Raw genomic sequence first — 54868 nt, 5'->3', positions numbered from 1 at the left:
GCCGTGCTGGCCCTCGACGACGAGGACCGCGTCGCCCTGATCAAGCAGTACCGGCACCCTGTCCGCACCCGCGAGTGGGAGATCCCGGCCGGCCTGCTCGACGTCGAGGGCGAGGATCCCCTGGTCGCCGCTCAGCGGGAGCTGGGCGAGGAGACGGACCTGCAGGCCGAGCGCTGGGACCTGCTCTCGGAGTTCGCCACCTCGCCGGGCGGCAGCGACGAGGTCATCCGGATCTACCTGGCCCGCGGGCTCTCGTCCACCGGCTCCGCCTTCGACCGCGAGGCGGAGGAGGCGGACATGGAGCTGCGGTGGGTGCCGCTGGACGAGGCGGTCGAGGCGGTCCTCGCCCGCCGGGTGCAGAACCCCTCGCTGACGATCGCGGTGCTCGCGGCGCACGCGTTCCGCTCGCGCGACTGGGACGGGCTGGGCGACGCGTCCTCGCCGTGGACGCGCCACCCGCGGGTCCGCCACCCCCGGGGGTGAGCCCCCGCGCCTGCGCCGAGGCGTACCTCCGGCAGGCGAGCGTGGAGCGCGGGCTCTCGGCGCACACGCTCGCGGCCTACCGGCGCGACCTGGAGCTCTACCTCGGCTGGCTCGAGGAGCGCGGGACCGTCGATCTGGCGCAGCTCGGACGGGTCGACGTGGGGGAGTTCTCCTCCTGGCTGGCCGCACGCCCGGAGCGGCCGCTCGCGGCGAGCTCGCGCGCACGGATCCTCTCGAGCGTCCGAGGGCTGCACCGCTTCGCCCTCGAGGAGGGGGTCGTCGCGGACGACGTTGCCCGGGACGTGATGCCGCCGAAGGTCCCGATGACCCTGCCGAAGGCGGTCACGGTCGAGCAGATGGCGGCACTGCTCGACGCGGCGCGCGGCGAGGAGCTCGCGGACCTGCGGGACCGGGCCCTGCTGGAGCTGCTCTACGCGACGGGCGCGCGCATCTCGGAGGCGGTGGACCTGAACGTCGACGACGTGGTCGCCGCGGAGGTGGTGCGGCTGACGGGCAAGGGGTCCAAGCAGCGGATGGTGCCGCTCGGCCGCTTCGCCCGCGAGGCGGTCGACGAGTACCTCGTGCGTGCGCGGCCCGAGCTCTCGCGGAGGGGACGCGCGACGCCGGCGCTCTTCCTGGGGGTCCGCGGGAGCCGCCTGTCGCGGCAGAGCGCCTGGCTGGTCATCCGCGCCGTCGCCGAGAAGGCCGGGCTGGACCGGGAGATCTCGCCGCACACCTTCCGGCACTCGTTCGCGACCCACCTGCTCGCGGGCGGTGCCGACGTCCGCGTGGTGCAGGAGCTCCTCGGGCACGCCTCGGTGGCGACGACGCAGATCTACACGCTGGTGACGGCGGACACGCTCCGGGACGTCTACACGTCCGCGCACCCGCGAGCGCGGCGCTAGAGCCGCGGCCCCGCGCGGCGGGGCGCGGCGGCCGGGGAGCGGGGCGCCGGTACACTCGTCGGAGGCCGCGCGGGAGCGCACGCCGCCACGGAAGCGAGGACGACGCAGGTGACACGCAAGACGGACGACAAGGCCGAGCTCACCGGTCTCGAAGCCCCGACGCTCGGCCCGACCGGCCGCCCCCTGCGCGACTTCCCGCTGCCGGTGGAGCTCACCGGTCACGGCCCCGCTCGGATCATCTCCCTCTGCAACCAGAAGGGCGGCGTCGGCAAGACGACGACGACCATCAACCTGGGCGCGACCCTCGCCGAGTACGGCCGACGCGTGCTGGCCATCGACTTCGACCCGCAGGGCGCCCTCTCGGCCGGCCTCGGGGTCACGACCTACGACGCCATCACGATCTACGACCTGCTCCTCGGCACCGTGAAGGACCCGGCCGAGGCGATCCGGAGGACCCGCGTGCCGGGCCTGGACGTCATCCCGGCCAACATCGACCTCTCCGCCGCCGAGGTCCACCTCGTCAACGAGGTCGCGCGCGAGCAGATCCTCGCCCGGGTGCTCCGCAAGGTGAGCGCGGACTACGACGTCATCCTGATCGACTGCCAGCCCTCGCTGGGCCTGCTCACGGTCAACGCGCTCACCGCGAGCCACGGCGTCCTCATCCCGCTCGAGTGCGAGTTCTTCGCGCTGCGCGGCGTCGCCCTGCTGATCGAGACGATCGACAAGGTCCGCGACCGGCTCAACCCGGTGATCGAGCTCGACGGCATCCTGCCCACGATGTACGACTCCCGCACCCTGCACTCGCGGGAGGTGCTCGACCGGGTGGTCGACGCCTTCGGCGACAGCGTGCTCGAGACGGTGATCGGCCGCACGGTGAAGTTCCCGGACGCCAGCGTGTCCGGCGTCCCGATCACCCAGTTCGCGCCCGAGCACAACGCCGCGAAGGCGTACCGCAAGCTCGCCAGGGAGCTGATCTCGCGTGGCGCGGTCGCCTGAGGTCCTCCTCGAGGAGCGCGCCGCTCCCACCGGGTTCCACCTCGCGCTGACCAACTTCGAGGGTCCGTTCGACCTCCTGCTGAGCCTCATCGCGAAGCAGCAGGTCGACATCACCGAGATCGCGCTGAGCGCCGTGACGGACGAGTTCCTCTCGTACCTGCACGGGATCGACTCGCTCGAGGGGCTGGACCGCGCGTCGGAGTTCCTCGTCGTCGCCGCGACGCTCCTCGACCTGAAGATCGCCGGACTCCTGCCCCAGGGCGAGCTCGTGGACGCGGAGGACGCGGCGCTGCTGGAGGCGCGAGACCTGCTGTTCGCCCGGCTCCTGCAGTACCGGGCCTTCAAGCAGGTGTCGTCGTGGTTCGCCGAGCGGATCGCGATCGAGACCGCCCGCCACGTGCGCGACGTGCCTCTGGAGGAGGAGTACCGGTCCGCGAAGCCGGAGCTCGTCTGGACCCTGTCGCCCGCCGACTTCGCCGCCCTCGCGACCGTCGCCCTCGCTCCGCGCGAGCTGCCGACGGTGGGCCTGGACCACCTGCACGCCCCGCAGATCAGCATCCGGGAGCAGGCCGCCCACGTCGTGGCGATGCTGCGCGCCCGCGGGAGGGCCACCTTCGGCGAGCTGATCGCGGACGCCGACGAGAAAGGCGTGATCGTCGCGCGCTTCCTGGCCGTGCTCGAGCTCTACCGGCACGCCGCGATCTCGTTCGACCAGCCGGAGCCGCTCGGCGAGCTCACGCTGCGCTGGGTCGCCGAGCAGTGGAGCGATGCGAGCCTCGCCGCGCTCGGAGCCGACTATGACTCCTGACGCCGGCCCCGGGACCGTCGCGTTCGAGATCGACCGGGCGATCGAGGCGATCCTGATGGTCGCGGACGAGCCGCAGCCGCTCGCCTCCCTCGCGACCGCGCTGTCGAGGCCGATCGCCGTGGTCCGCCAGTCGATCGAGCGCCTGGTCGCCGACTACGACGGCGCCTACGGGGCGATCCGCCGGGGCTTCGAGCTGCGCGAGGTCGGTGCCGGCTGGCGGATCTACGTGCGCCGCGAGTACGACCCGGTGGTCAAGGACTTCGTCCTGACGCAGAACCCGACGCGGCTCTCGCAGGCGGCGCTCGAGACGCTCGCCGTGATCGCCTACAAGCAGCCGGTCTCGCGCGGTCAGGTCGCGCAGATCCGCGCGGTCAACGTCGACTCCGTCGCGCGCACCCTCCTCGGCCGCGGCCTCATCGCGGAGGTCGGCCACGACCCCGAGACGGGCGCGGTCCTCTACGGCACCACCGAGCAGCTGCTCGTGCACCTCGGCCTCACCTCGCTCGACGAGCTGCCGAAGATCTCCCCCCTACTGAGCGACGGAAGAGACGGATTCGATGAGCGCGCCTGACAGCGGCCCCGACGGCGAACGACTGCAGAAGGTCCTCGCGGCAGCGGGGGTCGCCTCCCGACGAGTGGTCGAGGAGATGATCGTGGCGCGGCGGATCCGCGTCAACGGCGAGGTGGCGGACGAGCTCGGCCGCCGCATCGATCCGGCGACCGACCGGATCGAGGTCGACGGGGTCGCGGTGCAGCTGGACACCTCGCGCCGCTACGTCATGCTCAACAAGCCGATCGGCGTCGTCAGCTCGCTGGCGGACGAGAACGGACGCACCGACCTCAGCCTCTACACGAAGAACTTCGAGGAGCGGCTGTTCAACGTCGGGCGCCTCGACGCCGAGACCTCGGGCCTGCTGGTGCTGACCAACGACGGCGAGCTCGCCCACGTCCTCGCGCACCCGTCGTTCGGAGTGACGAAGACCTACATCGCGAAGGTGCACGGGCAGGTGCTCCCGCAGACGATCGCGACGCTGACCACCGGGATCGAGCTCGACGACGGACCGGTGGCCGCCGACAAGGCGCGTCTCCTCGGCCGGCCGGAGGGCCGCTCGAACGCCTCGCTCGTCGAGATCACCCTGCACTCCGGTCGCAACCGGGTCGTCCGCCGGATGATGGCGGCGGTCGGCCACCCGGTGATCGAGCTCGTCCGGCGCCAGTTCGGGCCGCTGCACCTGGGCACCCTGCGCTCGGGCGATCTGCGCGACCTGACCCGGGAGGAGCTGGGCGCGCTGCTCACGATCGCGCGGCAGGGCGGCGAGGCGGTGGCGGCCGCTCCCGCGGTCCCCTCGAAGAAGGTGAGCGCGGGTGCGCGGCGGCCCCGGCCTGACAGCGGCGAGCGCGTCGCCCCGGCGGAGCGCGGCTCGGCCGGGCGATCCTCGGATCGCGGCGGATCGTCCGGACGGTCGTCCGACCGCGGCGGCTCGGCGGGACGGTCGTCCGATCGCGGCGGCTCCTCCGCCGGCGGCGGGCGGAGCGACGGTCCTCCGCGCCGGTCCGGCGCCGACAAGCAGCGCCGCGCCGATCGCTAGGCTGTCGGGGTGAACGAGCTCCTGCACCCCGCGCCGCCCGCGATGCGGACGACCGGGACGGTGCGGGTGGTCGGCTCCGGACTACTCGGCGCCTCCATCGGCCTCGGCCTCGCCTCCCGCGGGATCGACGTCGTCCTCGACGACGCCTCGCCCGCGAGCCTCTCCCTCGCCATCGACTACGGGGCCGGCCGCGCCGCCTCCGCCGACGACCGGCCCTCCGTCGTCGTCGTCTGCGTCCCCCCTGACGTCACCGCGAGCGTCGTCGAGCGCGAGCTCGCGGCGCACCCCGGAGCCGTCGTCACCGACGTGGCGAGCGTCAAGACCCAGCCGCTGCGCGAGCTGCGCTCCCGCGGCGTCGACCTCGCCCGCTACATCGGCTCGCACCCGATGGCCGGCCGCGAGCGCGGCGGACCGGTCGCCGCGCGGGGGGACCTCTTCGTCGGTCGGCCCTGGGTGATCTGCCGCGACGGCGAGACCGCGCCCGACGCGCTCGCGCGGGTGGAGGGCCTCGCTCTCGACCTCGGCGGCACCATCGTCGAGATGGACCCGGAGGAGCACGACCTCTCGGTCGGCCTCGTCTCGCACGCCCCGCAGGTGATCTCGTCACTGCTCGGCCAGCGCCTCCTCGACGCCCCGAACGCGGCGCTCCGCCTCGCCGGGCAGGGCGTCCGCGACGTCTCGCGCCTGGCGGCCTCGGCCCCCGAGCTCTGGATGCAGATCCTGGCCGCGAACCGCGAGCACGTCGTCGCGGTGCTCGACGCCTTCCGCGACGACGTCGCCGCGGTCGCCGACGCTCTCCGCGACCTCGAGGCGCCCGGCTCGCGCCGCGTGCTCGCCGAGCACCTGGCCGCGGGCAACGCCGGAGTGGCGCGCCTGCCCGGCAAGCACGGCCAGGACCAGCGCTTCTCGACCCTGATCGTCCTCGTCGACGACTCTCCCGGAACCCTCGCGCGACTCCTGGTCGAGATCGGCGAGGCGGGCGTCAACCTCGAGGACGTGCGCCTCGAGCACGCGCAGGGGCGCCGAGTGGGTCTCGCCGAGATCTCGGTGGTGCCCGAAGCGGTCGCGCCGCTGACCGAAGAACTGACCATACGCGGCTGGAGGATCGCCGGATGAGCACCGAGCAGAACAGGCAGGAGGGCGGCCTGAACAGGATGACGCCCGCCCGCCGGGCACAGCAGAGCATCCCGGAGGACGGGGGCGCGGCTCCCGAGCGCGAGGCGCGCTCCGAGGCCGCCGAGCAGGGCGACTTCGGCGAGGCCGTCGTGGTCGCCATCGACGGCCCGGCCGGCAGCGGCAAGTCCAGCGTGTCGAGGGCTGCCGCCCGCCGCCTCGACTTCGAGTTCCTCGACACGGGAGCGGCCTACCGCGCGCTCGCCTGGCACGGGCTCGACCGCGGCCTCGACTTCGAGGACCAGGACGCGATCGTCGACGCGCTCGACGGCTTCGACTACTCCATCGGCACCGACCCCGAGTCGTACTCGGTGTGGGTCGGTCCGACCGAGGTGACCGCCGCCATCCGCGAGCCCCGGGTGACCGCGCGGGTCTCGGCCGTGGCGAAGGTCCCCGAGGTCCGTCGGAGGATCACCCTGCTGTTCCGGAGGATCATCGGCGAGACGCGCCGGGAGGGCATCATCGTCGAGGGCCGCGACATCACGACGGTCGTCGCACCGACCGCTCCGGTCCGGATCCTGCTGACGGCGAGCGAAGAGGCTAGAATGGCAAGGCGTTCGCGCGAGGTCACCACGGAATCCGCCGAGGCGACGGGTCAGGCGCTGCGGTCGAGGGACCGCGCCGACTCGCAGGTGGTCGACTTCATGAACGCCGCAGAAGGAGTCACTCTTCTCGACTCCACTCATCTCGACTTCGAGCAGACCGTCGACGCGGTCGTCGCCGAGGTCCGAACTTCGAGAGCAAGGGCCGGTCATGGCACAGGATACGCACGTCGGTGACGACGAGCTGAACTTCGGAGACGACGACCTCGTCGAGCGCCTCGGCGACCTCGACGAGCAGCTCGCCTCCTCACGCGCGCAGGCGCTCCGGAGCGGACTCGAGGACTACGACCTCGACGAGGAGGACCTCGACCTCCTCGAGTTCGCCGGGGAGGACTCGGACGAGGTCCGCTACCTCCCCGCCCTCCCGGTCGTGGCGATCGTGGGCCGCCCCAACGTCGGCAAGTCCGCGCTGGTGAACCGCATCCTCGGCCGCCGCGAGGCCGTCGTCGAGGACACCCCGGGCGTCACGCGCGACCGCGTGTCCTACAAGGCGGAGTGGATCGACAGGGCGTTCACCATCGTCGACACCGGCGGCTGGGAGCCCGACGCCCGCGGCATCGACGCCTCCGTCGCCATGCAGGCCGAGATCGCCATCGACCTCGCCGACGCCGTCATCTTCGTCGTCGACGCGAACGTCGGCGCGACCGCGACCGACGAGCACGTCGTGAAGCTGCTGCGCAAGACGAAGAAGCCGGTCTTCCTCGCCGCCAACAAGGTGGACGACGCCCGCCAGGAGCCGAACGCCGCCTCGCTGTGGTCGCTCGGCCTGGGCGAGCCCCGCCCCGTCTCGGCGGTCCACGGCCGCGGCGTCGCCGACCTGCTCGACGCGGTGCTCGAGAAGCTCCCTCTGGAGTCGGCCGTCGCCAAGCGCGAGGTCGGCGGACCGCGCCGCGTCGCGATCCTCGGCCGCCCGAACGTCGGCAAGTCCAGCCTGCTCAACAAGGCGGCGGGGGAGGAGCGGGTCGTCGTCAACGAGCTCGCCGGCACCACCCGCGACCCGGTCGACGAGCAGGTCGAGATCGCCGGCAAGGTCTGGCGCTTCGTCGACACCGCGGGCATCCGCCGCCGCGTGCACCTCCAGCAGGGCGCCGACTTCTACGCGTCGCTGCGCACCTCGACCGCGCTCGAGAAGGCGGAGGTCGCCGTCGTCGTCCTCGACGTCTCGCAGCCGATCTCGGAGCAGGACGTCCGCATCATCGACCTGGTGCTGGAGTCGGGCCGGGCGCTCGTGCTCGCCTTCAACAAGTGGGACCTCCTCGACGACGAGCGCCGCCGCTACCTCGAGCGCGAGATCGAGACCGACCTCGCCCACGTGGCGTGGGCGCCCCGCGTCAACATCTCGGCCCGCACCGGCCGACACCTCGAGAAGCTCGTGCCGGCGCTCGAGCTCGCCCTCGAGTCGTGGGACACGCGCATCCCGACGGGCAAGTTCAACGCGTTCCTCGCCGAGCTCACCGCGGCGCACCCGCACCCCCTCCGCGGAGGCAAGCAGCCCCGCGTGCTCTTCGGCACGCAGGCCTCGTCGCGCCCGCCGACATTCGTCCTCTTCACGACCGGGTTCCTCGACCCGGGCTACCGCCGCTACATCGCGCGCCGCCTGCGCGAGATCTACGGCTTCCAGGGGTCGCCGGTGAACGTCAACATGCGCGTCCGCGAGAAGCGCGCGCGCTGAGCGCAGCCGCACCGTGTCCGGCCCGTGGGAGCTCCTCCCGCGGGCCGTCCGCGTCTCCGGGAGGAGCGGTCGTCGAGTCGAGGGGCGGATGCCACTCCGATGCGGCTCGATCGAGCGGGTCGGCCTCGTCGCGAGCGGGAATGACGGGCGGCGCGGTGCTGCCGAAGGCCCAGCGGCCTCCCTCGAACCGGGCGGTCGTCTCTCCGAGCGGGCGTCGGCAGGGCCGGGAGGCCGGTCAGTCGCCGGTGGCGAAGGGCCACCACGGCGGCAGGAGCCGTCGGTAGGCGGCGAGGTAGCTGCCGGGATCGCGGGGCGCGGGCAGACGGAGCCACTGCTCCATCAGGCCGACGGAGCCCGCCGCGAGGAACGAGGCCGTCGCGTCCTCGAGGAAGCCGAGCGGTGCGTCCGCGGCCGGGACGTCGAGGATCCCCGTGTCGAGCGTCGCGGAGACGGCGGTGCGGAAGTGCCCTGCCAGCATCGCGCGGAGGCCCGAGTCCCCGCCGGGGGCGTCGAAGGCGCGGAGGTAGAGGTCGCGGTGGCCGTCCAGGTGGCCGAGGACGCGGGAGGTGCCCTCGCGGATGCTCGCGTCGGTCGCGGCACCGCTCCGGAGCTGCTGGAGGTAGCCCTCCCGGATCGCGTCGAGCTCGTCCTGCAGGGCGGCGCAGAGCAGCTCCGCGGCGGACGAGGCGTGGGCGTAGAAGGTGGAGCGGTTCACGCCGGCGAGATCGGTGATCTCGGAGACGGTGAGGGTGGCGACGTCGCGGCCGGTCGCGAGTTCGACGATCGCCCGGTGCAGGGCCACCTGTGATCGCTTCTGCCGCGCATCCACTGCTGACGCCTCCCGAGCTGCCGACGGCGCGTCGACCCGTGCCGACGCGTTCCGCCCAGCGAGTCTACGGGGCCCGCTCGTTTTCACTTCCGGCGTCGGCATCCGCTAAGGTAGTCGAGTTGCCCGGGCCTCGGCCCGGTCTGCCACGGGCTGTGGCGCAGCTTGGTAGCGCACTTGACTGGGGGTCAAGGGGTCGCAGGTTCAAATCCTGTCAGCCCGACGGAAAGCCCTGATGAGACCAATGGTCGTCGTCAGGGCTTCCGTCGTTTCCGGGCCTCGTCGTGACGCTGCGGGCCGCTCACCGGAGCGCTGCGGCGACCTCGGCGAAAGCCACGCGACGTCGAGCGGAGCGCGCCTCCCGCTCGGCGGGATCCCGTGCCCAGAGCGCCTGTCGCGACGGATGGAAGGTGCGGATCACCGTGAGGCCGCGCTCGCGCTCGATCGCCGGGTGCCGCCTGAGGAGGCGCCGCCAGCCGTGATCGGCGTCGCCGCCCTGCAGGAGGACCACCTCGACGTCGGGGGCGAGCGCGAGCAGATGCAGGACGGTCTCGACGCCGGCGTCGAGCTGCTCGGCGTTCGGGGCCCGGTTGATGTACCAGGGGTAGGCGTTCCACGGCAGCAGGTCGGCGGGGGCGAGGCCCACCTCGTCCATCAGCCCGGCCATGAGCTCCGCCGTCGGGTCGTCGTTCTCGGTGCAGAGGAAGCCGCTTCCGATGCCGTCCTGAGTGGCGGGGCCGGGATCGCGGAGGACGCTGAGGACGCGCGCCTCCACTCCGCCGTGCAGGGGCGCGACGTAGGGCAGCCAGCCGCGTCCGTAGGGGTTCCGCAGCTCGTCGACCCAGCGGTTCACGGGAGCCACGTGCGGTGCGTAGCGCTGCTCCCACTGGGCGCGGCGGAAGGAGAGGTCGGCCATGGAGCGGGGCATGTCCGCACCCTAGAGGGTGACCGGGGCGGCGCGGCACCCTTCCTGGTCGTCGGCCGTGCCGGCGGCGTCCGGACTGAGAGGCCGGAGCGGCATGCACGGCGTCTCCCCGACCGCCCGCAAGGGCGGCGGCAGGCCGGCTCCCTAGCGTCGGTGGACGTGACCCACTCCGCTCCGCTCGCCCGCTGGTGGCGCGAACCCTGGTGGGCGCGGCTCACCCTCCTCGCGATCCTGTGCGGTTCGACGGCCCTCACCGGCTGGAATCTCGCCCGGGGCGGAGACGCCGTCTTCTACGAGGCGGCGGCACGGTCGATGTCGGAGTCGTGGCACGCGCTGGCGTTCGGAGCCTTCGATCCCGCCGCCACGGTGACGCTGGACAAGCTGGCGGGGTTCGCGGTGCCGCAGGCGCTGAGCATCCGGCTGTTCGGCATGTCGACGTCGTCGATCGCGCTGCCGCAGCTGATCGAGGGGCTGATCACGGTCGCGGCGTGCTCGGTCGTCGGGCTCCGGTGGGGCGGCCGGGGGCTCGGGCTGGTCGCGGCGGCAGCGGCGGCGAGCACGCCGATCCTCGTGTCGATGTTCGGGCACCCGATGGAGGACGGGCTGCTCACGGCGGCACTCGCCGTGGCGCTGGTGTGGTGGCAGCGCGCGGTGCTGACGGAGCGGTGGTGGCCGCTGCTGATGACCGGGCTGTCCATCGGGATCGGCTTCCAGGCGAAGATGATGCAGGCCTGGTTCGTCCTGCCGGCGCTCGTGGTGGCGACTCTCGTCGGGGTGCGCGGGTGGCGCCGAGCCCTCGCCTGGGCGGGCGGGCTCCTGGCCGTCGTGGTGGGCGCCTCGGTGGCGTGGATGGTCGCGATGCAGGCGGTGCCGGCAGGGGACCGGCCCTACATCGACGGGTCGACGGGGAACGACGTCTTCGCGATGGTGTTCGGGTTCAACGGGCTCGACCGGCTGATCCCGGGAGCGGTGCCCGGCGCCGTCGTCGCGTCCGCCCACGTCGCGGCGATGGGCGGAGCGGCGGGATCGTCGCCGGTGAAGCTTCTGCTCGCGCAGTACGCGACCCAGGTGGGCTGGCTGTACCCCGCGGCGCTCGCGGGGCTGATCCTGGGGGCGGTGCGCTGGCGGCCGCGGCGGGGGAGCACCCGCGGTCCGTTCGCCCTCCTGGTCCTGACCGTGGTGTGGCTGGCGACGGCGGCGGCGGTGCTCTCGGTGGCGACGGTGCCGCACACCGCCTACGTCGCGGCGATCGGAGTGCAGCTGGCGCTCCTCGCGGCGCTGGGCTGGGCGGAAGCGGTGCGGCTGCTCGCGTCGACCCGGGTCGTCGCGCGGCTGGTGCTGCCGCTCCTCCTCGTCGCGCAGACGGCGTGGAGCGCGGTGCTCGCCGTGGGCGGGCAGCTGCCCGCGGTGCTGGGCCTGCCGTTCGCGGCGCTCGCCGGAGCAGGGCTCGTCGTGGTCGCGGTGGCGGCGCGGCGACGGAGGGGCGGTGCGGTGGAGCGAGCGGTCGGGAGCCGGAGGGAAGCGGCCCGCCGTCGTCCCGTCGCGCTCGCGGCAGCGGTCGTGATCCTGGCCGGGCCGGTCGCGTTCAGCCTGCAGGTGCTCGACGCATCCCTCGACGGGTCGGGCGGCGACGCGCTCGTCGGCCTGCGCTTCCCGCAGCGGGCCGAGACCTCGGCTCCGTTCGCGGTCTCATCGCCGGACGCGGTCGGCGGGCACGACTCGATGACCGTCGACGAGACCGGCCTGGTCGCCGCCGCTCGTGCCGCCGGCGGCGGGGTGGACGGCGCGCCCCTGTTCCTCACCGACTCCTGGGCGATCTCGGCGCCGATCATCACGGCGACCGGCGCGAGCGTGCTCACCGACGGCGGCTACTCCGGCCAGGCGCGGGTCTTCACCGAGCAGGACGTCACCCGGATGATCGCGGCAGGACGCACGCCTCTGCTGGTGCTGAAGAACTCCGCTCCGCCGACCGAGTCGGTGCGGAAGGCCGTGGTGGCTGACGGGTGCACCGAGCTGCAGGAGTGGGGGCCGGCGGGGACGGAGTCGGGGGAGCACGCCTCCGCGGTCACCGGGTTCTCTCTGTGGCGGTGCGGACCGGTGCCGCAGAGCTCGGCGGGCGGGGTGTCGGGTGCCGGCCGGTGACGGCGTCGGGCAGTTCTCGCCTGGACGAGATCGGCTCCCGCCGGAACGATCGCCCTCGTCCTTGCGCTCGACGGGTCAGGCCAGGCCGAGGAGGTCGAGCGTCCAGGCGTGAGCGAGGACGTTCTCCTGGTGGGACTCCTCGGGCGTCAGTCCGCTGAGGTGACCGCCCGAGGTCGCACGGAGGACGACGTGCGCGGGATCGTCGCGCTCAGCCACTGCCCGGTAGGCGCTTGCGAATTCCGCGATCGCCGACGCGTCGACTCGGGCATCGCGGAGACCGGCTCGAATCCACGCGCGCGGAAGCGGTCGGCTCCGCCCCACCATTGTGGCGATCGTCGCGAGTGGAGAGAGCCCGCTCGCGAGGATCCAGTCAGGGTCACCGAACTCCTCACGGTCGGACGCCGCCGCGGCTGCGGAGCGATCATCGAGCGCGCCGACGGGATCGAGGAAGGGATGCACGAGGTGGAGGCCACGGAGTTCTGCGGGGCGACGGAGGCAGACCGTCGCAGCGACCAGCGCGCCCGCGCTCGCCGCGGTGAGAAGGAGCCGGTGCGAGTCGATCCCTGGAAGCTCACGAAGCAACGCCAGGCAGGCGAGGAGGTCCTCGATCGGGCGCTCGCGGCCGAGGCCGGTCGCCTGCCGATGCCACTCCGGGCCGTTCTCTCCGCCCCCGCGGACATGGCAGTAGGCGATCGCGGCTCCGCGCGCGAGGAGGTCGTCCGTGAAGGGATCGAACGGCCCCTCGAGGCTGATGCCGTAGGCGCCGTAGACGTGGACGACGACGGGACAGCTGTCGGCGCCGTCAGGAGTCATCAGGGTGAGCGGGACGAGGGTGCCGTCCCGGCTCGGCGCAGTGAGTGACGTGACCTTCATCCGTTCTGTGACCTCGGTGGCGAGTGCCTTACCCGGCACAGGGGTGACGCAGTGGGCGCGGTGAGCAGGGGAGGAGACGAGCATGATCGGGTGGCGGGTGATCGGATCGACGGCGGGAACAAGGGTCCCGGCCGCCGGCGCGAGCCAGAGCGCGTCTGCCCCGCCGCCGGGCAGCCACACCGCTCTCCTGCCGGACGACCGACCGAGTACGAAGAGCTCACCCTGGGCCTCCTGCAGGTGCTCCGCCTGAAGGGCCTTCGGAACGGGAACCTCGAGAGGACGCGTCGAGCCGGTCATCCGGACGACTCCGTGCCGTCGATACAGGACCGCGAGGCCGCCCCTGCAGGCGGAGACCTCCGCGTTCTCCGTGCCGAGGTCGAGGCGACGGCACGTCGGGGGACTGCTCTCCTCTCCGGTCAGCACCCAGTACCGGGAGTCGCGCGCCCCTCTCGATGCGAGTACGGCGATCGCCCCGGCGACGCTGCGCAGATCGAGCCTCCGAGCCTGATCGGGCTCTTCGAGCAGCACGTGGGGAGTCGTCAGGCTGCGATGCCACCAGACCGCCTGCCAGGGCCGACCCGCGTCGTTCCGCCTTATCCAGAGGAATCCGTCCGAGAACGATCGGATGCGCGGGGAGACGGGGCGCTCGTCCTGAACGATCTCGACGGCTCCGCTCCTGGTCGCGACGGCGACGCGGATGCGGTGATGCTCATCACCGTCCTGATCGCTCACAAGTGCGAAAGCGGCGGCGCCCGGCGAGAGCACCAGAGACTCCTGCGGTGCGATGACGAGGGTGTGCTGCACGGGGCGCCCGTCGGGATCCCGGAGGAGCACCTGCCGGGGGCCTGTCGGCTCCGCGGCTGCGCTCGACGGCTGCAGAGCTGCGAGATGTCGCAGCCGTCCGGCGATCGCAGAAACCCGAGGCGGCAGTGCGTCGCGAGCCGTGATCACGTCAGACACCCTGCTCACGCAACCTCGGTCCAGGGGGACGGCGAAGCCGAGCCTGCGCGGGAATCAGGAGGATCAGCGAGAGCACGATCCACGAGCCGATGAGGCCGAGAACGACGCTCGGGACCGGCCAGATCACTACCCCTTCGCCCAGTGCTGCGCGACTGACGAGCCAGCAGACCGCGCCGGTGGCGGCGACGGGTGCGGCAGCTGCTGTGGAAGCGGCGAGGGACATCGCGAGGCTCTCGGAGACGACGAGCCCGATGATCTGTCGGCGCTGCAGGCCCGCTGCCTGGAGCAGGGCGATCTCGCGCTCGCGGTTCTGCGCAGAGAGAGCGACGACAGTGGCGCTGGTGGCGAGCATCGACACGGCTACGACTGCGACGATCGTCAGAACATCGGTGAGATCGGCGCGGGTCCCGGGCCGGACCGCCGTCGTCATGGCGACGACGGACTCCACCGCGCACAGGAGCACGGCGATCGCCCCCAGCCCTGCCGTGAGCGGCGCGATCGTGGCGGTGCTGACCTGCACCCGGGCTGCTGCCGCGCGGATTCCGAGAGCCGCGACGACGAGACCCGATCGGGCGGAGAGCGCGTGCAGAGCCCGGAAGACGAGCGCGATCACCTCCGGGCAGAGGAGGTAGACGGCCACGAGGACGCTGCCTCCTACGTCGACGGCCAGGTTGAACATCGGCGCCGGTCCGGTCGCTCCGAGTTCTCGAGCAGAGGCGGATGCCGTGACAAGGCCGGAGGCGATGAGGAGGAGGGCGATGCCGCAGCCGATCCGCACCGCGCGCATCGCCGTACCCGGTCGACCGCTCCCGACTTCACGCAGCGCGGCGCTCGGCGGCGTGCGGGCGGCGCGGCGCGCGGGCAGGACTCCGCCCGCCAGAGCGGTGAGCGTGCCGAGCGCCAGCGTGACCACCGGAGCCCAGGGCGCGAGCGAGAAGCTCGGAAGATCGACCTCGGACGAGACGGCACCGTTGAATGCGGGAACCGCCCAGAACGCCAGCAGTGTCGAGAGGAGCGCTCCGATGCCGGCGCCGAGGAGACTCACGATGCCGAGCACGAGGAGAGTGACGACGAACACCTGGGCTCGGGAGGCGCCCAGCAGGAGCCAGAGCGCGTGCGTGCGTCCTGTGGCCAGAACGCTCGCTCGGCCGACGATCGTCAGGGCGACCCAGCCGACGAGCGCCACGACAGTGTAGATCGTGATCGAGAGGATCCGGAACTCCCCGAGCGCGACGCCGGCCTCCGTGACAGCGGCGGTGAATGCGGGGTCGCCGGTCCAGGCGAACTGCTGAACGCACAACCCGATCAGCGTCGCCATCAGGGCGACCACAGCGATCGCGGGAGACCATCGGCGCCACTCGTCGGCGAACAGGCGTACGACGTAACGGGACACGAGTCAGGCCCCGGCCTCTTCGAGGATGCTCAGCAGCTCATGGCTGGTGCAGCGTCCGGTCGTCCGCACGGTCCGACCATCGTGCATCACCACGACCGTGTCCGCGAGGGCTGCGGCGTCGAGATCGTGCGTGACCATCACGATCATCTGGCCCTCGTCCGCCATCGTCCTCAGAGTCGACAGGACGACCCGCGAGCTCTGCGAGTCGAGGGCGCCGGTCGGCTCGTCGGCGAAGACGATGCCGGGCCGCCGTGCAAGGGCGCGGCAGAGAGCGGTCCTCTGCTGCTCACCTCCCGAGAGCGTTCGCGCCGGCGCACGGCGCCGGTCGCGCAGGCCGAACGATTCCACGAGTCCACCGATCAGGTCGTGCGGCACGGGTGATCGGTCGAGCCTGAAGGGGAGCGCGATGTTCTCCTCGACATCGAGGAAGGGCACGAGGTTGTACTGCTGGAACACGAACCCGATCTGGGCGCGGAGCATGCGAGCGCGATCGGCCGCTGACAGCCTGTTCACGTCCCGGCCGTTGACCTCGACGACGCCGGACGTCGGCCGGTCCAGTCCGCTGAGGCACATCAGGAGAGAGGACTTGCCGGAGCCGGAGCGGCCGACGACAGCGGTGAGCCCGCCCCCTTCCAGATCGATGTCGCAGCCCCGCAGGACGGTCGTCCGCTGCCGGCCTACGGTGATGACCTGCTCGACGGCTCGAGCCTGGAGGGTGGGGATCATGAGCGTTTCTCCTCGACGAAGGTGGGGACGTCTTACTCGTGAGACGCCCGCGATCCACGTCATGCTGGATCGCGGGCGCCCGGTAGCGACTATCAGCAGTTGCCCCACGTGATCGAGCTGGGCCAGCCCGGGCACGGCGAGATGACGCTGAAGGTGCTGACGCGCGCGGCGTCGTGCGCGTCGGCCTCACCTTCGAGGGTCTGGAAATCGAGGATCCGGTTCTTGTGATCACCTCCTCTCCTCGTCTCGGGCCGACTCGGTCAGAGTCCGAACGGCAGGGCGGAGCGTCCGGTCTCGAGCTCGTCGAGCGCTGCGAGCACTCCGAGCGAGCCGGTCAGGTAGTCCGACGAGAGTCGGAGGTTCTGGTTGCCGCGGAAGAAGACGCCGGTGTCGTCGAGCACGGCGTGCAGGCGCAGCGACCGGACGTGCGAGCGGAGGACCTCCTCGAGTTCCGCGCTCGGGCGGTGCAGTACGCGGCGGCGGAGGTAGACGAGGAATCCGGACAGACCGTGGGCGAGTGAGGCCTGCGCGCACTGCTGGTAGGACGCGGCGGCGTCGATGGACGCGAGGGGATCGGCGAAGAGCTCCTCGCCCGTGACCCGCCGCAGCTCCAGGATCGCCAGGCCGGGCCCGGTCGAGCCGATCCCCAGGTAAGGAAGAGTCCTCCATCCCTCATCGAACTCGAGAGTGTTGTTCCGGGTGATCGCACAGCGCGCCAGATCGGCGTCGACGGCTCGTATCGCGAGCGTGATGTACAAGTCGTCGCCAGTGGCTTCGTGGAGTCGGGCGAACAGGATCGCGGCCGCAGACCATCCGTGCAGGAGGCCGACGGAGGCTCCTCGGACGTCCTCATCGAGCAGCGTGGTGAGATGGTGGGCCGCCTCCGACGGGTCCCCTCCGTCTGCGAGCTCGGCGAGCCCTGCACCGGCCCACCCCGACCACAGCGTCGGACCTGAAGGGGCGGCCGAGGGCCTGCGGTCGAGGACCTCGAGTGTGCGCGCGAGTCCTGCCTGGCGAGCCGCGTAGCGAATTCCCTCGCGTCCGCAGAGACCACGCGACCGCACCTGGGCCACGCGAGCGGCGAGCCAGTGATCGGCGGCCTCGAGGTCGACATCTCCGGATCGTCCTAAGACAGCGACGACTCCAGCCGCGCCGTAGGGGAATCCGGCACGGTGGTCCGCGCTGTCGCGGGCGAGGACAGGGATGTCTCCGGGAACGACCGGCGAGTCGTCCGTCCACTGAAGCACCGATGCGACACCGCGGGCGATCTGGCCGCGCAGCTGGTCGTCCGAGAGGGCGGCGAATCGACCGACGTCTTCGTCGATCGACCTCTGACCGGAGGCGGGGAGGACGTCGAGGGTGGAGGTCCTGATCGACCGCAGCACGGCGGGCGGAACCGCGAGATCGTCTGCGGCTGCTCGGAGGAGCTGCTCGATCTTCGCGACGTTGCCCTGGTCGGCGATCGTCGCTTGGGGGAAGAGGAGATCGAGTTCGAGGATGCCGAGCGACCACTCGTCCGCTTCCGTCCCCATCAGGCCTTCCAGGGGCTCGTAGCCGGGCGCTCCCCGGCGACAACGCCACTCCGGATCCATTCGATGCGCGAACTCGAAGTCGAGGAAGCACGGGTGCGTGCCGTTCCGCATGATGACGTTCTTCGGGTGGATGTCGCCGAGCAGCCATCCTGCGCGGTGCACGGAGGCGAGAGCGGCGTCGAGGCGAGCGACGGTCGTGGTCAGCCAGGAGGTGTATGCAGGGTCACCGACTCGCCACGGTGCTGGTCGGAGCAGCGGAGTCCTCGTCATCCATTCGCGCTTCAGATCGTTCCCCTCGATGTGCTCCATGACCAGGTATCGGTGCTCCCAGGCCGTGAAGGATCCGTAGAAGACGGGTACGCAGTCCAGGGACTGCAGATCGACGAGCACCTCCTCCTCATGAGCCAGGCGAGTCACGGCGTCGACTCCGTCGGCGTCCAACCCGGCGTGCGGGCGCGCCTCCTTGAGGACCACGATCGTCCCGATCGGCACGAATTCGTCGGTCGTCGCTTCAGCGAGATAGACACCACCACCGTTCGAGAAGTGCAGCGCTGAGAGCATCGTGAAGCCGAAGGCGACCTCTTCCTCGTTCTCCGCCCCGACAGTGACGGACTCCGGTAGTGAAGCCCACGGGGGAGGTGTGAACGTCGGCCGCCGGACGTCCTCCACCTCGTTCCCGTCCGGGTCGAGCACCGTCGAGACGAAGCCGCTCTCCGTCTCGGACGGGACGAAGGCGCCGTAACGGAAGTGCACAGGCCCGGACTTCCACCGCCGGTCGGACAGTACGTACGGGCCTCTGAACCCGCGAAGACGGACGTCGAGGTCCTCCAGCGCTCGGGCGAACTCGTCGTCCGAACCGGGATACACGGTGATGAACTTCCCAGCTCCCGCTCGATCGGCGTACTTGCCGTTCTGCATCAGAAGGTGAGAGGTGGTCGAGAGATGCTTGAAAGGCAGTCGGGAGGCGAAGCAGTAGCGTGCAGCAGCGGCGAGGACCTTCTCCGCGTCATCGAGTGTCGACGAGAGGTGGAGCTTCCATCCCTGACGAGGGAGGAGGCAACCGTCCGGCATCCAGTTCCGCCACGGCCGCGACTCCCTCACCTGCCAGTCCTCCGGAGCGAAGGACGCGACGTCGAAGGCGTCGCCATCGATGTCGTCCCCCTCCTCGGCGAACGCGTAGAACGGGTTGCCCGGGCGGCAGTACCGGAGATATTCGAGGTCGAGCGGCATCGCTTCCCTTTCCTGTCCGACTTGTCTCGCGGTGCGGGATGCGGCTCCCGGCGCTGACTTCGAGGCTAGGAAGGTCCGCAGTCGACCACCTCCCGCCGAAGTCACGGATGAGGATGACCGGAGTCACGGTGAGGGCGTGACTGCGGTCACGGGTCGGCATCCCGGAGTCGGAGCTACAGTTGTCGACATGGGCTCAACTCCGGGGTGGCGGCGGAGATCTCCGCGCCGTCAGCGGCAGGACACGAGCGGGTCGCGGTCGCGCCGTCCCTGTCGAGCACCGTGGACAGGACCGTCATCGCACTTCAGGCGATCGCCCTGTGCTGCCTCGTCCTGGCAGGGATCCTGGGCGTCGTGGACTCCGCGCAGAGAGGCACGGGTGCAGCGGTCGCGGTCACATGGCTCGCGCTGGTGCCTGTGATCGCCGGGCTCTGGGCCGTCCGGCCCCGACTGATCCGAGCGGGACACGGGGTCGCCGTGACGACGGTGTCCATCGTCGCGGCGACGCCGGTCGTCGTCTTCGGCCGGCTCGATTTCACGATCCCGGTCCTCCTCCTCGTCGTGGCGTTCGCGGTGGTCGACGTCTCGCTCCGCGCAGGGGCGCACGCGATGATCTGGATCGCCTCCGTCGGACTGGCCCTCCATGTCGGGGGCGCCGTCGGCTCGGGGAGGGCGCTGCTCTCCGGAGTGCTCGACGGCCTGCTCAACGTGGTGCCCGTGGCCGTGCTGATGTGCTTCGGGATCGCCCTGGGACTCTCTCTTCGCGGCTTCGAGAGCGAGCGATCCGCCGACCAGCGTGTGATCAGGCGGTTGCATCGCGCCTCCGAGACGGAGAAGGAGCTGCTGCTGTCGGACGAGCGCGCCCGGAGCGCACGCGAGCTCCACGACGGCCTCGGGTACAAGCTGACCCTCGTCTCGATGAGTCTCGAGCTCGCTGATCGCCTGCGCTCCGCCGATGCCGAGCAGGCGTGGGCCGAGGTCCGCACCGCCCGATCCACGTCGAGCGAGGCTCTCGCGGACATGCGGATGTGGGTACGAGCGCTCAGTCCCTTCCGGGACGCGGGCGCCCGCGGCCTGGCTGCGCTGGAGTTGATCGCGGAGTCCTTCCGCGGCACGGGCGTGACCGTGGATGTGGTCGGCGACGAGGCGTCGGACCGTGTGCTCACCAGCGACGATGAGACCGCGCTCGTCGTCTACCGAGGCGTGCAGGAAGGGCTGACGAACGCTCTGCGGCACGGCGCTGCCCGCAGAGTCCGCATCGATATCGAGACGGACGACGTCCGGCTCGAGCTCTCGCTGCTCAGCGACATCGGCGCGGGAAGGAGCAACGGGATCAGCGACGGCGAGCCTGTGCTGGGGTTCGGGCTGCGCGGCCTCGACGATCGCGCGACGGCTCGCGGAGGTCGGTTGACGGCGCGGCGCATCGGCGACCGGTTCCTCCTGCGCCTCTCGATCCCTCTCGGAGCCGCCGACGGGGAACGGGAGAGCCGCGCCTCGTGACGGAGACGACACCGAGGCGAATGCTGCTGGTGGAGGACCAGCAGATGATCCGCCGTGGGCTGGTCATGCTCCTCTCGACGGTCGAGGGTGTCGTGGTCTCGGCCCAGGCCGAGAACGGACAGGCTGCTCTGCACATTCTGCGCACGACGGAGGTGGACGTCGTCGTCACCGACGCGCGGATGCCGGTCATGGGCGGCGTGGAGCTCGCCGCCGAGTGTGCGCAGCTCCATCCGCGTCTGCCCGTCCTCCTTCTGACGACCTTCGACGACGACGCGCTCGTGCAGGCGGCCCTCTCGGCCGGCGCTTCCGGATTCCTCCTGAAGGACACCTCGGTGGAGGGTCTCGTCGTGGCCCTCGACGCGGTGATCGCCGGCGGGATGGTGATCGATCCGCGCGTCGCCCGGCCGGCCGTCCAGCCGGGTCGCACCGGCGAGAGCCCGCTGACGCTGCTCACGCGGAGCGAGCGGGTGGTCGCCGAGCTGGTGGCCGAAGGGCGGACCAACAGGGAGATCGCGGCCGCCCTCGTGCTCGCCGAGGGCACCGTGAAGAACCATGTCTCGGCGCTGCTGCGCAAGCTCGGCCTCCGCGACCGCACCGCCCTCGCGCTCACGCTCTACAAAGGCTTCCGCCCCGACGGCGCCTGAAGGCGCTGGTCGGATTGCGGCCCAGGCGCGGCCGTCCTCGGGCGCCCGGCCCGCCGCCTATCCTTGAGGGCGATGTCGAACTCCCGCGCCGAGGCCGCCTACCTGCGCTCCCTCGGCGCCTTCCGGACGCCGACACTCGATCTCCTCCACGGCCGCTACGCGCCGTTCGTCGTCGCCGCTCTGTCGCTCGTGTTCACGGTCGACCGGCAGGCCGTGGCGGTCGCCGACGCGCACGCCGAGGTGGGGGAGCTGCTCGAGGAGCTCCGCTCGGCCGGGTACGACGAGGGCGAGCGCGCTCTGCCGAGCGGCACGGCGCGCGAGGTGTGCCGCTACTGGGTCCGCGTCGGCTGGCTCGTGCCGCAGATCGAGGGCGAGGCCGAGGTCTACCGGCTGAGCGCCCACGCCGTGAGCGCCCTCGAGATCACCGGGCGCACCGGAGGCGGACGCACGCGCGTCTCGAACTCGCGGGTGCGCACTCTGCTGGAGGCGGTCGAGCGGCTGGCCGCGGACGTCGAGCCCGACCCGGAGGCCCGGCTCTCGCGGCTCCGCGAGGAGCGGGCGCGCCTGGACGCCGAGATCGCCGCACTCGAGGAGGGCGCCGGTCTCGAGCCGGCCGACGACGAGCAGCTCCTGGAGGAGGCCGAGAACGTGGTGCACCTCGCCCGCGAGCTGCCGGCCGACTTCGCGCGGGTGGCGGAGTCGATCAAGGCGATGCAGCGCGACGTGGTCGCGGACCTGCGCCGCGACGTCCGCCCGACCGGCGAGGTGCTGCGGGAGTACCTCGAGCGAGGTCAGCACGTGATGCAGGCCACCAGCGAGGGCCGTGCGTTCGCCGGAGCCCTCCGCCTCCTGGGCGACCCCGAGCGGATCGACGCGCTCGCCGATCAGCTGCACACCGTGCTCGTGCAGCCGTTCTCCCGCCTGATGGACCCCGCCCAGCGCGCGGAGCTGGCCGCGATCGGCCGCCGGGTGGAGCTGGGCGTGCAGGAGGTCCTGACCGCGCAGCGTCGCGCGTCCCACGTCATCACGGGCCAGGTCCGCACCCACGACCCGGCTCGCGACCGCCAGGTGGACGAGCTGCTGCGCGACGTGATGGCGGGGCTCCAGGAGTGGACGGGCGGGATCTCGCCGGACGCGCCGGTCGCGCCGCTGCGGCACCTGCCCGTCGCCGGGATCGGCCACCTGCGCCAGACCCTGGGAGACGTGCGTCCGGCCGGCGGGCCGGCGCCCCTGGCCGGAGACGACGGCGACGCCGAGTTCGTCGGCGACGACAGCCGGGCCTGGGGCGGTCCCCGCTACGCGGAGCTGGAGGCCTACGTGGCGGAGCTCGGCGACGAGTTCGATCTGGCGGACGCGTTCAGCGCGGCTCCGGAGGACACTCGACGGCCCGTCGACCTGCTCGGGCTGCTCGAGATCGCGCACCGGACGGGCCTCGTCGACCGCGAGGGCTACTCCGTCGTGAGCACGCGCCGACCCGACGGGACCGTGCGCCGCTTCGCCTTCGGATCCGTGACCGCCCGCACCGAGGAGGAGACCGACGATGAGTGACACCCTGGCGACCGACGGGACCGCCGCCGATCCGTTCATCGCGCCCGTGTCTATGGAGGAGGACCCCGACGAGCTCTTCCCCGGCGACCGCGGCGTCCTCGACACCGAGGTGCGCCGGGTGCTCGTGCACGTGCTGCAGCGACGCTTCCTCCTGGCCGACCGCCACCGCGAGCAGTGGGCCGTGCTCCAGGAGCACCGGCAGCTGATCGAGTCGCGGCTGAACGACCTCTTCGTGCGGCTCGTCGTCGACCACGAGCGCGGGGTCGCCTACAAGCAGCAGGTGCGCTCCGACGAGGTCGAGATGCCGGTGCTGCTGCGCGACCTCCCCTACACCCGCGCCGAGACGCTGGTCCTGGTGCACCTGCGCACGGTCCATCAGCGGGAGTCGGCGGCCGGCGAGGCGTCGGCGCGCGTGGACGTCGAGGAGGTCGAGCAGACGGTGCTCAGCTACTTCGCCGACGCCGAGCGCGACACCGCCCGCCGGCAGCGCATGGTCCGCAAGGCGCTGGAGCGGCTCGGGCGCGACGGCATCGTCGACGAGGAGTCCGCAGGGCGGTACAGGATCAGCCCGATCGTGGAGATCGTGCTGAGCGCGCCGAAGCTGCGGGAGCTGAGCGACTGGCTGCGCGGGCGGGCGGGCGAAGACGCTTCCTCGGTGGTCGCAGAAGCGGCGGTCGCCGAGGAGCCCGGCTCGGACGATCCGGAGCAGGCGGACGACGACGCGCTCGAGGACGACGGCCTCGACGAGGACGCGGACCCGCCCACGGACGGCGTCCTGCCCGGGACCGATGTCGCGGACGACGAGCCGGCCGACGACGAGCCGCTGGACGACGAGCCGACCGACGACGACACCCCCGACCCGGAGGACGACCCCCGATGACGATGCTCGACACCCTCTTCGGCCTGATCCCCGCCGCCTCCCGCGGTCAGCAGTGGCTCGCCGAGGACCTGCAGCTGGTCAACTGGGGCGGCTACGACGGCGCGCACCGGGTCCGCTTCTCGCCGGGGGCCACACTGCTCTGCGGCGGCTCCGGCTCCGGCAAGTCCACGCTGATGGACGCCTACATCGCCCTGATGATGCCGCACACCACGCCGTTCAACGGCGCCTCGAACGGCGGAGTGACGGGCCGTCCGCGCGGCGAGGACCAGCGCAACATCCTCTCCTACGCGCGCGGCAAGCTCGACGAGTCGCGCACGGACGAGGGCACGACCATGCGCGTCCTGCGCGGCGACGGAGTCGACACCTGGACCGCCGTCGCGATGACCTGGGTCGACCACGACGGCTCGCGCTTCAGCGCGGTCCGCGCCTGGTACGTCCCGGCCGGCTCCCGGGTGCTCGAGGAGACCGTGCGGATCCGCGCGAGCGCCGAGGGCCCGGTCGACCTCGCCGCGCTCGACCGGGCGGCGGCGCACCGCTTCTCCGACGCGTCGCTGCGCGCGGCGGGCCTGGATCCGCTCGGCACCGACCGCGAGTTCTCGGCGCGTCTGCACGCGGTGCTCGGCATCGGAGCGGCGGGTGCCGGATCGAAGGCGATGAGCCTGCTCGCCCGCATCCAGGCCGGTCAGCAGATCACGACCGTCGACGACCTCTACAAGCGGCTCGTGCTCGAGGAGCCCGAGACCCTGGCCTCCGCCGACGCGGTCGTCGCCCACTTCGACGAGCTCGAGAGCACCCGGCAGCGGATGCTCACCGCGCGCCAGCAGGTCGCGGCACTCGAGCCGTTGCGGGGTTTGCGCCTGCGCATCGCCGCGTCCGCGGAGCGCGTGCGCCTCATCGACGCGCTCGGGGAGTTCGACGCCCCGGTGTCGCCGGCGGCCCTGTGGCGCGCTGAGCAGCGCCTCGGCCTGCTGCGCGACGTCGAGGTCGAGCTGCGCGAGCGCACCCGCGCCGTCGACGCCGTGCTCCGCGAGAAGCGGGCGCTCGCCGAGGCGGCGGAGTCGGAGCGGGACGGGCTCGCCGAGGTGCTGCGGGCCTCCGGCGGCGACCGCCTCGAGACGGCCCAGCGCGAGCTCCGCGAGGTGGAGCGGCGGCTGGGCGCGGCGCGCGAGAACCGCGCCCGGCTCGAGGAGGACCTGCGCGCTCTCGGCGAGCCGGAGACCACCCGCGAGCGGTTCGAGGCGGTGCTCGCCCGGGCGGCGAGCGCGGCCGACGCCAAGCGCAGCACTCGCGCGGCCTGGTCGGACGCGGTCGCCGAGCGGAAGGCCGCGGCGCGGGAGCTCGCCGAGCTCGAGGCGGAGCAGCGGTCGGCCTCGGACCGTCGGGACAGCATCCCCCGGCCTCTGCACGAGGCGCGCGAGCGGATCGCGGAGGCAGCCGGCCTCACCGCCGACGACCTGCCCTTCGTCGGCGAGCTGGTCGAGGTGCGTGCCGAGTTCGAGCCCTGGCGCGAGGCGTTCACGCTCGCCCTCGGCGGCTTCGCGACGACGCTGATGATCGACTCCGCCCACCTCGACCGCTTCCGCCGCGCCATCGACTCCCTCCGGCTCCCGGTCCGGCTCCGCTACGAGGGCGTGGACACCGGGCTCGAGGAGGTGCGGGGCCTCGACCCGCAGACGCTGCCCGGGCGCCTCGACTACCGCGCCACTGCCTTCACCGGCTGGCTGCAGGACCGGCTCGAGGACCGCTTCGGCTACGTGTGCGTCGACAGCGCTGCGGAGCTCGGACGCCATCGGCTCGCCCTGACCCTCACCGGTCAGCTCTCGCAGGGGCAGCGCGGTGCGCACGGCGGCCACGGCGCCGCGAGTGTCCTCGGCTTCTCCAACTCCCGTCGACTCCGCGAGCTGAACGCCCTGGTCGAGGCGGCCCGGGCCCGCAGCGCGGCGGCCGTCTCGGCGGCGTCGGCGGCGGAGGAGGCTCTCGATGCGCTCGACGACCGGATGACGCGCCACGCCCGCCTCGCGCTGGTGAGCTGGGAGACGGTCGACGTCGAGTCGCTGCTCGCCGAGCAGGAGCGCTGGGAGGCTGTCGGCGCCGAGGCGGCGGAGGCGAACCCCGAGCTCGCCGGGCTTCAGGAGCAGATCGACGGGCTGCGCGGCCGCCTCGAGCGCCTCCGCCAGGAGATCGCGCGCGCCGGTGTGGAACGCGAGCGGATCGAGGCGGAGTGGGCCGTCGTGGTCGACGACGTCGACGCGAGCCAGGCGGTTCTCGATGCGTCGGAGCGCGCAGGACGCGAGCTCGACGACGACCAGCGCGCCTTCCTGGACGCCCGGTTCACGCTGACCGAGGCCGCGGCGTCCGGCAGCGCCTCGGACGTCCTGGTCCGCTTCGACGCAGCGCTCGCCACGGCAGCGCAGCGACTGGCGGAGGACCGCCGCTCCGCGGCCGAGGCGCACGAGCAGCAGCGCGAGAGCGCCGGCCGGATCATGGCCGGCTTCCTCGACCGCTGGCCGAACCCCAACCTGCTCGCGGACCCCGAGGCGTCCGCGGGCGACTTCGAGCGGCTGCTCGACGCCCTCGAGACCAGCGGCCTGCACCGGCTCGAGACCGAGTGGCGCGACAGCCTGCTCACGCTCTCCGGCAACGACCTCACGAGCTTCGACTCCACGCTCGGCCGCTCGCTGCGCGAGATCCGCGAGCGGATCGAGCCGATCAACGTGATCATGCAGGACCTGCCGTTCTACGACGACGGCCACCGCCTGCAGATCACGACGCGCGAGAACCAGTCGGAGGTGCGCCGTCGCTTCCGCCGCGAGCTCCGCGAGGTGCGCGCGCAGATCCAGGCCGTGTCCGCGGAGGAGGAGCGCGAGCAGGTCTACCGGCGGATGTCCCGGCTCATCCAGCGGCTGCGGCGCACCGCGCCCGACTTCGGCGACCTCGTCGACGTCCGCAACCACGTCCGGGTCAGCGCCGAGCGCGTGGACGCCGTCACCCGAGCGCACGTGGCGCTGTACGACCACATCGGCGAGAAGTCCGGCGGGGAGTCGCAGGAGCTGATCGCCTTCATCGTCGGAGCAGCGCTGCGCTACCAGCTCGGCGACGCGGGAGCCGACCGTCCCCGGTACGCCCCGGTCTTCATGGACGAGGCGCTGATCAAGGCCGACGCCCACTTCACCAAGCGGGCGATCGGTGCGTGGCGCGGTCTCGGCTTCCAGCTCGTGATCGGCGCCCCGAACGACAAGTACAGCGCGATCGAGCCGCACGTCGAGGTGGAGTACGACATCCTCAAGGACACGCGCGGACGCTCCTGGGCCAGGCCGAAGGTGGGCCTGGCCCCCTAGGGCTTCGTGCCGATCTTCGCGTGGCTGCGCGAGTAGGCGAAGTAGATCGCGAAGCCCACGGCCAGCCAGATCAGGAAGCGCAGCCAGGTCTCGATCGAGAGGTTGAGCATCAGGTAGGTGCAGATCAGGGCCGAGAGCAGCGGGAGCCACGGGTTCAGCGGGACCCGGAAGCCGCGCTTCAGGTCGGGCCGCTTGCGGCGCAGCACCACGACGCCGACCGAGACCAGCACGAACGCCGAGAGCGTTCCGATGTTGACCATCTCCTCGAGCACGCCGATCGGAGTGAGCCCGGCGAGCAGCGCGACGACGATGGTCACGACCACGGAGGTGAACCACGGCGTGCGCAGGCGCGGGTGGACGGTGGCCAGGCGCCGGGGGAGGAGCCCGTCGCGCGCCATCGCGAAGATGATGCGCGTCGCTCCGATCAGCAGCGTCAGCACGACGGTGGTCAGACCGGCGACGGCGCCGGCCGAGATGACCGTCGCCATCCAGGTCTGCCCGTGGTAGGCGAACGCATTGGCGAGCGCGGCCGACGGGTCGAGCTCGCGGTAGGGGACCATGCCGGTCACGACGAGGGCGACGGCGCAGTACAGGACCGTGCAGATGATCAGCGAGGCGATGATGCCGATGGGCAGGTCGCGCTGGGGGCGGCGGGTCTCCTCCGCGGTCGTCGCGACGACGTCGAACCCGATGTAGGCGAAGAACACCAGGGAGGCGCCGGCGATGATGCCGCCGACCCCGAACGTGGCCGGCTCGATGCCCGAGAGGAACTGGAGCAGCGGCTGGGTCAGACCGGACGCGGACTGCGAGGGCTCGGCGGCGGGGACGAACGGCGTGTAATTGGCGGTGTTGACGAACTGCAGGCCCGCGATGATGACGAACAGGACGATGAACAGCTTGATCGCGACGAGCACCAGGTTGACGCGCAGCGATTCCTTGATCCCGAAGGTCATCAGCGCGCCGAGCACGAGGACGAGCAGGATCGCCGGCACGTCGACCACGCCGCCGTAGGTGAGCGCCGGCGGGAGGGTCACTCCCAGCTGCTGCAGCAGCGACCCGAGGTACGCGCTCCACCCCTGCGCGACCACGCTCGCTCCGAGGAACAGCTCGAGGATCAGGTCCCAGCCGATGATCCAGGCGAAGAGCTCGCCGAGGGAGGCGTAGGAGAAGGTGTAGGCGGAGCCCGACACCGGGACCGTGGAGGCGAACTCGGCGTAGCACATGGCCGCGAGGGCGCAGGCGAAGGCGGCGACGACGAAGCTCAGGACGATCGCCGGTCCGGCGATGTCGTGGGCGGCGCGGCCGGTGAGGGTGAAGATGCCGGCGCCGATGACGACTCCGACGCCGAAGACCGTGAGATCGAGCGCGGTCAGCGACTTCTTGAGCTTGTACTCGGGCTCATCGGTGTCGGCGATCGACTGCTCGACGGACTTGGTGCGGAGGAGGCTCACGGTGGTTCTCTCTGTGGGCTGCGGGGTGGAGGCGCGAGGGCCACTGGGGAGGATAGCGGTGCGGGCGCCTCTGCCGCGCCGGGCGTCGCGCGAGTACGCTTCCCGGCCATGAGCAGGATCTTCTCCGTGGCGTTCGCCGACGTGCACCCCCTCTACGTGGCGAAGGCGGAGCGCAAGGGCCGGACGAGGGAGGAGGTCGACGAGGCGGTCCGCTGGCTCACCGGCTTCTCGGACGAGGAGCTGGCCCGGCACCTCGAGAGCAGGACGACCTTCGAGGAGTTCTTCGCGGCGGCGCGCCTGCCTCCGCAGGCCTCGGCGATCACGGGGGTGATCTGCGGCGTGCGGGTCGAGACGATCGAGGATCCGCTGATGCAGCGCATCCGGTACCTCGACAAGCTGATCGACGAGATCGCGAAGGGACGGCCGATGGCGAAGGTGCTGCGCGCTCCCGCGGCCGGCTGAGCCGCCGGCCCCGGGCGCTCCTCCACAGGCGCCGATCCGCTCCGGTTCTCCCCGGTCCGGGCCGGCGGGATCTCGCGCCGCCGGCGACGCGAGCAGGGTGTCGGACATGACATCCACACAGCGAACCCCTGCTCCTCCGTCCCGCCGCCGCGATCCCGAAGTCCTGCGGGCGAGCGCGATCCAGGACCTCCTGGCGGCCGTCCCCTCCATCATCGGCATCCGTCCGGAGGAGTCCGTCGTGGTGGTGCCGTTCCTCGGCACGCGCGCCGGGGGAGGTTTCCGGATCCCGCTCCCGGAGACGCTGCGCGGGATGGAGGCGGAGGCGCTGGCGGGCGGCTGCGCGGCCATGATGGAGACGATGCCGCGGGCCACCGGTGTGCTGGTGGTGGTCTGCACCCGTGCGGGCTACGCCGAGGAGCGGGGGATCCCGCATCTCGACCTCGGCCGTGCGGTGCTCCGGCGCCTGGAGCGCACGCGCCTGGACATCATCGCCGTGGCCTGCATCGCCGCCGACGGATGGGGGCGCTACACGGACGCCGAGGAGTGCCGCAGGCCACGTCCGCTCCTCGAGATCGAGCGGAGCGAGACCGGCGTCCTCGCCCGAGCGGTGGCCGACGAGCCACTGGACATCGACGCGCTCTCCGTGCTGCCGCCGGTCGCCGAGGAGGATCGCGCGCTCGTCGCGGAGGTGCTTCGCCGGCCGCCCCTGGTCGGCGACACGGAACGGCTCGTCGAGCGCTGGCTCAGCGGACCGCGGGACGTCCGCCGCGAAGGACTGATCGTGCGGACCCTGCAGTCGCCGCCCCTCCGCGACCGGGTGACCGTGCAGATCGCGCGGAGCCCGCAGGCAGGAGTGGGAGTGCCGCCCGGCGCGGTGGGCGACGCCCGCGCCGGAACGGACGACGACCACGACCTCGAGCTGTCGGCCCTGCTGCTCGGCAGCGGGCGTGCTCCGGAGCGCGGCCGTCTGGCGCGGGCGACCGGGCTCCTCGCCCGCGCCGCCGCGCTGGCGCCGGAGGAGGCGCGCTCCTCCGTGCTCACCGTTCTCGCGTGGTGCTGGTGGGCGAGGGGTGTCTCGAGCCTCGCCGGGCTCCACCTCGACGAGGCGCTGCGGCTCGACCCCGACGACTCGATGGCCCGGCTCTACGCCTCGCTGTTCGCGGCCCGCCCCCTGCCGGACTGGGTGCTCGCGGCCGCTGCCGAGGCGCTCGACGCCGCGAGCGCCTGAGGTCGGGCGCCGGCCGGTGCGCTCGTCCCGGAGACGGATGCTCTTGCGCGGGGGAGGGGACGGCCCTAATGTGCAACCACATGGTTGTACGTATGGACGCCGACATCGACCTGCTCTTCCGGGCGCTGGCCGACAGCACCCGCCGCGACATCGTCGCCCGGGTGCTGGTCGGCGAGCAGTCCGTCTCCGCACTCGCGGCGCGCTACGAGATGTCGTTCGCGGCGGTGCAGAAGCACGTGGCCGTCCTCGAGCGGGCCGCACTCGTCCGCAAGCGGAGGAGCGGGCGGGAGCAGCTGGTGCAGGGCGAGGTCGCCGCAGTGCGGCGGGCGTCGCGCCTGCTCGACGCCTACGAGCAGCTGTGGGCGGGGAGGATCGACCGCATGTCGGACCTCCTCGACGAGGAGTGACACCCGCGAGCCGACCGGCGCGCGGGATCTGCTGGAGGGAGAGGCGCGATGAGCGTGCTGCAGTCCGTGAAGGACATCGAGGAACTGACCCTGACCGTGACCGCCGAGTTCGACGCGGGGATCGAGCGCGTCTGGCTCCTCTGGACGGATCCGCGCCGCCTCGAGCGCTGGTGGGGGCCGCCGACCTGGCCGGCGACCTTCGAGCGGCACGAGCCGGTCGAGGGCGGACGGAGCGCCTACGTCATGACGGGACCGGACGGCGAGCAGGCGCGCGGCTGGTGGCGCGTGACCCGGGTGGAGGAGCCGACGCGGTTCGAGTTCGAGGACGGCTTCGCCGACGAGCGGGGCGACCCGGTCGACGCGCTGGGGATCACCCGGGCCACGGTCACCCTCGACGAGATCGAGCCGGGGCGCACGCGGATGGTCCTCAGCAGCCGTTTCGAGTCGGTCGAGCAGCTCGAGCAGATGGTCCAGATGGGCATGGAGGAGGGACTCCGCCAGGCGATGGGGCAGATCGACGCGATCCTGCTCGAGGACTGAGTCGGCGCCCATGGAGGTTCGGCGCTCGCCGCGCCGAGCCTCCGGGCGGAGGAGCCGTCCGCGCTACTGCTCGGAGTCGGTGAGGGCGGCGGCGTAGGCGCGGACGGAGCGCTGGTACCGGGGGAGCCCCGGAGCCAGCGCCTCCAGCGCGATCCGCAGGGCCTCGTCGACGCGCCCGGCGCTGTGCAGGGCGAGTGCGAGGAACACCTCCCGCGCGGAGCCCACCGCGGGGTGCGCAGCGGCGCCGGCGAGGAGGTCGATCGCCTCATCGGTGCGGCCGAGGTTCCGGAGTGTCGAGGCGTACTGGATCGTCAACCGCGCCCGCCGCTCGTCATCCAGGCCGGCGGCGAGGGCGCGCTCGTACTCGACCGCCGCCTCCGCCCCGTGTCCCGCGCTGTCGAGGGCGCCGCCCAGCTCGAAAGCGGCGACTCCGTCGTGTCCCGGGTAGCGGGCTGCGAGGACGCGCATCCGCTCGACGACGCCGTCCGGGTCGTCCTGAGCGTCGAGGCGCTCGACCGCCGCGAGCCAGAGGGCGAGCGCGTCGGTCTCGGGGCGGTCGGGGTCGGAGGCGCGTGTCTCGATCACGCCTCCGACGCTACCGCGCCCGCACAGTGCGGCGGAGCGGGGCTACGAGGCGGTCGAGTCGGCGCCGTCGTCGTCCGACCCGCCGTCGTCGGAGCCGGAGGTGCCCGCTCCGACCGGCGCGGCGCGTCGGCCGGCCTCGATCAGGGCGGTCGACGCAGCCGCTCCGCCGATCAGGGCGAACAGCGCCCAGCCGGCTCCCCACTTGCGCTTGCCGATCAGGGCGTCGAACGAGAGCGCGCCGGGGCCGTCCGCGACGATCGCGGCCGTCGCCGCGACGAGGACGGCGTTGTACTCCCACCCGCCGCCCGCGTTCCACAGGCCGTTGCTCCAGTGCACCTTGCGCACGGCGGTGACCATCGTGGCGACGAGTCCGGCGGCGGCGAGCGGAGTCGCGGCGCCGAGGGCGAGAGCGGCGCCTCCGGCCGTCTCGGTCACCGCTGCGGCGACGGCGTTGCGCCGGGCCGGGTGCATCTCCAGGCTCGACATCATCTGCTCGGTGCCGTCGAGGCCGGGGCCGTCGAACGAGCCCCGCAGCTTCTGCAGACCGTGTCCGACGAAGAGCCCGCCGACGGCGAGACGGAGAACGAGTGAGCCGACCTTCATGGTGACCTCCGGGGTGGGGTGGGGACGTGTAGTGCGAGGGTCCCGGCTGCGCCGCGCCCGGTCAAGGGGTCGCGCCCGGTGAGCGAGCCGCGCGGGAGGCGTGCGCGCTCGGGGAGGGCTCAGAGCAGCGTGTAGGCGGAGGCGTCCATCATCACGGTGCCGTCGGTGCACACCTGGAGCTCGGCGGGGGCGCGGACAGCGCCGTCCGGGGCGTCGAGGACCTCGGCGACGAGGTACGCGGAGGTCCCGACCGTGCAGCCGTAGGCGCCGGGGGAGTGCCAGGCGACCCGGACGTCCGCCCGGGCGCCCGGGACGAGGATCACGGGAGCGTCGGGGTTCGGGCCGGACGCGTCGGCGACCGCGCTGATCCGGTTCCCGTCGGCGTCGGTCGCGTAGACGCCGGGGATGCCCGCGAGAGCGCAGTCGGAGGAGGAGGTGCTGGTGAGCACGAGGTCGAAGGCGCTGTTCCCGGCACCCGACGCGTCGGGGTCGGGGCGGTACTCCATCGTCAGGTCGGAGCCTGTGCAGCGCGCCGCCGCCGGATCCGCGGCGGGAGAACCGGTTGACGAGGGCTCGGGGGTCGCCGTGACCGTCACGGTCACGGTGGGAGTCGGCGTCGGAGCGGGAGTCGGCAAAGAGGTCGCGGTCGCGGTCGGCGTCGGGAGCGGCGTCCGCGCGGACGGGGCTCCGCCGCTGCCCGCGCAGCCGGAGAGGACGAGGACGAGTGCTGCTGCTGCCAGCGCGGAGGCGCCGGTCCGATGCGAGAACGTGCTCATGTCCGCAGTCTGCCACCGCCCGGACCGATCGGCCCCGCGGATCCGCGAGCATTCTCGGAGGTCCCGGTCAGGGAGGCGGAGGACGGATGCGGCGGGCGTCCGGAGGTGCCCCTCCTCGCGCCCGCCGCACCGGGGTCGGCGCTAGACGCGGACGACCATCTTCCCGGTGTTGCCGCCGCGCATCATCGAGAGGAACGCGTCTACGGCGTGGTCGATGCCGTCGACGACGGTCTCGTCGTAGGCGATCTCTCCGTCGGAGAACCAGCCGGCCATCAGCCGGTTGAACTCCGGCGCGTGGTCGAGGTAGCCGGACAGCGTGAATCCGCGCAGCGTGAGACCGCGGGTGATGATGTTCGCCATGTTGTCGGGGCCGGGCGTCTTCTCGGTGCTGTTGTAGCCGGCGATCGCTCCGCAGAGCGCCGCGCGGCCGCCGTTGCGGAAGGCGTCGAGGGCCGCTTCGAGGTGGTCGCCGCCGACGTTGTCGAAGTACACGTCGATCCCGTCGGGCGCGGCCTCGGCCAGCTGCTCGCGGACCGGGCCGGAGTGGTAGTCGAAGGCGGCGTCGTAGCCGTACTTCTCGGTCAGCAGGGCGACCTTCTCGGGCGAGCCCGCGGATCCGACGACCCGCTCGGCTCCGAGGAGGCGCGCGATCTGGCCGGCGGCCGAGCCGACGGCTCCCGCGGCGCCCGAGACGAAGACGGTGTCGCCCTCCTTCATGCCCGCGATGGCGGTGAGCCCGACGTACGCGGTGAGTCCGGTCATCCCGAGGATGCCGAGGCGGAGGGAGAGCGGCACTCCGGGGATCTCGGGGACGACGCGGAACTGCGACGACTCGGCCTGCACGACGTCGCGCCAGCCGAGCTGGTGCAGGACCGCGCTGCCGACGGGGAACGCGGGGTCGTCGGAGACGGTCACCCGGCCGACGGCACCGCCGGTCATGGTCTCGCCGAGGGCGAAGGGCGGGGTGTAGCTCTTCACGTCGTTCATGCGGCCGCGCATGTAGGGGTCGACCGAGAGGAAGGCGTTCTCGACGCGGATCTCACCCGCGGCCGGGTCGCCGTACTCGACGGTCGCGGTCCGGAAATCCTCGGCGACGGGCCAGCCGTCGGGGCGGCGGACGAGCTGGATCTGGGTGCTGGTGACGGTGCTCATAGGACCTTTCGTGGTGGTGGAGCGGAGGGGATCAGAGTGAGAGGCCGACGGCGAGCGCGATCACCGCGAGCAGACCCGGGGTCATCTGGGTCAGCGCGGCGCGGCGCTTGGTCGGAGCGGAGAGGAGCAGGACGAGTGCTGCGGCGACCATCGATCCGGCGCCGGCGAACACGAGGGCCGCGCCGACGGCGGTGGCGCCGATCGCGACGGCGACGATGCCCGCCACGGTGACGACGGCGAGGAAGAGGTTGTAGAAGCCCTGGTTGTAGGCCATCTCCTTCGTCGCCTCCGCCTCGCCGGCGGTCGTGCCGAACGTCGAGCGGGCGCGCGAGGTCGTCCAGAGGACCGACTCGAGCACGAAGATGTAGACGTGCAGCGCCGCGGCGAGAGCGGCGAGCACCAGTCCGAGAACGATCACGGCGGGCCTCCAGGCGATGGTCGTGATGCGGAGGGCTCCGCACCGATTGTGTAACGACCAGTCCACAATATACTGGAGCGAGCGGTCCGCGCCAGTGCGGCGCCGCAGCTGTCACCCCTCAGGAGGAGCACCGTGGGTCGCACGCAGGGCTTCGACACCGAGCAGGTCGTCCGCGCCGCCCGCGCCGTCTTCTGGGAGAGCGGCTTCGAGGAGGCGTCGCTCCCGGACCTGGAGTCCGCGACCGGACTGCGCCGCTCCAGCCTCTACCACGCCTTCGGCAGCAAGCGCGGGCTCTTCGACGCTGCCGTGCAGAGCTACCTCGACGAGGTGGTGCGGCCCCGGCTCGCCCCGCTCGTCGATCCGCGAGGGGCGTCGCCGACGGCGCTCGAGGAGTACTTCGCCGGGCTGCGGGCGGCGCTCGCCGACTCCCGCACGCTCTCCGCGAGGAGCGGCTGCCTGCTGCTCAACGCCGCGGGCGCGCCGATCGCGCGCGACGACGCCGTGCGCGAGGTGATCGCCGACTACCGGGCCGAGCTGCTGGGCGCACTGCGCGCCGGAGCGCTGGCCCGCTGGCCCGACGCGCAGGCGTGGGCGTCGGCTCAGGCGGACGTCCTCGTGTCGCTCCTGGTGGCCGCGCTCGTGCTGGCCCGCGTCGATCCGGCGCAGTCGCTCGCCACCGTGGACGCCGCGCTCGCGCTCGTCCGATCCTCCGCGCCCTGACGGCCGTCGCGACGAACGCCGGAGCACCGCTCTCGCGCCGGGCCCGCCCTCGCACCCGGCGCGCCGGGTCGGCCCGCACAGCACGACGCCCCCGTGCGCCTCGCGTCCCGGTGGGACGGATGCGCGCCGGGGCGTCGGACGGGCGGGGTCAGTCGGTGCCGGCGTCGAACGCCGCACCCTCCGAGGCCAGGTCGGTGGCGCGTCCGAGCGCATCGGCCGCTGCGGACCCGCCGCCCTCGGTGATCGCGTCGGCCTCGCCGATCTCGAGCTCGCCGACGAGCTCGGCGGTCGGACCGCCGACGAGGCCGGCGGCCGCGTACTGCTCGAGCCGCGAGCGGGAGTCGGCGATGTCGAGGTTGCGCATCGTGAGCTGCCCGATGCGGTCCTCGGGGCCGAAGGCGGCGTCGCCGACCCGCTCCATCGAGAGCTTGTCGGGGTGGTAGCTCAGCGCGGGGCCGGTCGTGTCGAGGATCGTGTAGTCGTCGCCGCGACGCAGGCGCAGGGTGACCTCCCCGGAGACGGCCGAGCCGACCCAGCGCTGGATGGACTCGCGCAGCATCAGCGACTGCGGGTCGAGCCAGCGGCCCTCGTACATCAGGCGGCCGAGACGGCGGCCCTCCGAGTGGTACTGGGCGACAGTGTCCTCGTTGTGGATCGCGTTCAGCAGGCGCTCGTAGGCGATGTGCAGCAGCGCCATGCCGGGGGCCTCGTAGATGCCGCGGCTCTTGGCCTCGATGATCCGGTTCTCGATCTGGTCCGAGACGCCGAGTCCGTGGCGTCCGCCGATCGCGTTCGCCTCGAGCACGAGCGCGACGGCGTCCGAGAACTCGACGCCGTTCAGCGCGACGGGGCGGCCGGCCTCGAAGCGCACCGAGACGACCTCGGAGGCGATCTCGACCTCGTCGCGCCACGACGCGACACCCATGATCGGCTCGACGAGCTCGAGGCCGCTGGAGAGCTCCTCGAGGCGCTTGGCCTCGTGGGTGGCGCCCCAGATGTTGGCGTCGGTCGAGTAGGCCTTCTCGGTGGCGTCGCGGTAGGGGAAGCCGCGGGCGACCAGCCACTCCGACATCTCGGTGCGGCCGCCGAGCTCGTTGACGAACTGCACGTCGAGCCAGGGCTTGTAGATGCGCAGGCGGGGGTTGGCGAGCAGGCCGTAGCGGTAGAACCGCTCGATGTCGTTGCCCTTGTAGGTCGAGCCGTCGCCCCAGATGTCGACGCCGTCCTCGCGCATGGCGCGGACGAGGAGGGTGCCGGTCACGGCGCGGCCGAGGGGGGTGGTGTTGAAGTAGGTCTTGCCGCCGGAGCGGATGTGGAAGGCGCCGCACTGCAGGGCGACGAGCCCCTCCTCGACCAGCGCGCTCTTCGCGTCGACGAGGCGCGAGATCTCGGCGCCGTACTGGGCCGCGCGGGACGGGACGCTCTCGATGTCGGGCTCGTCGTACTGGCCGATGTCGGCCGTGTACGTGCAGGGCACCGCGCCCTTCTCGCGCATCCAGGCGACGGCGACGGATGTGTCGAGGCCTCCCGAGAATGCGATTCCGACACGCTCGCCCACGGGCAGACTGCTCAACACTTTCGACATGCCTCCGATTTTAGGAGGAACGGGGACCTCCTCCGTGCCGCGGGAGGTCCGAGCCGCCTCCCGGGGCACCCGCGCGGGGTGCGCTCCGGCCGTGGGAGCACGTCCTCCGTCGATCCGCGTCGATCGCCGACAACCCCGACCGGGGCGCGCGAGCCGGCCGGAGGCTCCGTGGTCCGGAGGCGGCGCCCGCGCAGCCGGCGCGGATCGCCCGCTCCGGCTGAGTAGTTCCGCGCGGCCCGGATGGACGGCCGTGGCGAGCGCGTGCCAGGCTCCGCTCGACCACGGCTTCCGCCGCCGCCGCCTCCGAAAGGGCTCTCCGTGCCACGACCTCCTCATCGCCTCGCGGCGATGGCCCTCGCCTGCCTGCTCGCCGCGGGCGGTTCCGCCGCTCTGGCGCCGTCCGCCCTCGCGACGCAGGCCGTCGCCGAGACTCCGACCGCCTTCGTCCCGGGGGAGACTCCGCCCGCCGAGGCGCGCGGATCGCAGACCTACACGAACGCCCTCCTCGGCGGCGACTCGCTCGACGCGGGCGAGCGCATCTTCTCGAACGGAGACTCCGCGAGCTTCGAGATGCAGGCGGACGGCAACGCCGTGATCTACGACGCCGGGCGCCGCCCCGTCTGGAGCACCAGGACCCAGGGCACCGGAGCGACCACGGTGCGGATGCAGGAGGACGGCAACCTCGTCGTCGTGACCGGCTCCGGCACGCCCGTCTGGGCGTCCGGGACCGCGGGAGAGACCGGCGCGCTCGCCCTCATCCAGGACGACGGGCAGCTCGTGCTCGTCCGCCCGAACGGGGACACGGCCTGGTCCTCGGCCGACGAGCAGGAGCCCGAGCCGGAGCCGATCGCCGACGTCCTCGACAGCGGGCGCGAGCTCTCTCCGGGACAGCAGCTGACCGCCTCCGACGGCCGCTCGCGCGCCGCGATGCAGAGCGACGGCAATCTTGTCGTCTACGTGGACGGATCGCCGCGCTGGAGCTCCGTCACCTCCGGAGCGGGCAACCGCCTCGCGATGCAGACCGACGGGAACGCGGTGGTCTCGGCCCCCGGGTCCGGCGTGCGCTGGCAGGCGGGAACGCCCGGGAACCCGGGCGCGCGGATGCGGATGCAGAACGACGGCAACCTGGTGATCACCGCCGCCTCCGGACGGCCGCTCTGGGCGAGCTCGACCTCGCGCGCGCCTGAGATCCGCGACGTCCTCTCCTCCGGCTCGCGGCTCAGCCGGGGACAGCAGCTCACCTCGCCGGACGGCCGGTCGCGCGCCTCAATGCAGGGCGACGGCAATCTCGCGGTCTACTCGCGGGGGGACGTCCGCTGGGGCGCCGGCACCCAGGGCGAGGGCGAGACGCTCTCGATGCAGTCCGACGGCAACGCCGTGGTCACCTCCGCCTCGGGCCGACCCCTGTGGGCCTCGGGTACGGCGGGCAACCCGGGATCCCGCCTGCAGATGCAGAACGACGGCAACCTGGTCGTCTACTCCGCCTCGGGCCGCGCGCTGTGGGCGAGCGACACCCCTCCGGCGCCGCCCGCGCCCGCCGTCCGGGACACCCTCTCCTCCGGGAGCCGGCTCGCGTCCGGACAGCTGCTGCGCTCCTCCGACGGAGGAAGCGAGGCGGTCATGCAGGGCGACGGCAACCTCGTCGTCTACTCGCGCGGCTCGGCCCGCTGGGCGGCCGGCACGTCCGGAGGCGGCAACCGGCTCGAGATGCAGTCCGACGGCAACGCCGTGGTCTACGCGGGCTCCGGCGGAGCGCGCTGGCAGTCCGGCACGGCGGGCAGCCCGGGCTCCCGGATGGTCATGCAGAACGACGGCAATCTGGTGATCTACTCGCCGCAGGGCCGCGCACTCTGGGCGAGCACGCAGGCCGCGGCGCCGGCGCCGGCACCGGCGCCCGGCCCGGGACGACCTGCTTATCCCGGCGACGCTGTGAACTGCGACGACTTCCCGGACCAGGCCTCAGCTCAGCGGTACTTCGACCTGTACTACCCGTACTACGGCGATGTCGCCGGGCTCGACAGGGACGACGACGGGCTCGCCTGCGAGTCCAACTGAAGGCAGCGAAGGTCCGCCCCTGACGGAGGGGCGGGCCTTCGGCCGTCCTCCGACGACGAGAGCCTCACCCTCCGCTCTCAGGCCCGAGCGGTCCCCTGCAGGCCTCCGGGCCACGCTCGCGGGTATCGAGTGGCGAAGACGACCCGCCTGCGCGAGAGGCTCTCCGGCAGACGACCATCGACAAGGCGCCTTGCGCACTGATGCTCCGCTGCCGCCCGAGCTCCCGCGCCGCCGGGCGACCCGGCATGCTGGGGCAGGACTCCGCCGACGACGCGGATCGGAAGGACGCCATGACCCCGACGACCCCCTCCAGCCGCGAGAGCCTGCTGGTCACCCCTGACGAGCTCGCCGAGCTCATGGCCTCCACCGAGCCGCCGCTCGTCCTCGACGTGCGCTGGCGCCTCGACCGGCCCGACGGCCGCCCGGAGTACCTCGCGGGTCACCTGCCCGGCGCGGTGCACGTCGACCTCGATCACGAGCTGGCCGCCCACGGCGAGCCGGAGGAGGGGCGCCACCCGCTGCCTCCGATCGAGGTGCTGCAGGAGGCGGCGCGCGGCTGGGGGCTCCGCCGGGGCCGGTCCGTCGTCGTGTACGACGACGCGCGTAGCGTCCCGGCCGCGCGGGCCTGGTGGCTGCTGCGGGCGTCGGGAGTGGAGGACGTCCGCCTGCTCGACGGGTCGCTCGCCGGCTGGATCCGCTCGGGGCGGGAGCTCGAGACGGGCGACGTCCCGCGCGAGCGGGGCGACGTCGAGCTGGCCTACGGTCGGCTCCCGGTGCTGGACATCGACGAGGCGGCGGCGCTGCCCTCGGCGGGCGTCCTGCTCGACGCCCGCGCCCCTGAGCGGTACCGCGGCGAGGTCGAGCCGATCGACCCGCGGGCGGGCCACATCCCCGGCGCTCGGAACGCTCCCGCGTCCGCGGCGCTCGACTCCGAGGGGCGGTTCCGGCCCGCCTCCGACCTGCGTGCGGGATTCGAGGCGCTCGGCGTGCGGGAGGGCGCCCCCGTCGGCGTGTACTGCGGCAGCGGCGTCTCGGCCGCGGTCGACGTCGTCGCGCTCACGCTCGCGGGCTTCGCGCCGGCGCTCTACCCGGGCTCCTGGTCGCAGTGGTCGAGCACGCCGGGCCGGACGGTGGCGACCGGCCCGGAGGCCTGAACCGCCTGCTCCGGAGCGCCCGCGGAGCTCAGCTGAGGCGGGAGTGCTCGCCGAGGTGGTGCCAGGTGCGGTTGTGGTAGACGAGCGGCGCCGTGGTCTCGGAGTCCTCGGGCACGTGGGCCTCGAGGGCGTGCACGGCGACGATCGTGGACGATCCCGCCTCCATGCGGTTGATCACCGTGCCGCGGATCCAGGCGGCGGCGCCCGGGAAGAACGGCTCGCCCGTGGGCAGCCGCGACCAGAGCGACGTGTCGGCGAAGCGGTCGATGCCGCTGGTCGAGCCCAGGCGCGCCAGGTCGAGCTGCTCCGCCCCGAGCAGGTGCACGACCAGCGTCTCGGACGCCTGGATGGCCGGAGAGCTGGACGAGGCGGACGAGAGCGAGAAGACGAACAGCGGCGGCTCGGCGCTCACCGAGAAGACGGAGGTCGCGGTCAGGGCGACCGGGCCGGTGCCCGGGTCGGCGGTGATCAGCGCGACTCCGGCGGCGTGGTTGCGGAACGCGAGCTTGAAGTCCTCCGGGGAGAGTCCGGCGAAGGCGCGGTGCTCCGGCTCGCGGTCCGGGGTGGTGGCGAGGTTCTCGCGGCTCATCGGAGACTCCTGATCGATCGAGGATGCGGCACGGGGTGGTGGCCCGCCGTCGCGCCGCAGCACGGCTCCTCCAGACTGGCGCACCGGCCGGGGGAGGGCCGCCCCATTGCGGAGTATGACGCCGCCACCTCGGGGAACGCCGATCCGCCGCTCCCTGTTCCCGACCACGCCGGATCGGGTGCCCGTCGTCGGCGCCGGCCTCCACGCGCCCGTCGCTCGCCCTCAGCGCAACCCGTCGCCGCGGCCGCGGTCTGCGCGCAGACTCGAGGGCATGGCCCACCGTCAGCGCACGTCCACCGCGCATCCCGAGAGCAAGACCTGCGCCTCCTGCGGTCGCGAGATCGAGTGGCGCGCGAAGTGGGCACGGGACTGGGAGGACGTCCGCTACTGCTCGGACGCCTGCCGCCGTCGCGGAGTCGGACCGGAGGAGGCGCGCCTCGAGGAGGAGATCCGCACCGTCCTGCTCGCGCGAGCGGCGGCGTCGACGGCGTGCCCGTCCGAGGTCGCGCGCCGGGTCGGCGGCGAGGAGTGGCGGCCGCTCATGGAGCCCGTGCGCCGGGCCGCGCGCCGCCTGGTCGACCGGGGCGAGATCGACATCGTGCAGGGCGGACAGGTCGTCGACCCCTCGCGGGCGAAGGGCCCGATCCGGCTGCGGCGGCGCCCCGGCGGACCCCTGTCCCCGGGCGGCGCCGCGGGCTAGCCTCAGCAGATGCCCAGCAGCGACGCCGTCGTCCTCACCGTCCCCGGACTGCACGGCGACCGGGAGGTGCGGATCTCGAGCCCTGAGCGAGTGCTCTTCCCGGAGCCGGGCATCACCAAGCGCGAGGTCGCGGAGTACCTGATCGCCGTCGGCGAGCCGTTCGTCGCGGCGAACGGCGGCCGCCCCGTCTCGCTGCAGCGCTTCTCCTCCGGGATCGAGGGCGAGCAGTTCTTCTCGAAGAACCCGCCCAAGGGCGCGCCCGAGTACGTCCGGTCCGTCCCGGTGACGTACCCGAGCGGGCGGGTGCATCCGCAGCTCGTGATCGACGAGCCCGCGGCCGCCGTCTGGGCGGCGCAGATGAACACCGTCGTCTTCCATCCGTGGGCGTCCCGCGCCGATGCGCCCGACCTGCCCGACCAGCTCCGGATCGACCTCGACCCGCAGCCCGGCACCGACGTCGCCGACGCGGTCATCGCCGCGCACGCGCTGCGGGAGGTCCTGCGGGAGGCCGGCCTCGACCCGTTCGTGAAGACGTCCGGCAACCGCGGCCTGCACGTCTTCGCGCCGATCGTCGCCGAGCACGAGTTCCTCGACGTCCGCCACGCGGTGATCGCCGCGGCGCGCGAGCTGGAGCGGCGGATGCCCGAGCAGGTCACGACGGCGTGGTGGAAGGAGGAGCGCGGCGAGCGGATCTTCGTCGACTTCAACCAGGCCAACCGCGACCGCACGATCGCCGGTGCCTACAGCCCGCGGCCGCTCGCGCACGCTCCCGTCTCCACTCCGCTGGACTGGGACGAGCTCGACGGCGTCGACCCGCGGGCCTTCACGATCCGCACGGTCCCTGTGCGCCTCGCCGAGCACGGTGATCCGTGGGCCCGGATGCACGACGCCCCCGGCCGCCTCGACGCCCTGCTCGGCTGGTGGGAGCGCGATGTCGCCGCCGGCCTCGGCGAGCTGCCGTTCCCGCCCGACTTCCCCAAGATGCCGGGCGAGCCGCCCCGCGTGCAGCCCAGCCGCGCGAAGAAGGCCTAGCCGAGGACGTCGCCGAGGTCGTACGCGGTCGGCTGCTCCAGCTGCTCCATGGTGCAGGAGGCGGCGTCGCGGTCCGGGCGCCAGCGCTCGAACTGCACGGTGTGCCGGAAGCGGTCGCCCTCGCGCTGGTCGTAGCGGACCTCGAGCACGAGCTCGGGACGCAGACGCACGAAGGAGGTGTCGCGGCCGCTCGCGAACCGGCTCCGCTCGCCCTCGCCGCGCACCGGTGCTCCCTCCGCGTCGCGCTCGACCGCGGGTGCGAGCTCCTCCAGCAGCTGCACGCGACGCTCGTCGCTGAAGGCCGAGGCCCCGCCGACCTGGCGGACCTCTCCGTCGTCGCCGTGCAGGCCGAGCAGGATCGAGCCCACGCCCGGCTTGGAGGCGTGCTCGCGGTACCCGATCGCGATCACGTCGGCCGTGCGGTGGTGCTTGACCTTGAGCACGGCGCGCTTCCCGGGGGAGTAGGGCGCGGCCAGGGGCTTCGCCACGACGCCGTCCAGTCCTGCGCCCTCGAAGCGCTCCAGCCAGTCGCGCGCCAGGGCCTCGTCGTCGGTGGCGCGGCCGAGGTGCAGCGGATGCGGGACGCCGGCCATCACCGCGGCGAGCGCCTCCCGCCGCGCCGAGTACGGCTCCTCGAGCACGCTGCGCCCGTCCACGGCGAGCAGGTCGAAGGCGACGAGCATCGCCGGGGTGGTCTCCGCCAGCATCCTCACGCGGCTCGCGGCTGGATGGATGCGCTGCGAGAGCAGGTCCCAGTCGAGCCGCTGCGCTCCCGGCTCGCCGGTCGCCAGGACGATCTCGCCGTCGAGCACGCAGCCGTCGGGGAGCAGCCGGAGGAAGGCCTCGACGAGCTCGGGGAAGTACCGGGTCAGCGGCTTGGAGCCGCGGCTCCCGATCTCGCACTCCCCGCCGGAGACCGAGACGATCGCGCGGAACCCGTCCCACTTCGGCTCGTAGGAGTATCCGCCCGCGACGGCGGTCTGCTCCGGCACCGCCGGAACGGCCTTGGCGAGCATCGGGGCGACGGGGAGCGCGAACGGGAGGTCCATGCCCTGATCATCCCGGCCGCGATCCCCGGCCGCACCCCCTTCCGGAAGGCTGTGGACCGGGACGTTCCGGGCCCGCCGCGGAGGTTCGAGGCGTAGCGTTCCCGGCATGAGCATTGACTGGAAGCGCTGGACGCCCGTCGCCGTCGTCCCCGCGGTCGTCGTCGCCGCGGCCGTCGCCCTCCCCCTCTCGGCGAGCGCCGCGGGGGACCTCCCCGAGAAGTCCGCCGCCGACCTCCTCGCCTTCGTCGCCGAGAGCGACGCCACGGCGTTCTCCGGCGAGATCCAGCAGACCTCGGACCTCGGCCTGCCCGACCTCTCGGCGCTCGGCGGCTCCGCCGGCTCGGCGTCCGCCGACCCCGCCGACTCCCTCGTCGAGCTCGCCACGGGCTCACACCAGGCGCGCGTGTACGTCGACGCCGAGAAGGGCGCGCGCCTCCAGGTGCTCGACCGGCTGGCCGAGCGCGACGTCGTCGCCTCGACGACCGACGGGGTCTGGATCTACGACTCGAGCGCGAACACCGCCACCCACCTCGCGCCTCCCGCGGGCGGAGCCCCCGAGGCCTCGCCGGGCGATCAGGTCGTGACGCCGTCGTCCGCCGCCGAGCGGCTGCTCGCCGCGATCGACCCGACGACCACAGTCGCGGTCGGCTCGGACGTCAGCGTCGCCGGGCGCGACGCGTACGAGCTCGTGCTCACGCCCCGCGACGGCGGCACCCTCGTGGGCTCCGTGACCGTCTCGGTCGACGGCGAGACGGGCCTCCCGCTCGGGGTAGCCGTGACCGCCCGCGGGGGCACCGCGCCCTCGTTCAGCGTCGCGTACACGAGCATCGACTTCTCGACACCCGACGCGTCCCTCTTCTCCTTCACGCCCCCGGCCGGCGCCGAGGTGACGGAGCAGGCCGCTCCGGTCGACGACGCGGCGGACGCCTCCGACGCGCCCGCCGCGGGCACGGCCGAGCACTCCGACGTCGTCACCACGGGCTCCGGCTGGACGAGCGTCGTCGAGCTGCCCGCCGGTGACGCCGACGCGCTCTCCTCGCTCGACGCTGTCACCACGCCGGTCGACGGCGGCCGCATCCTCTCCTCCGCCCTGCTGACCGTCCTCGTCACCGACGACGGACGCGTCCTCGCCGGAGCGGTCCCGGCCGAGACGCTCCGCGACGCGGCCTCCGCTCGGTGACGGCGGGCGAGCTCGCAGTCGAGACGCGGGGCCTCACCAAACGCTTCGGGCGCCAGGAGGCGGTCTCCGGTCTCGACCTCGCCGTTCCACGCGGCGCCGTCTTCGGCTTCCTCGGCCCGAACGGCTCGGGCAAGACCACGACGATCCGGATGCTGCTCGCCCTCGCCGCGCCGACCGCGGGCAGCATCACCGTCCTCGGGCAGGCCATGCCCCGGCGCGCGGCCGAGGTCCTGCCCCGGGTGGGGGCGCTGGTCGAGGGGCCGGGCTTCTACCCGTTCCTCTCCGGAGCGGCCAACCTCCGGCGCTTCGACGCCGCGGAGGCGGGCACCTCGTCCCGCACCCGCGACACCCGTGCGAAGGAGGCCCTCGCCCGCGTCGGTCTCTCGGCCGCGGCGCGCAAGAAGGTCGGCTCCTACTCCCTGGGCATGAAGCAGCGGCTCGGCATCGCGGTCGCCCTGCTCTCGCCGCGCGACCTGATCGTGCTGGACGAGCCCACGAACGGTCTCGATCCGCAGGGCACCCGCGAGGTCCGCGCTCTCGTGCGCGGACTGAACCAGGACGGCACGACCGTCCTCGTCTCCAGCCACCTCCTCGCCGAGATCGAGCAGCTCTGCACCCACGCCGCCGTCATGCGCACCGGGCGCCTCGTCGCCCAGGGCGGGCTCGACGAGCTGCGCGGGGACGCCGCCTCGGTCGAGCTGCTGACGCCCGACCGCGAGCGCGCGATCGTGGCCCTGCACACCCGGGGTCTGGAGCCGCGCACCGCGCCGGGCCCGCACCCCGCCGATCCGCCGCTGGTCGTCGCCGCACTGCCGCCCGGGCTCGAGGCCGAGACGCTGGTCGCCGACCTCGTGCGGGCCGACGTCCGCGTCCGCGGGTTCGCCGTCCGCCGCCCCTCGCTCGAGGAGCGCTTCGTCGAGCTGACCGGGGAGGGCTTCGATGTCGAGCGCTGACGCGACCGTCCGCCGAGCAGGGATCGGGTCCCTGCTCGCCTCCGAGCTCGCCCTGCTCTTCCGCCGGCGCCGCACCTGGGCGCTGCTCGCGGCCCTGGCCGCCATCCCGATCCTGCTCGCCGTCGCGGTGCGGCTCTCGGGCGGCGACGGAGGCGGGCCCTCCTTCGTGGGCGCGATCGCCGGCAACGGCCTCTTCACCGGCTTCGCGGCCATCACGGTCGCCGTCCCGCTGTTCCTCCCGCTCACGGTCGGGGTCGTCGCCGGCGACGCGATCGCGGGCGAGGCCTCGCTCGGGACGCTGCGCTACCTGCTGGTCAGCCCCGTCGGCCGCGTGCGGCTGCTCGCGGTGAAGTTCGCCGCCTCCCTCGCCTTCTGCCTCGCCGCAGCACTCACCGTCATGGTGGTCGGGATCCTGATCGGCCTGGCGCTCTTCCCGGCGGGACCGGTGACGCTGCTCTCCGGCAGCACCGTCCCGCTCGCCGACGCGATCGGCCGGGCCCTGGCGATCGCCGTGTACGCGGCGCTCTCGCTGGTCGGGCTCTCGGCGATCGGCCTCTTCATCTCGACGCTGACCGATGTGCCGGTCGGCGCCATGGCGGCCACCGTCGTCGTCTCCATCGCGGCGCAGATCGTCGGCTCGCTCTCGCAGCTGGACGCCCTCCACCCGTTCCTGCTGACCGACCGGTGGTTCGACTTCGCCGACCTCCTGCGCGACCCGATCGCGTGGAGCTCCTTCGGCGAGAACGCGCTGCTCCAGCTCGCCTACGTCGCCGTGTTCGGGTCCCTCGCGATCGGCCGCTTCACCACCCGCGACATCCTCTCCTGATCCTGGGACGACGGAGGCCGCCCTCCCGCACTGCGGTGGGGGCGGCCTCCGATGTCGACGGGGTCAGCCCTGGGGAGCGATCCCGAAGCTGACGGAGCCGCCCTCGTCCACCTGCGCGTCGAGGACCTTGTCGCCGAGAGCGACGGAGGCGGCGACGTCGAGGAACACGCGCGCTCCGTCCTGCTCCACGACGGCGTCCGTCGTCTCGGGGGCCGCGGCGACCGCGACAGCGAAGTTGCGCGCGTCGAGATCGGTGCCGCTGATGCGCAGGCCTCCCTCGACGGGGGTCTCGGTCTGCCCGGTGATGGTCTTGACGACGGTGCTGGCGTTGTCGGTGAGCGTGAGCATCGGGTCGTTCCTTCCGTCCGTGGTCGATGAGGGGGCCACGTTGCCGGGATCCGGCGGCACCCTCAAGGCGGCGGAGCGGATGTGGAGGGGATGCACACCTGGACGGCCCGGGGAGTCGCGGCGCTCGCCGGAGCCGCGCCGGGCCGGGGGCGCCGCATCGCCTGCCACACTGGCCGGATGCACCCCGCCGACTCCTGCCCCTGCGGAAGCCGCCGCCACTACGCCGACTGCTGCCGCCCCGCCCACCTCGGCGAGGAGCCCTCGCCGACGGCGGAGCGCCTGATGCGCAGCCGCTACAGCGCGAACGTCCTCGGCAGCGCTCCCTACCTGCTCGCGAGCTGGCACCCCTCGACCCGGCCGCGCCGCATCGACCTCGATCCCGACCTCCAGTGGCGCCGGCTCCAGATCGTCGACACCTCGTTCGGCGGGGAGGGCGACGAGGAGGGCCTGGTCGAGTTCCGCGCCTCCTACCGCTCGCCCGCCGGCCCAGGCCTCGTGCACGAGCGCAGCCGCTTCCTGCGCGAGGACGGTCGCTGGCTCTACGTCGACGGCGAGATGCTCGGCGACGAGGCCTGATCCGTCCTGGCCGTCCTACTCTGGAGGCATGGCCAAGGACTTCCGCCGGGCGGACGACGCGTCGCGCTACGAGCTCCACCTCGACGGCGCCTTGGTGGGCGTCCTCGACTACCGCGAGGCGCCCGGCAGCGTCTCCCTCGTCCGCTCCTTCACGACCCCGCCCTTCCGAGGCCGCGGGCTCGCAGGGGAGCTGGTCTCCTTCGCCGTCGACGACATCGAGGCCGCCGGCGGGCGGAGCGTCGTGCCGATGTGCTGGTACGTCGGGCAGTGGTTCGAGCAGCACCCCGAGAAGGCGCACCTCCTCGCTCCCTCCTGAGCCGCTCGCTCACTCGCGGACCGCGGGCTCCACTCCGGCCAGGTCCGGGCCGAGGCCGATGTCGACCAGGCGCAGACGGCCCGCGTAGGAGTCGCCCGGAGGCAGCAGCAGACCGGCCTTGATCGCGCCGAAGGCGACCGTCACATCGGCGCGCAGCACGGTGGGATCGGGGACCGACCCGTCGTCGGGATGGACGCCGCTCGGCAGGTCGACCGCGACGACCACCGGGCGCTCGGCCCGCCGCTCCAGCGCGTCGAGCACCGCCTCGACGACGACGCGCGGCCGTCCCCGCAGCGCGGGCTCCGTCGCTCCGATGCCGAGGATCCCGTCGACCAGGACATCCGCCCGCGCCACCGCCGCGGCGAGGCCGGGCGCGTCGTCGGCCGGCACCTGCCCGCAGCCCTCGTCGAGCGCCACGGCGAGGCCCCGGCGGTGCACCCGCTCGGCCGTGAGGACGAGGACGACGTCAATTCCGGAGGAGGAGAGCTCGGCGGCCGCGTAGAGCGCGTCACCGCCGTTGTCGCCCGGACCGACCAGGACGAGCACCGAGCCCGGACGGGAGCGGTCGGAGCGCCCGGCGAGCACGAGACGCAGCTCGCGGGCGAGGCCGTCGGCGGCGCGCTGCATCAGCGGCTCCCGCCGGGCCAGGTGCGGAGCCTCGGCGGCCCGCACCTGCGCGGACGTGTATCCCTCGACCATGCGCTCCACTGTGCGCGCGGCGCAGCGGGGGTGCAACCCCGTCAGCTCTCCTGCACCGCCCGGTCCGACTCCTCGACGATCGCCCGGATCGCGGCCTCCGCAGCGTCCGCGTCGCCCGAGGCGACGGCGGCGGCCACCGCCCGGTGCAGCCGCACCGCGGTGGAGTCGGCCTCGCGCGGCATGAGCGCGTTGCGGGTGCGGCCGGCGAGGACCTCGGCGACCAGATCGCCCAGCTGCGCGAGCATCCGGTTGCCGGACGCGGCCAGGAGGGAGCGGTGGAAGGCGGTGTCGGCGGCGAGGTAGGCGGACTGGTCGGCTGCGCGGGAGTGGGTGGAGAGGGCGTCGCCCGCCTCCGTGAGCGCCCGCCGCTGCTCCTCGGTCGCGTTCGCCGCTGCGAGCCTTGCGGCGAGCGGCTCCACCCCGAGTCGGAGCTCGCTGAGCTGGTGCAGCTGGCGCCGCCGGTCCGGGCCGTCCAGTCCCCATGCGACGACCCGCGTGTCCAGGGCGTTCCAGCACTCCGGAGGCTGGACCCGCGTCCCCGCGCGGCGGCGGGATGTCACGAGCCCGAGCGTCTCGAGGACGCGCACCGCCTCCCGCATCACCGAGCGGGAGACCCCGCGCCGCTCCGCACGCTCGTCGGCGCTGAAGGTGGTGCCCGGCGCGAGCTCGCCGCGCACGATCTGCGAGCCGAGCTCGTCCAGCACCGAGTGGTGCAGCGAGGGCGTCGGCGCGGGCATGCGGTCATCCTGCCATCGCCGGAGTCGCGCCCCGGCCGATCTTCGGGCATGATCGGGACACACGCAGGTTATGTCGGACAAAAGCCGGCCGCTGGCCGTCGGCTCGACCAAGGACGCTCATGACACCGACCCTCCTCCCCGCCCTCCGCGCCGCCGCCAGCCCCGCGATCAGGCCCGTGGTCAGCGCTCCGATCAGCAGGGAGACGAAGGGGTGCAGCTTCAGCCAGGTGATCAGCACGACGATCACGGCGATGCCGACGACGGCGGCGAGGATCAGCTGCGCCTGCCCGGCGGTGGTGGCGGCGGCGGACGCGGTCGCCAGCTTCGCGCTGGGGTTCGGCAACACCATGGGCGGCGTCGGCATCCTCATCGGCCTCGGCGCGATGTACGGCAAGCTCCTCGCCGACTCGGGCGGCGCGGACCGCATCGTGGACACCCTCATCGCCCGCTCGAGCACTCGCGCGCTGCCCTGGATGATGGGCTTCGTCGGCGCGCTGATCGGGCTGCCGATGTTCTTCGAGGTCGGGCTCGTGCTGCTGATCCCGGTCGTGATCCTGGTCGCCCGCCGGAGCGGTCTGCCGCTGATGAAGGTGGCGATCCCGACGCTCGCCGGCCTCTCGGTGATGCACGGCCTCGTCCCGCCCCACCCCGGACCGCTGGTCGCGATCGACGCGCTCGGCGCGAACCTCGGCGTGACCCTCGCGTTCGGCGTCCTGGTCGCGATCCCCACCGTCGTCGTCGCCGGCCCGCTCTTCGGCCGGGTCGCCGCCCGCTGGGCGCCGGTGGAGACGCCGCCGCTCTTCGGCGAGGGCGCGGGCGAGACGCGCGAGCACCGCCCGGGCTTCGCCGCCGCCGTCGCGAGCATCCTGCTGCCGGTCGTGCTGATGCTGGGCAAGGCGATCGCCGACATCGCGGCCCCCGGATCCACGGACGCCTGGAAGGGCGCCCTCGACTTCCTCGGCACACCGACCATCGCGCTGGGGATCGCGCTTCTGGCCGGTCTGGTCCTGCTCGGACGCGGCGGCCGGATGAACCGCACCGAGCTGCAGGCCTCGCTCTCGAGCTCGCTGCCGCCGATCGCGGGCATCCTGCTCATCGTCGGCGCGGGCGGCGGTTTCAAGCAGATCCTCGTCGACACCGGGATCGGCGGGGTGGTCGCCCAGCTCGCGGAGGGGAGCGGCGCCTCGGCGCTGCTGCTCGCCTGGCTCGTGGCCGTCGTGATCCGCGTCGCCACCGGCTCCGCGACCGTCGCCACCGTGACCGCCGCAGGGATCCTCCAGCCGCTGACCGAGACCATGGACGGGCCGATGGTCGCCCTCATGGTGCTCGCGATCGGCGCCGGCTCGGTGTTCCTGTCGCACGTCAACGACGCCGGGTTCTGGCTGGTGAAGGAGTACCTCGGGCTCAGCATCGGCCAGACGCTCAAGACCTGGACCGTGATGGAGTGCCTGGTCTCGGTGACCGGGCTCGCCGGGGTCCTCCTGATCGGTCTCTTCGTAGGAGGTATCTGATGACCGCTCTTCCCACCGTCCCCGTCCGCGCCGTCGTCGTCATGGGCGTCTCCGGCAGCGGCAAGTCGACCGTCGCGTCGCTCCTGGCGCGCCGACTCGGCTGGGAGTTCCTCGAGGGGGACGACCTGCACCCGCAGGCGAACGTCGACAAGATGCACGCCGGCATCCCGCTGACCGACGAGGACCGGGCGCCCTGGCTTGCCGAGATCGCCCGCGTGGTGGACCAGCGGATCGCCGCGGGCGGCTCGGTCGTCGTGACCTGCTCGGCCCTGCGCCGCCGCTACCGCGACGTCCTGCGCCGCGACGACCTCGTCTTCGCGCACCTCGCGGGATCGAGGGACCGTATCGCCGGGCGGCTCGCCTCGCGGGTCGGCCACTTCATGCCGACCACGCTGCTCGACTCGCAGTTCGAGGCGCTCGAGCCCCTCGGCGACGACGAGCTCCACGTCACGGTCGACGTGGGCGGCGCTCCGGAGGAGGAGATCGCCGAGATCCTCGGGGGGCTCGGCCTCGCGTCCGCGGGCGCCTAGAGCAGCAGCGACTCCACCGGCACGGCCGGGAGGTCAAAGGCCGCGGCGACGGCGGTGTTCGTCACCCGGCCGTCGTGGGTGCTCAGGCCGCGGGCGAGCGCCGGGTCGGCGGCCAGGGCGGCCCGCCACCCGCGGTCGGCCAGCGCGAGCGCGTAGGGGAGCGTCGCGTTGGTGAGCGCGCGGGTCGAGGTCTCGGGAACGGCGCCGGGCATGTTCGCGACGCAGTAGTAGACGCTCCGGTGCACGGGGAACACCGGGTCGTCGTGCGTGGTCGGACGCGAGCCCTCGAAGCAGCCGCCCTGGTCGATCGCGATGTCGACCAGCACCGAGCCCGGCTTCATCGTGGCGACCATCTCGTCGGTCACCAGCTTGGGCGCCTTGGCGCCCGGGATGAGGACGGATCCGATCACGAGGTCGGCGTCGGCCAGCTGCGCGGCGATCTCGTAGGCCGAGGAGGCGCGGGTCTGGATCGCGCCCTGGAAGCGGTTCTCGAGCTGCGCGAGGCGGGGGAGCGAGAGGTCGACGATCGTGACGTCGGCCCCCATGCCGAGGGCGTTGGCCGCGGCGTGCTCGCCGGCCGTGCCGCCGCCGATCACGACGACCTTCGCCTTCGGAGTGCCGGGGACCCCGCCGAGCAGCGTGCCCCGTCCGCCGACGGCGCTCATGAGGTGGTACGCGCCGACCGTGATCGACAGGCGCCCGGCGACCTCGCTCATCGGCGAGAGCAGCGGCAGCCGCCGGTCGTCCAGCTGGACCGTCTCATAGGCGATGGAGGTCGTCCCGGCGGCGAGCAGCGCATCGGTGCACGGGCGGGAGGCGGCGAGGTGGAGGTAGGTGAAGAGCACCTGGTCGCGGCGCATCCGCGGGTACTCGGCCTCGATCGGCTCCTTGACCTTGAGGACCAGCTCGGATTCGCCCCAGACCTCGTCGGGCCCGTCGACGACGCGGGCGCCGCCGCGGCGGAAGTCGTCGTCCGACACGCGGGAGCCCAGGCCCGCGCCGGCCTCGACCAGGACCTCGTGTCCGCGGCGCACCAGCTCGTGGACGCCGGCCGGAGTGGCGGCGACCCGGTTCTCGTTGTTCTTGATCTCGGTGGGGATCCCGACGCGCACGGCGGCTCCTTCGCTGCGGCCCGCGGGGCGGGCGGTGGGCGCCGATCCTGCACCGGCTCTGCCCCCATCGTGCGAAGATCGTGCCCGGGGCGGAGGAATTCCGCATAATCGGTCGGAAGTCACCGCACGGGCCGAAGGTTCGTCGGCGGAGTGGGGGAGCGGGCGCATGCCACCGAAGGATCTGCACGACCTCGACGACCTGGATCCGGTCGACCGGACCCTGGTGCGCCTCCTCCGCGCAGACGCGCGGACGCCCAACAGCCGGCTCGCCGAGCGCGCCGGCATCGCCCCGTCGACCTGCGTCGCACGCGTCCGGGGCCTCGTCGAGCGCGGCGTCATCACCGGCTTCACCGCCGAGCTCGACCCGGCGGCGCTCGGCCTGACCCTGCAGGCGCTGATCAGCGTCAGCATCCGCGTCGGCCAGCGCCAGGCGATCACGCGCTTCGCGGAGGAGATCCGCGCGCTGCCCGAGGTGGTGCAGGTGTTCTTCCTCGGCGGCTCGGAGGACTTCATCATCCACGTCGCGGTCCGCGACTCCAGCGACGTGCGGGACTTCGTGGTCTCGAACCTCTCGGCGAACCCGGCGGTGGCCTCGACGCGCACGAGCCTGGTGTTCGACCACCACCGCAAGGGCCCGGCGGTCCCCGAGTAGCGCGGGCAGGCGCGGGTCCGAGCGGCCGCTCGGCCCGCGTCCGTCCCTCGGGGCTAGTGCGCCCCGGGGTTCACGTCGCCGCCCCCGCGCTGCATGAGGCCGGGGATGCGCTTGGCGAGCCCCGGGATCGCCTCGTCCGAGATCGAGATCCGCGTGTCGCGCAGGCGCTGGCGCAGCAGGGTCTCGACGTCCTCCTCCGGTCGCAGCTCGGCGTCGCCGGCGACCTGCAGCAGCACGCCGCGCAGCTTCTCGTCGAGCTGCGCGTCGTCGCTGCCGTGCTGGATCGGGTGGTCCTGGGATGCGTTCGTCATGCCTCCATGCTGGCACCGGCGACCCCGTGCCGAGAGGACTTGCGCCGCGGCAGGATGGTCGCATGCCGTTCACCCGCGCCGAGCTCGCAGCGTTCCAGGACCGCACCGTCGAGGACCTGCTGGGCGACGACGTCCGGCTCCTCTTCGTCGGCATCAACCCGGGACTGTGGACCGCCGCCACCGGCGCGCACTTCGCCCACCCCGGCAACCGCTTCTACCCGGCGCTCGTCGCGGCCGGGATCCTCGAGCGCGCGCCGCGCGTGTCCGAGGGGATGAGCGCCGCCGACCGCGCGGAGCTCGTCTCCCGCGGCGTCGGCATCACCAATCTCGCCTCCCGGGCGACCGCCCGCGCCGACGAGCTGACCGCGGAGGAGCTGCGCGAGGGCGCTCAGCGGCTGGTCGCCACCGTGGAGCGGGTGCGGCCCCGGGCCGTCGCGGTCGTCGGCATCACCGCCTACCGGATCGCGTTCGGACGCCGCAGGGCGGTGCAGGGCAGGCAGGAGGAGGACGTGGCGGGCGCGCCGCTCTGGGTGCTGCCAAACCCGAGCGGCCTGAACGCGCACGACACCGTCGCCTCGCTCGGGCGCGCCTACCGCGAGCCGGCGCTCGAGGCGGGGATCGTCTCTTCCGACGCGCTCCTGCCCGGGGACGTCGGACCCCGCTCGCAGGAATAGCCGTCGACCCCCGGAGGTTGCAGAAGTCCATGAGTATGCATGAAGTCAAGTTCGGCGTCGACACGTTCGGCGACGTCACCGCCGGCCCCGACGGCGCCCCGCTGCCGCACGGCCAGGTCCTCCGCGACGTGGTCGAGGAGGGAGTCCTGGCCGACCGGGTCGGCATCGACTTCTTCGGGATCGGCGAGCACCACCGCGCCGACTTCGCCGTGAGCGCACCGGACGTCGTGCTCGCCGCCATCGCGGCCCGCACCGAGCGCATCCACCTCGGCTCCGCCGTGACGGTCCTCTCCTCGGACGACCCGGTGCGCGTCTACCAGCGCTTCGCCACCCTCGACGGACTCTCCGGCGGCCGGGCCGAGGTCATCCTCGGCCGCGGCTCCTTCACCGAATCCTTCCCGCTCTTCGGCTACGACCTCGCGCAGTACGAGGTCCTCTTCGAGGAGAAGCTCGACCTCTTCCACGCCCTGATCCAGGGCGGCCCGGTCACCTGGCAGGGCACGACCCGCCCCGCGCTCACCGAGCAGAGCGTCTACCCGACCCTCGACAACGGCACCCTCCGCACCTGGATCGGCGTCGGCGGCAGCCCCGAGTCGGTCGTCCGCGCCGCCCGGTACGGCTTCCCGCTCGTCCTGGCGATCATCGGCGGCTCGCCGGCCCGCTTCCGCCCCTACGTCGACCTCTTCGGCCGCGCGCTCGACCAGCTCGAGCAGCCCCGCCTCCCGGTCGCCGTGCACTCGCCCGGCTTCGTCGCCGACACCGACGAGGAGGCGCGCGAGCTGTACTTCCCGCACCACAAGGCGATGATGGACGCCATCGGCCGCGAGCGCGGCTGGTCCCCGATGACCCGCGAGCGCTTCGAGGAGGAGGCCGGCCCCGACGGCGCCATCCACCTCGGCTCGCCCGAGACGGTCGCCCGGAAGATCGCGCGAACGGTCGAGGCCCTGGGCATCGACCGCTTCGACCTCAAGTACAGCGCCGGGACGCTGCCGCACCCGGCGATCATGCGCAACATCGAGCTCTACGGCACGCAGGTCATCCCGCGGGTGCGCGAGCTGCTCGCGCACTGACCCCCGCCGGGCGCCCGTTCCCCCGCTGGGCGCTCGGCGCGTTCCGAGCCGACGCGGTGCGCGCTCCCACCGGGCGCCCGGCCCGCGTCGATACACTCGGAACCCCCCGCCCCGACCCTCCCGGA

Annotated in this window: 53 protein-coding genes, 1 tRNA gene and 1 pseudogene (1 of these 55 cut by a window edge); 35 read left to right on the top strand and 20 right to left on the bottom strand. The window is 73.0% G+C overall.

What is annotated here, in order from left to right:
- The 9 genes and pseudogenes from C5C71_RS11265 to der form a co-directional block, all read left to right on the top strand.
- Positions 1-483 carry the 3' portion of an NUDIX hydrolase gene (locus C5C71_RS11265; RefSeq protein WP_104233392.1) on the top strand. 153 nt of this gene lie to the left of the window's left edge, so 483 of the gene's 636 nt are visible here — the last part of the coding sequence; the start codon falls outside the window, past its left edge; it ends in the stop codon at positions 481-483.
- The gene (xerD, locus tag C5C71_RS11260) at positions 480-1388 is read left to right on the top strand and encodes a site-specific tyrosine recombinase XerD (protein WP_104225422.1); all 909 of its coding nucleotides are present in this window, start codon (positions 480-482) and stop codon (positions 1386-1388) included. The genes C5C71_RS11265 and xerD overlap by 4 nt, the downstream gene beginning before the upstream one ends.
- Positions 1389-1496: 108 nt before the next feature.
- Positions 1497-2384: a ParA family protein gene (locus C5C71_RS11255; RefSeq protein ID WP_104222502.1), complete on the top strand. Its 888-nt coding sequence runs from the start codon at positions 1497-1499 to the stop codon at positions 2382-2384.
- Entirely contained in the window at positions 2368-3192 is an 825-nt protein-coding gene (locus tag C5C71_RS11250; protein ID WP_104267431.1) for a ScpA family protein, read from the top strand. The genes C5C71_RS11255 and C5C71_RS11250 overlap by 17 nt, the downstream gene beginning before the upstream one ends.
- Positions 3182-3763, top strand: coding sequence for an SMC-Scp complex subunit ScpB (gene scpB / locus C5C71_RS11245; RefSeq protein WP_104337704.1), 582 nt, complete (start codon positions 3182-3184; stop codon positions 3761-3763). The genes C5C71_RS11250 and scpB overlap by 11 nt, the downstream gene beginning before the upstream one ends.
- A pseudogene (locus C5C71_RS11240) lies at positions 3750-4508 on the top strand (pseudouridine synthase); the annotation flags it as partial. The gene scpB and the pseudogene C5C71_RS11240, both read left to right, overlap by 14 nt.
- Before the next feature lie 315 nt (positions 4509-4823).
- Positions 4824-5897, top strand: a complete 1074-nt coding sequence (locus C5C71_RS11235) for a prephenate dehydrogenase (protein ID WP_104222605.1) — start codon at positions 4824-4826, stop codon at positions 5895-5897.
- On the top strand, positions 5894-6733 hold the full coding sequence (cmk, locus tag C5C71_RS11230) for a (d)CMP kinase (RefSeq protein ID WP_258063687.1): 840 nt from the start codon (positions 5894-5896) through the stop codon (positions 6731-6733). The genes C5C71_RS11235 and cmk overlap by 4 nt, the downstream gene beginning before the upstream one ends.
- Positions 6708-8228, top strand: coding sequence for a ribosome biogenesis GTPase Der (gene der / locus C5C71_RS11225; protein ID WP_104222506.1), 1521 nt, complete (start codon positions 6708-6710; stop codon positions 8226-8228). The genes cmk and der overlap by 26 nt, the downstream gene beginning before the upstream one ends.
- A 235-nt stretch (positions 8229-8463) precedes the next feature.
- On the opposite strand, the gene C5C71_RS11220 is transcribed toward der, so the two are convergent.
- On the bottom strand, positions 8464-9030 hold the full coding sequence (locus C5C71_RS11220) for a TetR/AcrR family transcriptional regulator (RefSeq protein WP_104225419.1): 567 nt from the start codon (positions 9028-9030) through the stop codon (positions 8464-8466).
- A 173-nt stretch (positions 9031-9203) separates the two neighbouring features.
- On the opposite strand from C5C71_RS11220, the gene C5C71_RS11215 reads away from it, so the two are divergent.
- Positions 9204-9277 (top strand) — tRNA-Pro (locus C5C71_RS11215).
- Between the two features lie 78 nt (positions 9278-9355).
- On the opposite strand, the gene C5C71_RS17945 is transcribed toward C5C71_RS11215, so the two are convergent.
- Positions 9356-9982, bottom strand: a complete 627-nt coding sequence (locus C5C71_RS17945) for a uracil-DNA glycosylase (RefSeq protein ID WP_104273319.1) — start codon at positions 9980-9982, stop codon at positions 9356-9358.
- 156 nt (positions 9983-10138) lie between these two features.
- Between C5C71_RS17945 and C5C71_RS11205 the strand changes: the two genes are divergently transcribed.
- A complete protein-coding gene (locus C5C71_RS11205; protein ID WP_104337702.1) occupies positions 10139-12121 on the top strand; it encodes a glycosyltransferase family 39 protein in 1983 nt (660 codons plus the stop codon).
- Positions 12122-12196: 75 nt separating this feature from the next.
- On the opposite strand, the gene C5C71_RS11200 is transcribed toward C5C71_RS11205, so the two are convergent.
- The 4 genes from C5C71_RS11200 to lanKC all read right to left on the bottom strand — a co-directional run bounded on the left by C5C71_RS11200 (position 12197) and on the right by lanKC (position 18835).
- Positions 12197-13798, bottom strand: a complete 1602-nt coding sequence (locus C5C71_RS11200) for a prolyl oligopeptidase family serine peptidase (RefSeq protein WP_146084457.1) — start codon at positions 13796-13798, stop codon at positions 12197-12199.
- A 148-nt stretch (positions 13799-13946) separates the two neighbouring features.
- The gene (locus tag C5C71_RS11195; protein WP_104222528.1) at positions 13947-15347 is read right to left on the bottom strand and encodes an FtsX-like permease family protein; all 1401 of its coding nucleotides are present in this window, start codon (positions 15345-15347) and stop codon (positions 13947-13949) included.
- Between the two features lie 3 nt (positions 15348-15350).
- Complete coding sequence (locus C5C71_RS11190; RefSeq protein WP_104225415.1) at positions 15351-16073, bottom strand: ABC transporter ATP-binding protein; 723 nt, start codon at positions 16071-16073, stop codon at positions 15351-15353.
- A gap of 260 nt (positions 16074-16333) precedes the next feature.
- Positions 16334-18835 (bottom strand): class III lanthionine synthetase LanKC, encoded by a 2502-nt coding sequence (gene lanKC, locus C5C71_RS11185; RefSeq protein WP_104337700.1) that lies wholly within the window; start codon positions 18833-18835, stop codon positions 16334-16336.
- Positions 18836-19114: 279 nt separating this feature from the next.
- Between lanKC and C5C71_RS11180 the strand changes: the two genes are divergently transcribed.
- From C5C71_RS11180 to C5C71_RS11160, 5 genes are all read left to right on the top strand, one after another.
- Positions 19115-20332 carry a sensor histidine kinase gene (locus tag C5C71_RS11180; RefSeq protein WP_146084456.1) on the top strand — a complete coding sequence of 406 codons (1218 nt, stop codon included), beginning with the start codon at positions 19115-19117 and terminating at the stop codon, positions 20330-20332.
- Between the two features lie 20 nt (positions 20333-20352).
- Entirely contained in the window at positions 20353-20976 is a 624-nt protein-coding gene (locus tag C5C71_RS11175; protein ID WP_104337698.1) for a response regulator transcription factor, read from the top strand.
- Positions 20977-21048: 72 nt separating this feature from the next.
- On the top strand, positions 21049-22524 hold the full coding sequence (locus C5C71_RS11170) for a DUF3375 domain-containing protein (protein WP_104337697.1): 1476 nt from the start codon (positions 21049-21051) through the stop codon (positions 22522-22524).
- The gene (locus tag C5C71_RS11165; RefSeq protein ID WP_104225411.1) at positions 22517-23404 is read left to right on the top strand and encodes a DUF4194 domain-containing protein; all 888 of its coding nucleotides are present in this window, start codon (positions 22517-22519) and stop codon (positions 23402-23404) included. Before C5C71_RS11170 ends, C5C71_RS11165 begins: the two co-directional genes overlap by 8 nt.
- Positions 23401-26742: an ATP-binding protein gene (locus C5C71_RS11160; protein ID WP_104337696.1), complete on the top strand. Its 3342-nt coding sequence runs from the start codon at positions 23401-23403 to the stop codon at positions 26740-26742. Before C5C71_RS11165 ends, C5C71_RS11160 begins: the two co-directional genes overlap by 4 nt.
- On the opposite strand, the gene C5C71_RS11155 is transcribed toward C5C71_RS11160, so the two are convergent.
- Positions 26739-28193 (bottom strand): amino acid permease, encoded by a 1455-nt coding sequence (locus C5C71_RS11155; protein WP_104292439.1) that lies wholly within the window; start codon positions 28191-28193, stop codon positions 26739-26741. The two genes, C5C71_RS11160 and C5C71_RS11155, sit on opposite strands and share 4 nt — an antisense overlap.
- A gap of 108 nt (positions 28194-28301) precedes the next feature.
- On the opposite strand from C5C71_RS11155, the gene C5C71_RS11150 reads away from it, so the two are divergent.
- The 4 genes from C5C71_RS11150 to C5C71_RS11135 all read left to right on the top strand — a co-directional run bounded on the left by C5C71_RS11150 (position 28302) and on the right by C5C71_RS11135 (position 30830).
- Positions 28302-28655, top strand: coding sequence for a DUF2200 domain-containing protein (locus C5C71_RS11150; protein WP_104225408.1), 354 nt, complete (start codon positions 28302-28304; stop codon positions 28653-28655).
- A 106-nt stretch (positions 28656-28761) separates the two neighbouring features.
- Positions 28762-29883 carry a DUF4192 family protein gene (locus C5C71_RS11145; RefSeq protein ID WP_104263031.1) on the top strand — a complete coding sequence of 374 codons (1122 nt, stop codon included), beginning with the start codon at positions 28762-28764 and terminating at the stop codon, positions 29881-29883.
- A gap of 80 nt (positions 29884-29963) precedes the next feature.
- Positions 29964-30290 carry a helix-turn-helix domain-containing protein gene (locus C5C71_RS11140; RefSeq protein ID WP_104238597.1) on the top strand — a complete coding sequence of 109 codons (327 nt, stop codon included), beginning with the start codon at positions 29964-29966 and terminating at the stop codon, positions 30288-30290.
- Between the two features lie 48 nt (positions 30291-30338).
- Entirely contained in the window at positions 30339-30830 is a 492-nt protein-coding gene (locus C5C71_RS11135; protein ID WP_104222538.1) for an SRPBCC domain-containing protein, read from the top strand.
- Positions 30831-30893: 63 nt separating this feature from the next.
- Here the strand turns inward: C5C71_RS11135 and C5C71_RS11130 are convergent, their stop codons facing one another.
- The 5 genes from C5C71_RS11130 to C5C71_RS11110 form a co-directional block, all read right to left on the bottom strand.
- Positions 30894-31415, bottom strand: coding sequence for a tetratricopeptide repeat protein (locus C5C71_RS11130; RefSeq protein ID WP_258068714.1), 522 nt, complete (start codon positions 31413-31415; stop codon positions 30894-30896).
- Positions 31416-31457: 42 nt separating this feature from the next.
- Positions 31458-32018 (bottom strand): DoxX family protein, encoded by a 561-nt coding sequence (locus C5C71_RS11125; RefSeq protein ID WP_104222539.1) that lies wholly within the window; start codon positions 32016-32018, stop codon positions 31458-31460.
- A gap of 119 nt (positions 32019-32137) precedes the next feature.
- Positions 32138-32794: a DUF4232 domain-containing protein gene (locus C5C71_RS11120; RefSeq protein WP_104337695.1), complete on the bottom strand. Its 657-nt coding sequence runs from the start codon at positions 32792-32794 to the stop codon at positions 32138-32140.
- 141 nt (positions 32795-32935) lie between these two features.
- Entirely contained in the window at positions 32936-33946 is a 1011-nt protein-coding gene (locus C5C71_RS11115; protein WP_104337694.1) for an NADP-dependent oxidoreductase, read from the bottom strand.
- 31 nt (positions 33947-33977) lie between these two features.
- Positions 33978-34364, bottom strand: a complete 387-nt coding sequence (locus C5C71_RS11110; RefSeq protein ID WP_104222543.1) for a DUF1304 domain-containing protein — start codon at positions 34362-34364, stop codon at positions 33978-33980.
- Positions 34365-34496: 132 nt separating this feature from the next.
- Between C5C71_RS11110 and C5C71_RS11105 the strand changes: the two genes are divergently transcribed.
- Positions 34497-35084: a TetR/AcrR family transcriptional regulator gene (locus C5C71_RS11105; protein WP_104238589.1), complete on the top strand. Its 588-nt coding sequence runs from the start codon at positions 34497-34499 to the stop codon at positions 35082-35084.
- A 148-nt stretch (positions 35085-35232) separates the two neighbouring features.
- Here C5C71_RS11105 and argG read toward each other — a convergent pair whose 3' ends face one another.
- Positions 35233-36669, bottom strand: a complete 1437-nt coding sequence (argG, locus tag C5C71_RS11100) for an argininosuccinate synthase (protein ID WP_104222545.1) — start codon at positions 36667-36669, stop codon at positions 35233-35235.
- 348 nt (positions 36670-37017) lie between these two features.
- Here argG and C5C71_RS11095 point away from each other — a divergent pair, with 348 nt between their 5' ends.
- On the top strand, positions 37018-38724 hold the full coding sequence (locus tag C5C71_RS11095) for an excalibur calcium-binding domain-containing protein (RefSeq protein ID WP_181065698.1): 1707 nt from the start codon (positions 37018-37020) through the stop codon (positions 38722-38724).
- A 290-nt stretch (positions 38725-39014) separates the two neighbouring features.
- Positions 39015-39878 carry a sulfurtransferase gene (locus C5C71_RS11090; RefSeq protein WP_104337707.1) on the top strand — a complete coding sequence of 288 codons (864 nt, stop codon included), beginning with the start codon at positions 39015-39017 and terminating at the stop codon, positions 39876-39878.
- 28 nt (positions 39879-39906) lie between these two features.
- Here the strand turns inward: C5C71_RS11090 and C5C71_RS11085 are convergent, their stop codons facing one another.
- The gene (locus C5C71_RS11085) at positions 39907-40467 is read right to left on the bottom strand and encodes a flavin reductase family protein (RefSeq protein WP_104222547.1); all 561 of its coding nucleotides are present in this window, start codon (positions 40465-40467) and stop codon (positions 39907-39909) included.
- Positions 40468-40738: 271 nt separating this feature from the next.
- On the opposite strand from C5C71_RS11085, the gene C5C71_RS11080 reads away from it, so the two are divergent.
- Both C5C71_RS11080 and ligD read left to right on the top strand, forming a co-directional pair.
- Complete coding sequence (locus C5C71_RS11080; RefSeq protein WP_104295628.1) at positions 40739-41167, top strand: DUF2256 and DUF3253 domain-containing protein; 429 nt, start codon at positions 40739-40741, stop codon at positions 41165-41167.
- A gap of 9 nt (positions 41168-41176) precedes the next feature.
- A complete protein-coding gene (gene ligD / locus C5C71_RS11075; protein WP_181065697.1) occupies positions 41177-42199 on the top strand; it encodes a non-homologous end-joining DNA ligase in 1023 nt (340 codons plus the stop codon).
- On the opposite strand, the gene C5C71_RS11070 is transcribed toward ligD, so the two are convergent.
- The gene (locus C5C71_RS11070; RefSeq protein WP_104337692.1) at positions 42196-43248 is read right to left on the bottom strand and encodes an ATP-dependent DNA ligase; all 1053 of its coding nucleotides are present in this window, start codon (positions 43246-43248) and stop codon (positions 42196-42198) included. The genes ligD and C5C71_RS11070 overlap by 4 nt on opposite strands.
- A gap of 106 nt (positions 43249-43354) precedes the next feature.
- Between C5C71_RS11070 and C5C71_RS11065 the strand changes: the two genes are divergently transcribed.
- The 3 genes from C5C71_RS11065 to C5C71_RS11055 are packed head-to-tail and all read left to right on the top strand — an operon-like array spanning position 43355 to position 46207.
- Positions 43355-44428: a DUF2092 domain-containing protein gene (locus C5C71_RS11065; protein WP_104337691.1), complete on the top strand. Its 1074-nt coding sequence runs from the start codon at positions 43355-43357 to the stop codon at positions 44426-44428.
- Complete coding sequence (locus tag C5C71_RS11060) at positions 44425-45381, top strand: ABC transporter ATP-binding protein (RefSeq protein WP_104238593.1); 957 nt, start codon at positions 44425-44427, stop codon at positions 45379-45381. The genes C5C71_RS11065 and C5C71_RS11060 overlap by 4 nt, the downstream gene beginning before the upstream one ends.
- The gene (locus C5C71_RS11055; protein ID WP_104255477.1) at positions 45368-46207 is read left to right on the top strand and encodes an ABC transporter permease; all 840 of its coding nucleotides are present in this window, start codon (positions 45368-45370) and stop codon (positions 46205-46207) included. The genes C5C71_RS11060 and C5C71_RS11055 overlap by 14 nt, the downstream gene beginning before the upstream one ends.
- A gap of 63 nt (positions 46208-46270) precedes the next feature.
- On the opposite strand, the gene C5C71_RS11050 is transcribed toward C5C71_RS11055, so the two are convergent.
- Positions 46271-46555, bottom strand: coding sequence for a hypothetical protein (locus C5C71_RS11050; RefSeq protein WP_104225397.1), 285 nt, complete (start codon positions 46553-46555; stop codon positions 46271-46273).
- 90 nt (positions 46556-46645) lie between these two features.
- On the opposite strand from C5C71_RS11050, the gene C5C71_RS11045 reads away from it, so the two are divergent.
- A complete protein-coding gene (locus tag C5C71_RS11045) occupies positions 46646-47131 on the top strand; it encodes a YchJ family protein (RefSeq protein ID WP_258063454.1) in 486 nt (161 codons plus the stop codon).
- 28 nt (positions 47132-47159) lie between these two features.
- Complete coding sequence (locus tag C5C71_RS11040; RefSeq protein WP_104222554.1) at positions 47160-47447, top strand: GNAT family N-acetyltransferase; 288 nt, start codon at positions 47160-47162, stop codon at positions 47445-47447.
- A gap of 9 nt (positions 47448-47456) precedes the next feature.
- Here the strand turns inward: C5C71_RS11040 and C5C71_RS11035 are convergent, their stop codons facing one another.
- Together C5C71_RS11035 and C5C71_RS11030 are read right to left on the bottom strand one after the other, a co-directional pair.
- Complete coding sequence (locus C5C71_RS11035) at positions 47457-48146, bottom strand: NAD(P)H-hydrate epimerase (protein WP_104325462.1); 690 nt, start codon at positions 48144-48146, stop codon at positions 47457-47459.
- A 41-nt stretch (positions 48147-48187) separates the two neighbouring features.
- On the bottom strand, positions 48188-48883 hold the full coding sequence (locus C5C71_RS11030; protein ID WP_104337690.1) for a FadR/GntR family transcriptional regulator: 696 nt from the start codon (positions 48881-48883) through the stop codon (positions 48188-48190).
- A 119-nt stretch (positions 48884-49002) separates the two neighbouring features.
- Here C5C71_RS11030 and C5C71_RS11025 point away from each other — a divergent pair, with 119 nt between their 5' ends.
- Positions 49003-50394, top strand: coding sequence for a gluconate:H+ symporter (locus C5C71_RS11025; RefSeq protein ID WP_104337689.1), 1392 nt, complete (start codon positions 49003-49005; stop codon positions 50392-50394).
- Complete coding sequence (locus C5C71_RS11020; protein WP_104222558.1) at positions 50394-50924, top strand: gluconokinase; 531 nt, start codon at positions 50394-50396, stop codon at positions 50922-50924. Before C5C71_RS11025 ends, C5C71_RS11020 begins: the two co-directional genes overlap by 1 nt.
- On the opposite strand, the gene ald is transcribed toward C5C71_RS11020, so the two are convergent.
- Complete coding sequence (gene ald / locus C5C71_RS11015) at positions 50921-52036, bottom strand: alanine dehydrogenase (RefSeq protein ID WP_104337688.1); 1116 nt, start codon at positions 52034-52036, stop codon at positions 50921-50923. The two genes, C5C71_RS11020 and ald, sit on opposite strands and share 4 nt — an antisense overlap.
- Before the next feature lie 166 nt (positions 52037-52202).
- Between ald and C5C71_RS11010 the strand changes: the two genes are divergently transcribed.
- The gene (locus C5C71_RS11010) at positions 52203-52688 is read left to right on the top strand and encodes an Lrp/AsnC family transcriptional regulator (protein WP_104222560.1); all 486 of its coding nucleotides are present in this window, start codon (positions 52203-52205) and stop codon (positions 52686-52688) included.
- Positions 52689-52741: 53 nt separating this feature from the next.
- On the opposite strand, the gene C5C71_RS11005 is transcribed toward C5C71_RS11010, so the two are convergent.
- A complete protein-coding gene (locus C5C71_RS11005) occupies positions 52742-52999 on the bottom strand; it encodes a hypothetical protein (protein WP_104222561.1) in 258 nt (85 codons plus the stop codon).
- A 62-nt stretch (positions 53000-53061) separates the two neighbouring features.
- Here C5C71_RS11005 and C5C71_RS11000 point away from each other — a divergent pair, with 62 nt between their 5' ends.
- Both C5C71_RS11000 and C5C71_RS10995 read left to right on the top strand, forming a co-directional pair.
- The gene (locus tag C5C71_RS11000; RefSeq protein ID WP_104337687.1) at positions 53062-53673 is read left to right on the top strand and encodes a mismatch-specific DNA-glycosylase; all 612 of its coding nucleotides are present in this window, start codon (positions 53062-53064) and stop codon (positions 53671-53673) included.
- A 35-nt stretch (positions 53674-53708) separates the two neighbouring features.
- A complete protein-coding gene (locus tag C5C71_RS10995; RefSeq protein ID WP_104225389.1) occupies positions 53709-54743 on the top strand; it encodes an LLM class flavin-dependent oxidoreductase in 1035 nt (344 codons plus the stop codon).
- Positions 54744-54868 lie beyond the last annotated feature (125 nt).

The organism is Rathayibacter sp. AY1C1, from assembly GCF_002932105.1.
In the GTDB taxonomy this organism is placed as follows: Bacteria; Actinomycetota; Actinomycetes; order Actinomycetales; family Microbacteriaceae; genus Rathayibacter.
The sequence above is the reverse complement of the archived record's forward strand: the minus strand, read 5'-3'. Positions and strand labels throughout refer to the sequence as shown.

What these genes read in the sequence shown, in the direction of transcription:
- C5C71_RS11190 (WP_104225415.1), bottom strand. Translation starts at nt 16,073, where the DNA reads ATGATCCCCACCCTCCAGGCTCGAGCCGTCGAGCAGGTCATCACCGTA.
- argG (WP_104222545.1), bottom strand. Translation starts at nt 36,669, where the DNA reads ATGTCGAAAGTGTTGAGCAGTCTGCCCGTGGGCGAGCGTGTCGGAATC.
- C5C71_RS11125 (WP_104222539.1), bottom strand. Translation starts at nt 32,018, where the DNA reads ATGAAGGTCGGCTCACTCGTTCTCCGTCTCGCCGTCGGCGGGCTCTTC.
- C5C71_RS11085 (WP_104222547.1), bottom strand. Translation starts at nt 40,467, where the DNA reads ATGAGCCGCGAGAACCTCGCCACCACCCCGGACCGCGAGCCGGAGCAC.
- C5C71_RS11090 (WP_104337707.1), top strand. Translation starts at nt 39,015, where the DNA reads ATGACCCCGACGACCCCCTCCAGCCGCGAGAGCCTGCTGGTCACCCCT.
- C5C71_RS17945 (WP_104273319.1), bottom strand. Translation starts at nt 9,982, where the DNA reads ATGCCCCGCTCCATGGCCGACCTCTCCTTCCGCCGCGCCCAGTGGGAG.
- C5C71_RS11030 (WP_104337690.1), bottom strand. Translation starts at nt 48,883, where the DNA reads ATGCCCGCGCCGACGCCCTCGCTGCACCACTCGGTGCTGGACGAGCTC.
- C5C71_RS11080 (WP_104295628.1), top strand. Translation starts at nt 40,739, where the DNA reads ATGGCCCACCGTCAGCGCACGTCCACCGCGCATCCCGAGAGCAAGACC.
- C5C71_RS11050 (WP_104225397.1), bottom strand. Translation starts at nt 46,555, where the DNA reads ATGCTCACGCTCACCGACAACGCCAGCACCGTCGTCAAGACCATCACC.
- C5C71_RS11070 (WP_104337692.1), bottom strand. Translation starts at nt 43,248, where the DNA reads ATGGACCTCCCGTTCGCGCTCCCCGTCGCCCCGATGCTCGCCAAGGCC.
- lanKC (WP_104337700.1), bottom strand. Translation starts at nt 18,835, where the DNA reads ATGCCGCTCGACCTCGAATATCTCCGGTACTGCCGCCCGGGCAACCCG.
- C5C71_RS11135 (WP_104222538.1), top strand. Translation starts at nt 30,339, where the DNA reads ATGAGCGTGCTGCAGTCCGTGAAGGACATCGAGGAACTGACCCTGACC.
- C5C71_RS11165 (WP_104225411.1), top strand. Translation starts at nt 22,517, where the DNA reads ATGAGTGACACCCTGGCGACCGACGGGACCGCCGCCGATCCGTTCATC.
- C5C71_RS10995 (WP_104225389.1), top strand. Translation starts at nt 53,709, where the DNA reads ATGCATGAAGTCAAGTTCGGCGTCGACACGTTCGGCGACGTCACCGCC.
- der (WP_104222506.1), top strand. Translation starts at nt 6,708, where the DNA reads ATGGCACAGGATACGCACGTCGGTGACGACGAGCTGAACTTCGGAGAC.
- C5C71_RS11235 (WP_104222605.1), top strand. Translation starts at nt 4,824, where the DNA reads ATGCGGACGACCGGGACGGTGCGGGTGGTCGGCTCCGGACTACTCGGC.
- C5C71_RS11065 (WP_104337691.1), top strand. Translation starts at nt 43,355, where the DNA reads ATGAGCATTGACTGGAAGCGCTGGACGCCCGTCGCCGTCGTCCCCGCG.
- C5C71_RS11170 (WP_104337697.1), top strand. Translation starts at nt 21,049, where the DNA reads ATGTCGAACTCCCGCGCCGAGGCCGCCTACCTGCGCTCCCTCGGCGCC.
- C5C71_RS11025 (WP_104337689.1), top strand. Translation starts at nt 49,003, where the DNA reads ATGACACCGACCCTCCTCCCCGCCCTCCGCGCCGCCGCCAGCCCCGCG.
- C5C71_RS11160 (WP_104337696.1), top strand. Translation starts at nt 23,401, where the DNA reads ATGACGATGCTCGACACCCTCTTCGGCCTGATCCCCGCCGCCTCCCGC.
- C5C71_RS11005 (WP_104222561.1), bottom strand. Translation starts at nt 52,999, where the DNA reads ATGACGAACGCATCCCAGGACCACCCGATCCAGCACGGCAGCGACGAC.
- ligD (WP_181065697.1), top strand. Translation starts at nt 41,177, where the DNA reads ATGCCCAGCAGCGACGCCGTCGTCCTCACCGTCCCCGGACTGCACGGC.
- C5C71_RS11020 (WP_104222558.1), top strand. Translation starts at nt 50,394, where the DNA reads ATGACCGCTCTTCCCACCGTCCCCGTCCGCGCCGTCGTCGTCATGGGC.
- C5C71_RS11095 (WP_181065698.1), top strand. Translation starts at nt 37,018, where the DNA reads ATGGCCCTCGCCTGCCTGCTCGCCGCGGGCGGTTCCGCCGCTCTGGCG.
- C5C71_RS11140 (WP_104238597.1), top strand. Translation starts at nt 29,964, where the DNA reads ATGGTTGTACGTATGGACGCCGACATCGACCTGCTCTTCCGGGCGCTG.
- C5C71_RS11120 (WP_104337695.1), bottom strand. Translation starts at nt 32,794, where the DNA reads ATGAGCACGTTCTCGCATCGGACCGGCGCCTCCGCGCTGGCAGCAGCA.
- C5C71_RS11175 (WP_104337698.1), top strand. Translation starts at nt 20,353, where the DNA reads ATGCTGCTGGTGGAGGACCAGCAGATGATCCGCCGTGGGCTGGTCATG.
- C5C71_RS11000 (WP_104337687.1), top strand. Translation starts at nt 53,062, where the DNA reads ATGCCGTTCACCCGCGCCGAGCTCGCAGCGTTCCAGGACCGCACCGTC.
- C5C71_RS11150 (WP_104225408.1), top strand. Translation starts at nt 28,302, where the DNA reads ATGAGCAGGATCTTCTCCGTGGCGTTCGCCGACGTGCACCCCCTCTAC.
- C5C71_RS11115 (WP_104337694.1), bottom strand. Translation starts at nt 33,946, where the DNA reads ATGAGCACCGTCACCAGCACCCAGATCCAGCTCGTCCGCCGCCCCGAC.
- scpB (WP_104337704.1), top strand. Translation starts at nt 3,182, where the DNA reads ATGACTCCTGACGCCGGCCCCGGGACCGTCGCGTTCGAGATCGACCGG.
- C5C71_RS11055 (WP_104255477.1), top strand. Translation starts at nt 45,368, where the DNA reads ATGTCGAGCGCTGACGCGACCGTCCGCCGAGCAGGGATCGGGTCCCTG.
- C5C71_RS11010 (WP_104222560.1), top strand. Translation starts at nt 52,203, where the DNA reads ATGCCACCGAAGGATCTGCACGACCTCGACGACCTGGATCCGGTCGAC.
- C5C71_RS11035 (WP_104325462.1), bottom strand. Translation starts at nt 48,146, where the DNA reads ATGGTCGAGGGATACACGTCCGCGCAGGTGCGGGCCGCCGAGGCTCCG.
- C5C71_RS11045 (WP_258063454.1), top strand. Translation starts at nt 46,646, where the DNA reads ATGCACACCTGGACGGCCCGGGGAGTCGCGGCGCTCGCCGGAGCCGCG.
- C5C71_RS11040 (WP_104222554.1), top strand. Translation starts at nt 47,160, where the DNA reads ATGGCCAAGGACTTCCGCCGGGCGGACGACGCGTCGCGCTACGAGCTC.
- C5C71_RS11145 (WP_104263031.1), top strand. Translation starts at nt 28,762, where the DNA reads ATGACATCCACACAGCGAACCCCTGCTCCTCCGTCCCGCCGCCGCGAT.
- cmk (WP_258063687.1), top strand. Translation starts at nt 5,894, where the DNA reads ATGAGCACCGAGCAGAACAGGCAGGAGGGCGGCCTGAACAGGATGACG.